Annotated in this window: 55 protein-coding genes (2 of these 55 cut by a window edge); 21 read left to right on the top strand and 34 right to left on the bottom strand. The window is 72.1% G+C overall.

Annotated features, from left to right (window positions below; all coding sequences use genetic code 11):
- From O7627_RS06575 to O7627_RS06550, 6 genes are all read right to left on the bottom strand, one after another.
- A protein-coding gene (locus O7627_RS06575; RefSeq protein WP_278092603.1) for an ABC transporter permease crosses the window boundary here: on the bottom strand, nt 1-1213 show its beginning. 1652 nt of this gene lie to the left of the window's left edge; only the first 1213 of its 2865 coding nucleotides appear in the window; it begins with the start codon at nt 1211-1213; its stop codon lies off the left edge, out of view.
- Between the two features lie 109 nt (nt 1214-1322).
- Nucleotides 1323-1544 (bottom strand): hypothetical protein, encoded by a 222-nt coding sequence (locus O7627_RS06570; RefSeq protein WP_278092602.1) that lies wholly within the window; start codon nt 1542-1544, stop codon nt 1323-1325.
- Nucleotides 1545-1618: 74 nt separating this feature from the next.
- The gene (locus tag O7627_RS06565; protein ID WP_278092601.1) at nt 1619-2398 is read right to left on the bottom strand and encodes a BTAD domain-containing putative transcriptional regulator; all 780 of its coding nucleotides are present in this window, start codon (nt 2396-2398) and stop codon (nt 1619-1621) included.
- Nucleotides 2395-4239, bottom strand: coding sequence for an ABC transporter ATP-binding protein (locus O7627_RS06560; RefSeq protein ID WP_278092600.1), 1845 nt, complete (start codon nt 4237-4239; stop codon nt 2395-2397). Before O7627_RS06560 ends, O7627_RS06565 begins: the two co-directional genes overlap by 4 nt.
- A complete protein-coding gene (locus tag O7627_RS06555; protein ID WP_278092599.1) occupies nt 4236-4760 on the bottom strand; it encodes a redoxin domain-containing protein in 525 nt (174 codons plus the stop codon). Before O7627_RS06555 ends, O7627_RS06560 begins: the two co-directional genes overlap by 4 nt.
- Before the next feature lie 122 nt (nt 4761-4882).
- Nucleotides 4883-5428 (bottom strand): MauE/DoxX family redox-associated membrane protein, encoded by a 546-nt coding sequence (locus O7627_RS06550; RefSeq protein WP_278092598.1) that lies wholly within the window; start codon nt 5426-5428, stop codon nt 4883-4885.
- 127 nt (nt 5429-5555) lie between these two features.
- Between O7627_RS06550 and O7627_RS06545 the strand changes: the two genes are divergently transcribed.
- From O7627_RS06545 to O7627_RS06535, 3 genes are all read left to right on the top strand, one after another.
- Nucleotides 5556-6062, top strand: a complete 507-nt coding sequence (locus tag O7627_RS06545) for a S26 family signal peptidase (protein WP_278092597.1) — start codon at nt 5556-5558, stop codon at nt 6060-6062.
- Nucleotides 6063-6578: 516 nt separating this feature from the next.
- Nucleotides 6579-7214: a hypothetical protein gene (locus O7627_RS06540; RefSeq protein ID WP_278092596.1), complete on the top strand. Its 636-nt coding sequence runs from the start codon at nt 6579-6581 to the stop codon at nt 7212-7214.
- A 193-nt stretch (nt 7215-7407) separates the two neighbouring features.
- Complete coding sequence (locus O7627_RS06535) at nt 7408-8214, top strand: tetratricopeptide repeat protein (RefSeq protein ID WP_278092595.1); 807 nt, start codon at nt 7408-7410, stop codon at nt 8212-8214.
- A 78-nt stretch (nt 8215-8292) separates the two neighbouring features.
- Here O7627_RS06535 and O7627_RS06530 read toward each other — a convergent pair whose 3' ends face one another.
- The 16 genes from O7627_RS06530 to O7627_RS06455 all read right to left on the bottom strand — a co-directional run bounded on the left by O7627_RS06530 (nt 8293) and on the right by O7627_RS06455 (nt 30914).
- Entirely contained in the window at nt 8293-9084 is a 792-nt protein-coding gene (locus tag O7627_RS06530) for a sulfotransferase (protein WP_278092594.1), read from the bottom strand.
- A 53-nt stretch (nt 9085-9137) separates the two neighbouring features.
- Nucleotides 9138-11141: an oligosaccharide flippase family protein gene (locus O7627_RS06525; protein ID WP_278092593.1), complete on the bottom strand. Its 2004-nt coding sequence runs from the start codon at nt 11139-11141 to the stop codon at nt 9138-9140.
- Nucleotides 11138-12325 (bottom strand): Wzz/FepE/Etk N-terminal domain-containing protein, encoded by a 1188-nt coding sequence (locus tag O7627_RS06520; protein WP_278092592.1) that lies wholly within the window; start codon nt 12323-12325, stop codon nt 11138-11140. Before O7627_RS06520 ends, O7627_RS06525 begins: the two co-directional genes overlap by 4 nt.
- Before the next feature lie 14 nt (nt 12326-12339).
- A complete protein-coding gene (locus O7627_RS06515; RefSeq protein WP_278092591.1) occupies nt 12340-13773 on the bottom strand; it encodes an O-antigen ligase family protein in 1434 nt (477 codons plus the stop codon).
- Nucleotides 13774-13867: 94 nt separating this feature from the next.
- Nucleotides 13868-15106, bottom strand: coding sequence for a glycosyltransferase family 4 protein (locus tag O7627_RS06510; RefSeq protein WP_278092590.1), 1239 nt, complete (start codon nt 15104-15106; stop codon nt 13868-13870).
- Nucleotides 15107-15129: 23 nt separating this feature from the next.
- Nucleotides 15130-16206 (bottom strand): polyprenyl synthetase family protein, encoded by a 1077-nt coding sequence (locus O7627_RS06505; RefSeq protein WP_278092589.1) that lies wholly within the window; start codon nt 16204-16206, stop codon nt 15130-15132.
- A complete protein-coding gene (locus O7627_RS06500) occupies nt 16203-17600 on the bottom strand; it encodes a nucleotide pyrophosphatase/phosphodiesterase family protein (protein WP_278092588.1) in 1398 nt (465 codons plus the stop codon). Before O7627_RS06500 ends, O7627_RS06505 begins: the two co-directional genes overlap by 4 nt.
- Entirely contained in the window at nt 17597-18475 is an 879-nt protein-coding gene (locus tag O7627_RS06495; protein ID WP_278092587.1) for a TatD family hydrolase, read from the bottom strand. Before O7627_RS06495 ends, O7627_RS06500 begins: the two co-directional genes overlap by 4 nt.
- Nucleotides 18475-19095 carry an EboA domain-containing protein gene (locus tag O7627_RS06490; RefSeq protein ID WP_278092586.1) on the bottom strand — a complete coding sequence of 207 codons (621 nt, stop codon included), beginning with the start codon at nt 19093-19095 and terminating at the stop codon, nt 18475-18477. The genes O7627_RS06495 and O7627_RS06490 overlap by 1 nt, the downstream gene beginning before the upstream one ends.
- On the bottom strand, nt 19095-20267 hold the full coding sequence (locus tag O7627_RS06485; RefSeq protein WP_278092585.1) for an inositol-3-phosphate synthase: 1173 nt from the start codon (nt 20265-20267) through the stop codon (nt 19095-19097). Before O7627_RS06485 ends, O7627_RS06490 begins: the two co-directional genes overlap by 1 nt.
- Before the next feature lie 307 nt (nt 20268-20574).
- Complete coding sequence (locus tag O7627_RS06480; protein ID WP_278092584.1) at nt 20575-23832, bottom strand: ThuA domain-containing protein; 3258 nt, start codon at nt 23830-23832, stop codon at nt 20575-20577.
- Between the two features lie 292 nt (nt 23833-24124).
- The gene (locus O7627_RS06475) at nt 24125-25291 is read right to left on the bottom strand and encodes a Gfo/Idh/MocA family oxidoreductase (RefSeq protein WP_278098186.1); all 1167 of its coding nucleotides are present in this window, start codon (nt 25289-25291) and stop codon (nt 24125-24127) included.
- A gap of 140 nt (nt 25292-25431) precedes the next feature.
- Nucleotides 25432-26466 (bottom strand): substrate-binding domain-containing protein, encoded by a 1035-nt coding sequence (locus O7627_RS06470; protein ID WP_278092583.1) that lies wholly within the window; start codon nt 26464-26466, stop codon nt 25432-25434.
- A 175-nt stretch (nt 26467-26641) separates the two neighbouring features.
- Nucleotides 26642-27670 (bottom strand): ABC transporter permease, encoded by a 1029-nt coding sequence (locus tag O7627_RS06465; protein WP_278098185.1) that lies wholly within the window; start codon nt 27668-27670, stop codon nt 26642-26644.
- A gap of 188 nt (nt 27671-27858) precedes the next feature.
- Nucleotides 27859-29517: a sugar ABC transporter ATP-binding protein gene (locus tag O7627_RS06460; protein ID WP_278092582.1), complete on the bottom strand. Its 1659-nt coding sequence runs from the start codon at nt 29515-29517 to the stop codon at nt 27859-27861.
- A gap of 287 nt (nt 29518-29804) precedes the next feature.
- A complete protein-coding gene (locus tag O7627_RS06455) occupies nt 29805-30914 on the bottom strand; it encodes a sugar phosphate isomerase/epimerase (protein ID WP_278092581.1) in 1110 nt (369 codons plus the stop codon).
- Nucleotides 30915-31615: 701 nt separating this feature from the next.
- Between O7627_RS06455 and O7627_RS06450 the strand changes: the two genes are divergently transcribed.
- Nucleotides 31616-32854, top strand: a complete 1239-nt coding sequence (locus tag O7627_RS06450) for an ROK family transcriptional regulator (protein WP_278092580.1) — start codon at nt 31616-31618, stop codon at nt 32852-32854.
- Between the two features lie 95 nt (nt 32855-32949).
- On the opposite strand, the gene O7627_RS06445 is transcribed toward O7627_RS06450, so the two are convergent.
- From O7627_RS06445 to O7627_RS06435, 3 genes are all read right to left on the bottom strand, one after another.
- A complete protein-coding gene (locus tag O7627_RS06445) occupies nt 32950-34296 on the bottom strand; it encodes a pitrilysin family protein (RefSeq protein ID WP_278092579.1) in 1347 nt (448 codons plus the stop codon).
- The gene (locus tag O7627_RS06440) at nt 34293-35585 is read right to left on the bottom strand and encodes a pitrilysin family protein (RefSeq protein WP_278092578.1); all 1293 of its coding nucleotides are present in this window, start codon (nt 35583-35585) and stop codon (nt 34293-34295) included. Before O7627_RS06440 ends, O7627_RS06445 begins: the two co-directional genes overlap by 4 nt.
- 112 nt (nt 35586-35697) lie before the next feature.
- Nucleotides 35698-35967: a hypothetical protein gene (locus tag O7627_RS06435; RefSeq protein WP_278092577.1), complete on the bottom strand. Its 270-nt coding sequence runs from the start codon at nt 35965-35967 to the stop codon at nt 35698-35700.
- Between the two features lie 289 nt (nt 35968-36256).
- On the opposite strand from O7627_RS06435, the gene O7627_RS06430 reads away from it, so the two are divergent.
- From O7627_RS06430 to O7627_RS06415, 4 genes are all read left to right on the top strand, one after another.
- Nucleotides 36257-37348 (top strand): 3-deoxy-7-phosphoheptulonate synthase, encoded by a 1092-nt coding sequence (locus O7627_RS06430; RefSeq protein WP_278092576.1) that lies wholly within the window; start codon nt 36257-36259, stop codon nt 37346-37348.
- 263 nt (nt 37349-37611) lie between these two features.
- Nucleotides 37612-39825, top strand: coding sequence for a transglycosylase domain-containing protein (locus tag O7627_RS06425; protein ID WP_278098184.1), 2214 nt, complete (start codon nt 37612-37614; stop codon nt 39823-39825).
- Between the two features lie 337 nt (nt 39826-40162).
- On the top strand, nt 40163-40378 hold the full coding sequence (locus O7627_RS06420; RefSeq protein WP_278098183.1) for a hypothetical protein: 216 nt from the start codon (nt 40163-40165) through the stop codon (nt 40376-40378).
- A 23-nt stretch (nt 40379-40401) separates the two neighbouring features.
- Nucleotides 40402-40611 carry a hypothetical protein gene (locus O7627_RS06415; protein WP_278092575.1) on the top strand — a complete coding sequence of 70 codons (210 nt, stop codon included), beginning with the start codon at nt 40402-40404 and terminating at the stop codon, nt 40609-40611.
- A 14-nt stretch (nt 40612-40625) separates the two neighbouring features.
- Here the strand turns inward: O7627_RS06415 and O7627_RS06410 are convergent, their stop codons facing one another.
- From O7627_RS06410 to O7627_RS06400, 3 genes are read right to left on the bottom strand one after another with little or no spacing between them, the layout of a single operon-like run.
- Nucleotides 40626-41201 carry a DUF1360 domain-containing protein gene (locus O7627_RS06410; protein WP_278098182.1) on the bottom strand — a complete coding sequence of 192 codons (576 nt, stop codon included), beginning with the start codon at nt 41199-41201 and terminating at the stop codon, nt 40626-40628.
- Nucleotides 41202-41257: 56 nt separating this feature from the next.
- Entirely contained in the window at nt 41258-41599 is a 342-nt protein-coding gene (locus O7627_RS06405) for a hypothetical protein (protein WP_278092574.1), read from the bottom strand.
- A 25-nt stretch (nt 41600-41624) separates the two neighbouring features.
- The gene (locus O7627_RS06400; protein ID WP_278092573.1) at nt 41625-41972 is read right to left on the bottom strand and encodes a DUF6158 family protein; all 348 of its coding nucleotides are present in this window, start codon (nt 41970-41972) and stop codon (nt 41625-41627) included.
- Between the two features lie 100 nt (nt 41973-42072).
- Here O7627_RS06400 and O7627_RS06395 point away from each other — a divergent pair, with 100 nt between their 5' ends.
- Nucleotides 42073-42507: a hypothetical protein gene (locus O7627_RS06395; protein ID WP_278092572.1), complete on the top strand. Its 435-nt coding sequence runs from the start codon at nt 42073-42075 to the stop codon at nt 42505-42507.
- A gap of 35 nt (nt 42508-42542) precedes the next feature.
- Nucleotides 42543-42866: a DUF3817 domain-containing protein gene (locus tag O7627_RS06390; protein WP_278098181.1), complete on the top strand. Its 324-nt coding sequence runs from the start codon at nt 42543-42545 to the stop codon at nt 42864-42866.
- A gap of 91 nt (nt 42867-42957) precedes the next feature.
- Here the strand turns inward: O7627_RS06390 and O7627_RS06385 are convergent, their stop codons facing one another.
- Nucleotides 42958-43158, bottom strand: a complete 201-nt coding sequence (locus O7627_RS06385) for a DUF397 domain-containing protein (protein WP_278092571.1) — start codon at nt 43156-43158, stop codon at nt 42958-42960.
- 260 nt (nt 43159-43418) lie between these two features.
- Between O7627_RS06385 and O7627_RS06380 the strand changes: the two genes are divergently transcribed.
- Nucleotides 43419-44282: a helix-turn-helix transcriptional regulator gene (locus O7627_RS06380; protein ID WP_278092570.1), complete on the top strand. Its 864-nt coding sequence runs from the start codon at nt 43419-43421 to the stop codon at nt 44280-44282.
- Nucleotides 44283-44286: 4 nt separating this feature from the next.
- On the opposite strand, the gene O7627_RS06375 is transcribed toward O7627_RS06380, so the two are convergent.
- Nucleotides 44287-44787: a DUF6232 family protein gene (locus O7627_RS06375; protein ID WP_278092569.1), complete on the bottom strand. Its 501-nt coding sequence runs from the start codon at nt 44785-44787 to the stop codon at nt 44287-44289.
- A 596-nt stretch (nt 44788-45383) separates the two neighbouring features.
- On the opposite strand from O7627_RS06375, the gene O7627_RS06370 reads away from it, so the two are divergent.
- The gene (locus O7627_RS06370; protein ID WP_278098180.1) at nt 45384-46346 is read left to right on the top strand and encodes an NlpC/P60 family protein; all 963 of its coding nucleotides are present in this window, start codon (nt 45384-45386) and stop codon (nt 46344-46346) included.
- 7 nt (nt 46347-46353) lie between these two features.
- Nucleotides 46354-47085 carry a hypothetical protein gene (locus tag O7627_RS06365; RefSeq protein ID WP_278092568.1) on the top strand — a complete coding sequence of 244 codons (732 nt, stop codon included), beginning with the start codon at nt 46354-46356 and terminating at the stop codon, nt 47083-47085.
- Nucleotides 47086-47159: 74 nt separating this feature from the next.
- On the opposite strand, the gene O7627_RS06360 is transcribed toward O7627_RS06365, so the two are convergent.
- From O7627_RS06360 to O7627_RS06350, 3 genes are all read right to left on the bottom strand, one after another.
- Nucleotides 47160-48149: a sigma-70 family RNA polymerase sigma factor gene (locus tag O7627_RS06360; protein ID WP_278098179.1), complete on the bottom strand. Its 990-nt coding sequence runs from the start codon at nt 48147-48149 to the stop codon at nt 47160-47162.
- A gap of 361 nt (nt 48150-48510) precedes the next feature.
- The gene (locus O7627_RS06355) at nt 48511-49398 is read right to left on the bottom strand and encodes a MurR/RpiR family transcriptional regulator (protein WP_278092567.1); all 888 of its coding nucleotides are present in this window, start codon (nt 49396-49398) and stop codon (nt 48511-48513) included.
- 32 nt (nt 49399-49430) lie between these two features.
- Entirely contained in the window at nt 49431-50441 is a 1011-nt protein-coding gene (locus O7627_RS06350; RefSeq protein WP_278092566.1) for an NAD-dependent epimerase/dehydratase family protein, read from the bottom strand.
- Between the two features lie 255 nt (nt 50442-50696).
- Here O7627_RS06350 and O7627_RS06345 point away from each other — a divergent pair, with 255 nt between their 5' ends.
- Nucleotides 50697-51389 (top strand): SDR family NAD(P)-dependent oxidoreductase, encoded by a 693-nt coding sequence (locus tag O7627_RS06345; protein ID WP_278092565.1) that lies wholly within the window; start codon nt 50697-50699, stop codon nt 51387-51389.
- On the opposite strand, the gene O7627_RS06340 is transcribed toward O7627_RS06345, so the two are convergent.
- The gene (locus O7627_RS06340) at nt 51374-52198 is read right to left on the bottom strand and encodes a dTMP kinase (protein WP_278092564.1); all 825 of its coding nucleotides are present in this window, start codon (nt 52196-52198) and stop codon (nt 51374-51376) included. The two genes, O7627_RS06345 and O7627_RS06340, sit on opposite strands and share 16 nt — an antisense overlap.
- Nucleotides 52199-52246: 48 nt before the next feature.
- Between O7627_RS06340 and O7627_RS06335 the strand changes: the two genes are divergently transcribed.
- The 7 genes from O7627_RS06335 to O7627_RS06305 all read left to right on the top strand — a co-directional run.
- Nucleotides 52247-52948, top strand: coding sequence for a nucleotidyltransferase family protein (locus tag O7627_RS06335; protein WP_347404641.1), 702 nt, complete (start codon nt 52247-52249; stop codon nt 52946-52948).
- Nucleotides 52948-53223, top strand: a complete 276-nt coding sequence (locus tag O7627_RS06330) for a hypothetical protein (protein ID WP_278092562.1) — start codon at nt 52948-52950, stop codon at nt 53221-53223. Before O7627_RS06335 ends, O7627_RS06330 begins: the two co-directional genes overlap by 1 nt.
- Nucleotides 53224-53233: 10 nt before the next feature.
- A complete protein-coding gene (locus O7627_RS06325; RefSeq protein WP_278092561.1) occupies nt 53234-53998 on the top strand; it encodes a metallophosphoesterase in 765 nt (254 codons plus the stop codon).
- A 2-nt stretch (nt 53999-54000) separates the two neighbouring features.
- On the top strand, nt 54001-54144 hold the full coding sequence (locus O7627_RS06320; RefSeq protein WP_278092560.1) for a GPGG-motif small membrane protein: 144 nt from the start codon (nt 54001-54003) through the stop codon (nt 54142-54144).
- Nucleotides 54145-54300: 156 nt separating this feature from the next.
- Nucleotides 54301-54795, top strand: coding sequence for a TspO/MBR family protein (locus O7627_RS06315; protein ID WP_278092559.1), 495 nt, complete (start codon nt 54301-54303; stop codon nt 54793-54795).
- 219 nt (nt 54796-55014) lie between these two features.
- The gene (locus O7627_RS06310) at nt 55015-56361 is read left to right on the top strand and encodes an ABC transporter substrate-binding protein (RefSeq protein ID WP_278092558.1); all 1347 of its coding nucleotides are present in this window, start codon (nt 55015-55017) and stop codon (nt 56359-56361) included.
- Nucleotides 56362-56434: 73 nt separating this feature from the next.
- Nucleotides 56435-56687 carry the 5' end (the start) of a sugar ABC transporter permease gene (locus O7627_RS06305; protein ID WP_278092557.1) on the top strand. Its footprint extends 824 nt past the window's final position, so 253 of the gene's 1077 nt are visible here — the first part of the coding sequence; the start codon lies at nt 56435-56437; its stop codon lies beyond the right edge, outside the window.

The following is a 56687-nucleotide window of genomic DNA, read 5'->3' as shown; positions in this document are numbered from 1 at the left end:
GCAGGTCGTCGCCGGACTGGGTCAGCTGCGCCGGGCCGACCGTCCAGAAGCGATCGAACCACAGCGTGTTGGCCACTCCCGGCAGTTCGCCGCCGTCGAAGCCGACCCCGTCGGTGGAGGGATTGCGCAGCTGCTCGACCATCTTCCGGTAGGGAGCGTCGATCGGGACCGACCGCCGGGCGATCGAGGTCCCGGACCGGTCCCGCAGCTCGGCGCGCAGCCGCTGGTTGTCGGTCCCGGCCCGGACCAGGTCGACGGCGCCGGGCTCCATCCGCTGCACGTCCAACTCCAGCCCGGCATCGACCTGGGGTCGGTCCGCGATCAGGATCGGCAGCTGCGAGTACGGGTACGGCATGCCGTCCAGCCGCTGCTCGGTCGGCTCCTCCGCCGCTTCGAAGTACCGTCCCGAGGTGACCGCCGAGTCCAGTCCGGCCAACGCCGCCTCGGACTCCGGGTCGACGGCGGCCATCAGGAACGGTACCGACCAGGCCAGGGTGACGGTCGGCGCCGTCGGCCGGCCGAAGATGTCCGCCGATCCGCGCCCGCCCACGCAGGTCAGGGAGGACCGGCCCGCCGCGTCGGTGGGGTCGATGAAGTCCTGCTGGCCGATGGACTCCACCGACGGGCAGATCGGTCGCCGGGTGCCGTCCGGGTCGACCTCCTCAGGCGGGGGTTGACCCTCCCCGCTGCGCCATTCGCTGAACGGCTTCTGGTCCAGCCGGTTCCTGGTCGAGTAGAGGAAGGCCGGTCCGTCGGGGATCCGGCTCAGTCCCGAGTCGGTCACCCAGGTGGGCTGCACCCGCAGCACCTGGCGCTCGGCGTCCGGGTCGAGGTCGTCGGCCAGGTCGACGGTGACGGGCACGGTGCGCATCAGGTAGCCGACGACAGCCACCGGTGCCGCGACGGACACCTCCTGGACCTGTTGGATCTGCCGCCACTGGTCGTGGCTGATGCCGCCCCGCATGCCGGCGAGCTGTCCGGACTGGACCAGGCTGCGCTGGGTTTCCAGCGGCAGCACCTCGCTGCGGGGGCGGACCAGGATGTCGTACGCGGGCCGGTAGTTGGCCTCGACCGTGCCGACGGTGTCCAGCCGGGAGGTCACCGCCGCGCCGGTGAGCAGGGTGAAGCCGGCCACCGCCACCGCGATCATCGACAGCAGTGCCAGCGACCGGCGGGCCCGCACCCGCCACTGCGCCGCGGCCATCCTCAGCATCGGCTCTCCCCTCGACGACCCACCGTTGCGGTCGGTCCAGTCTGCGGTACGCACGGCGCGGCCGGCAGGGCCGAGGAGGCCCTGCCGGCCGCGCGTCGGCAGGTCGCGGTCAGCAGCAGCCCGCCCGGTAGCTGACGTACGTGGTGTTGCAGAGGTTCTGCGAGTTGGCGTAGCAGCGCCACTGCCCCGAAACGTACTTGTTGTAGTAGTAGTAGCAGTACGGGCCGCCACAACCCGTGTAGGCGTACTGGCAGTGCGAGCACGCCGAGGCCTTGGCCTTGGGCAGCATGGCGGCCAGCATCCGGTCGCCCAACCTGCTGATCGTCCTCATCGGTGCGTTTCCCTTCGGTCGCGGGTCCGACGTCGTGCCGGAGCCTGACCGTGTCATGAGCCATTAACGATCCACTAACGATCTGCTACCGCGCGGGATCCCCGCGCGATTCCGACCAGCCGGCTGATCCGCCGGCCGGGTCCGACGCCGAGGTCCGTGGTCAGGATGCGGCAGAGATCGTCGTACGCGGCCAGCGCCGACGCGGTGTCGCCGCGCCCCAGGTGGGCGGCCATCAGGTGTTCCCAGGCCCGTTCCCGGTAGGGCACCCGCCTGACCATCGGCTCCATCGCGTCGATCACGACGTCGTGCTCACCGAGGATCAGCCGGGCCTCGGCGAGGTCCTCCATCGCCCGCATCCGGCGTTCGTCAAGCGACGCGGCCATGCTCGCCACCCAGCCGGACCGGATGTCGGTGCAGGCGTCGCCGCGCCACAGCCGCAGCGCCGCCGAGAGGGTTTCCGCCCGCCGCGACGCCCTTTCCGGCAGCCGCTCGCATCGGGCCTGCCGCAGCAGGTCGTCGAAGCGGATCAGGTCGGTCGAGGTGCGGTGGGCGCAGAGAACGTAGCCCGGTGGCCGGGTCTGCAGCAGGTGGGCGGCGTCGGCGCCGCCCAGCCGCAGCAGGCCCTGCCGCAGCGCGGAGACGTGCCCCTGCAGCTTGGTTGTCGCCGTCGCCGGTGGCCGGTCGTCCCAGATCGCCTCGACCAGTTGTGGGACGCCGACCGGGGTGCCGACGTTGAGAGCCAGCGCCGCGAGCAACGCCCGCCGGCCCGGCCCGCCGACCGCCATCTCCTGCCCGGCGACGGTCACCTCCAGCGGCCCGAGCAGGCCGACCCGCATCGACACCCGGGGGGTCATCGGGCCACCCGGGTGGCCCGAACGTCGTCGTAGCCGGATGCCTGGAGCCGGAACAGTTCGGCGTACCGGCCGCCCGCCGCCATCAGCTCGGGGTGGTTGCCCTGTTCGGCGATGACGCCGTCGCACAGCACCGCGATGAGGTCGGCGTCGCGGACGGTGTTGAGCCGGTGGGAGATGAGCAGGCTGGTGTGATGCCGACGCAGCGACGTCAGGCGGTGGTGGATCTCGTGTTCGGCGGTCACGTCGAGACCGGCGGACGGTTCGTCGAGGATCAGCAGGTCGGTGCCGACGCGCAGGGCGGCGCGGGCCAGGGCCATCCGCTGCCACTGCCCGCCGGACAGCACCACGCCGGTGTCGCCGGCCTCCGCGGCACCGTCGCTGAAGGCCCTGGTCAGCATCGTGTCGTACCCCCTCGGGAGGGCGCGCAGGGCGGCGTGGATGCCGGCGGTGCCGGCCGCCGCGGCGACCCGGGCCGGGTCCTTCGCCGCGGCCAGGTCGCCGACGGCGATGTTGTCGTGGGCGGAGAGTTCGTAGGTCATGAAGTCCTGGAAGGTGGCGCCGATGCGGGCCCGCAGCGACGCCGGGTCGTAGCTGGTGATGTCGACCCCGTCCCAGCGGATGGTGCCCCGGGTCGGCGGGTAGAAGCCGCAGAGCAGCTTCACCAGGGTCGACTTGCCGGCGCCGTTGTCGCCCACGAGCGCGATCGACGTCCCGCGGGGAATCCGCAGGGTCAGGCCACGCAGGACCCAGTCGTGGTCCGGTGCGTACCGGAACCAGACGTCGTCGAACTCGAGCTGGTGGGCCAGCGGCGGTGCGGCCGGCCGCGGTGCGCCCCGCACCGCCGGGCGGATGACCGCCGTGATGTCGACGTAATGGCCGAACATGATCAACGTCTCCCCCAGGGTGGCGATCTGCTGGACCAGACCGGACACCGACATCTGCAGGGCGCCCAGTGCCGCGATGACCACCACGAGGTCGCCGATCGTGCCCCGTCCGGCGGCGGCCTGCGTGACGAAGACGGCCAGCGCGGCCAGCGCGACGACACCCGTCAGTGCGGCGAGCGCGCTGTCCACCGCGAGCGCCAACCGGTCCTGGCGCCGCTCCTGCGACTGGGCCGCCCGCAGCTCACGCAGCATCCGGGTACGCAGGAACCCGCCGAGGTCGAACAGTCGGATCTCCTTCGCGGCCCGCACGTCGAGCAGGAGCGCCGCGTAGAACGCCTGCCGGCGGAAGAGCGGGGCGGTGCGTTGCAGCATCGCACCGCGCATCCTGGCCAGCCGAAGCTGGGCGACGAGGGTCGGTGCGGCGGAGAGGAAGACCAGTGCACCGACCAGCGGGGACCAGTGCAGCAGCGTGCCGCCGAACGCGACGATCGTGATCAGTTCCTGGCCGATCCCGAGGAACGACGTGCTGAGCTGGGCCGGCGCGAACTGGCTCGCCTCCCGGGCCAGCCGCAGCCGGTCGTGGTAGGTGCTGTCCTCCAGTTCGGCCAGGCCGGGATGGGCGGAGACGGCGGTGAACAGTTCCAGTTGGGTGCGGACCCGCACCCGTCGTTCCGCCTCTCGCGCGACGTACTGGGCGACGTGCGACACGACGGGTGAGACGACTGCCAGCGTTCCGAACCCGACCACCCCGAACCAGAGTTGGGCCGGGTCGGACGCCGAAAGGCCGTCGATGATCGCTCGGGTGAACCAGGCGACGGCGACCGGGGCGAGTCCGCCGATCACCATGACGACGACGCTGACCCCGGCGGCCCAGGGCGCGGCGCCGAGGTAGATCCCGAGCGCGCGGCGGACGAGCGAGGCCGGTCGGCGCACCACCGACAGGGGGCGAGGGCTCATTTCCCGTCCAGCACCGCGCCGAGGTCGTGCCCTCTGGCAAGCAGCCGCCCGTCGCCGCCGAACATCAGGAAGGTGGGGGTCGCCCCCTCCCGGAAGGTCGCCATCATCGCCGCGGAGTCCGGCTCCACGATGACGGTGCCCGCTTTGCGCAGCGTCGGGGCGAGGTCTTCGGTCGCCCCGTCGCCCGAGGTGAGAACGCTTACCACCCGCACGCCGGTGCCCGTGATCTCCGGCGCCCGGTCGGCCAACCGCTCGGCCTGAGTGGGGCAGTGCCGGCAACCGGCGGAGAAGAATCCGACCAGCGCCGGCCCGCCGGCCAGGTCGGCGTGGGTCAGTTCGCCGCCGTCCGTCTCGAACTCCGGCATTGGCTCCCCGAGCATGATTCCGGACTCGGGCGGCGTGTTCATCTCGGTGATCTTCGCTTCGGTCTCCCGCAACCTGCGAATGATCGCGGCACTGAGTACCAGGTCGATGAGGACGAGTACCGTCAGCACGATGACGGCTACAGACAAGAGGGCCACGACATCTCCTTGATCAAGTGTGTTAGCGCTAACATCAATGCGTAGTCAAAAGCCGGTAATTCGCTACGGAGGGCTACCCCGCGAAGAGCAGATTTCGGGCGATGAAACGCAGTGAGGCGGACTCAGCGGGCTGGGGTAGGACCCCGGAACAGCCATACCAGGTCATCGAGCCGGACCAGCACAGCCACGGCCACCCCGGCGGTGGCGAGCGCGGCCAGCAGCTCCGACGCGCCCAGGCCGGTCCGCGGATCGGCGGGCAGCAGGGGCACGCAACAGAACGCGGCCGCCGCCGCGATGGCGAGAAACCCGCTGCGGACCGCGTGCCGGACCGCCACCGGCGCTGCGCTCGCACCGAAGCAGTGGCAGCCCACCTGGGCTCCTCGGCGGATCGCCGCGAGCAGCGTGGCGGTGAAGCCGCCGAACAGGAGCGTCGCCGCCGCGAGCCCGGGGGCGAGCGCCGCCGGCCAGGCGAGCAGCCCGACCACGACGGCCTCGGCGCTGACGGCGACCACCGCCACCGGGCCGGCCCACCCAGCCGGGATCACGCGCAACCCGGCGACGGCACCGACGAACCCGCGAAAACTCCCCGGGCCGCGGATTTTGGTAAACAGCGACACGGCGAGAACGCCGATGATCAGAAAAATGACCGTGGTGACGACAACCCGCATGAGCCCCCCGTAGGCGATGCTTCCGCTTGAGCCGATCAAGGCATCTCGACCCTCCCTCCGAACCTACGACTTGCCATCGAATGGCGTCAACCGGTTGGCTTGGCTCACCAACCGACGGGGAGCATTCATGAACATTGAAGGACATCGGCGGACACGCCGCTTCCGAATCACCGTCATCGGACTTGTCGGGCTGACCGCGCTGGCGGCCGCTCTCGCCGCCGCCCGGCGACGTTTGGTCGTCATCGAGGTGGTGGGTGACAGCATGGCACCCACCTACCGGGCCGGCGACCGGCTGCTGGTGCGCCACACGCGGCGGTTCCGGGTCGGCGACGTGGTGCTCGCGCACCACCAGGAGGGCGGTCGTCGGGACGCCGGCAAGGAGCCACTGGCCACCGCCTGGCTCGTCAAGCGGCTGGCGGCGCTGCCCGGACACCCCGTACCGCCGTCGGTCCGGTCGGCCGTCGGCGGCGGCGGTTCCGTGCCCGCCGGGTCAGCCGTCCTGTTGGGCGAGGCTCCGTCGAGCGCGGACTCCCGCAGCTGGGGATTCGTCCCGCTGGACGACATCGCCGGGGTGGTGGTCACCCGCCTGACGACTGGTCGACCGATGTCGGACGGGGCCGGCGGCCGGGGGTGACCACCGCGCGCTGACATCGACATTTGTCATCCGGCGACCATGGATCCGCCGAAGCGGAGCGGATCGTCCGGGACCGGCAGCGGCCGTCCTGGACCACTTCGCGGATCGATGCGGATTGCTTGATCCAGGACATTCATCCTGTTAGGCTCAGCCGCATTGAGAACGGCCCGATCGAATGCCACGACAATCACGGGCCGTACACGGGGACGCACGGGGAGGCACAAATGTATTTGGAGTTCGCTTTGCGAACAGGGTGACGTCAAGGCACCCTCAAGATTCACCATGACTCGCAGCAATGATCCGGTCCAGCCTGGATTTCGCATGTCCTGAAATTCGTTCGGCGATCGGCCGGTGAACCCTGCCCGCTCATCAAATGGCAGCCAGAAGCCCGCCATTTCTCATGGTCGCCGTGCGGATATTTCTGGCCCCTCACGGCGGCGCCTTCCACCTGTCTCCGCAAGTCTCAAACCTCGTTTCCCGACTCTCGCTCACCTGAGCGAAGGAGGTATCAGAACCGTGGTGAGAAAGACCCTGCTCGCCCTGGCCGGTGGACTGGCCCTGGCGCTGGTCCCGGCCGCGCCGGCGCTGGCCGCCGACACCACCCCCACCGTCGAGCACGTGCAGATCAAGTCCGAGATGACCGCGAAGTCACTCGAGACGTACGGGCAGTTCAAGCTGAAGAACCTCAAGACCGGTGAGACCGCCTCGCTGGCGGCTGTGGCGCCGCCCGGGGGCGGCTGCCGGTACCCGGTCGGCTTCAACGGCATCGCCTCCTACACCAACGGGGCCCTGACGTCGGTGACGTTGGACTATGAGGCGCAGGCGATCTGCACCGTGACCGGGCCGGACCAGTACATGGCCGGAATGGTGGTCACCGCGTCAATGTGGCGGGACGGCACCCACCTTGGTGAGGGCCCGAGCGTCAACTGCGTCAACTGCGTTGTCACTCCCATTTCCCGGGGCTACTACGCCTGCGGCGGGGTAACCTGCGCCGGCGGCTACTGGGCCGGCAACATTCACGCACTGAAGGCTCCCCCGGGATATGTCTGGCCGTCCGCGCCGGCCGGCTGCATCGGTCTCGGAACCGCGCCATACGAGTGGATCCAGTGCTCGACGGTGACCGACGTGGCGGTCGTTTCGCCAACAAACTAGCCGAGCTGGAATCGCGGGCTTCCGGAGCACGCCGAACTGACGGGCCGGCGGGTCGGTCGAGATATCTCGGCCGACCCGTCAAGCTGCCCCGATAATCATCGCCTCGATTCGGATTGGTCGGCCGCCGATGGAGAAAGGTCGACTAAAATTGCGAGATCCACCCGGCTGGCAAAAATCGAATGGAGGCGCTGCGATGGACCTGGCGCACCTGGTGGCCGCCGCCCTGGCGGCGGCGCACCGGGACCCGGGTACGGACGGGGACCCGGAACTGAACTCTCTACACGACACAGTGGCCGGGCTGCTGGACGCCGCCCCCGGGACGGTCGGCTACCGGAGGATCGGCTCCGGCACGGCTGAGCCGGACGAGCTGCGGTCCCGGCTCGACGGGCTGCCCGCCGCCGACCGGCGGCAGTTGGCTGACGCCGCCCACGCGGTTCTGGCCCGGACCGACCCCGCCGGAACCGCAGCCGGTCACTACGACCTGACCGCGGCGCTGCCGGTCACCGCCGGCCCCGCCGACCCGATCGACGACCCGGTCCGCCACCTGACCACCGCCACCGCCACCGCCCCGCCCGGCGACCCCGCCGGCCCGCCGTCCCCCACCGGCCCGTCGGCCAGCGTCCCGGTGCGGCCGCCGGCCGACGGCCCGGTGGGGGATTCCGGGGCTGCTGCGTCGAGCCCGGGCACCCCGGCCGAGCGCGCCCGGCTGGCACTCTCGGCCGGCTCGCCGGGTCACTCCGCCGGCACCGTCGACGTGCTGCGGCGGATGGCGGCTGACGCGGAGCTCCGGCTCGGACCGCAACACCCGCAGTCGTTGCGCACCCGGTCCGACCTCGCGTACGGGTACCGGGCGGCCGGCCGCACCGCCGAGGCGATCGCGGAGATGCGAACGGTGGCCGCCACCTGCCAACACCTCCTCGGCACCAACCACCCCGACACCCGCGCCGCCCACCAGGCCCTACGCGACTGGACCGGCCGCGCGGACAACAGCGCCCCTTGATCAAATGATGAAAACGGTCGCTGAGAGCCCTCGACAGCGACCGTTTTCATCATTTGATCAAGGTGGGCGGCGGCCCGGTCAGGGCCAGGTGGTCGGCCAGTTGAGGAGGTCGGCGAGGCGGGCGTTGTGCGGGGCGAAGTAGCCGGCCAGGTCGGTGCGGAGCGAGTCGGTGAGCGCGCTGTCGGCGGGATCGACCCGGCGGGTGTGTCGTTCGAAGGCCGCCGGGGTGAACGGGTCCAGGTCGAGGAAGCGCAGCACCCGGGCGTAGGTGGCGGCCGGGTCGGCGTAGAGGTCCTCGCTGCGTAGCACCAGGATCCGATCGGCGGGCAGCTGCGCGTACCACCGGTCGAGCTGCTCGGCGTAGCGGCCCCGGGCCAGGTAGGAGTGGATACGCAGCGCGGCGTGGGCGGCCGGGGTGTCCGGGCCGTCGCGCAGCGCCACCGCCAGCCGACCCTCCTCCGCCGCGACCGCGTCCGCGAACGGCAACGGTTCAGCCCCGTACGAGCGGGTGTGCAGGTAGTGCGAGTACGCCCGCTCGACCGGGTCACGCAGCAGCGCGATGAAGCGGCCGGCCGGCAGCGTCGCCGCCACCCGGGCCGGCACGCTCGGGTGGAACAGGTAGTACGGGCTCGCCTCGAAGGAGAGCCTGCCGACCGAGGGCGCCGGGAAGTGCGCCCGGTACCAGCGCTCACCACGTCCATGATGGATCGAGAAGTACTGCAGCTCCTTGCCGGTGGCCGGCCGGACCGCCGGATGAGCCGCCAGGTAGTGGTGCAGCGAGGTGGTCCCGCAGCGCTGGCCGCCGATGATGAGGAAGTCCGGCAACGCGCCGACCGGCCCCGGCAGCGCCGCGCGGGTCCAGGCCCGCACCCCCCGCACGGTACGTCGGACCCGGTCCACTGTGGTACGCCGCCCACCCGCCGTCACCGCGCCGCCCCCTCAGCCGCCCGCCGACCCGCCCCGCCAACCGCATCGCCGCCCGCGCCCTCGACCACGCCACCACCGACCCCGGCCCCCGCATCGGCGGCTGCCCCGCCCGCCGCACCAGCCGCGTCGCCGCCAGAGGCCTCGACCACGCCACCACGGCCAGCCGCGCCGGCGGCACCAACTCCGCCGGCCGCGCCAGCCGCGTCGCCGCCAGAGGCCTCGACCACGCCACCACGGCCAGCCGCGCCGGCGGCACCAACTCCGCCGGCCGCGCCAGCCGCGTCGCCGCCAGAGGCCTCGACCACGCCACCACGGCCAGCCGCGCCGGCGGCACCAACTCCGCCGGCCGCGCCAGCTCTGCGCGCCGCGCCAGCCCCGCCGGCCGCGTCGGCGCCGGCCGCGGCCGGGTCGGCGGGACTGGGTGTGGTTCGGCCGCGGCGGGCCAGGGTGCGCAGCACCATGGTGTCCTCCCGGCTCAGCCCGAGGGCGAGCACCGCCGTCAGGTAGCCGGCCGCCACCACCGGCAGGCCGACCGCCAGCTGCGCCGGCCAGCCGGGCACCAGCAGCCGCACCACCACGCCGGCCAGCAGCGCGACCAGCCCGGCCAGCAGCCCCTTGAGCATCCCGGCGGTCACCGGCAGCGCGCCGGTCACCGCCCGGACCTGCAGCACCCGGGCCACGTTCACCACGGCCAGCGACACCGCCCAGGCCACCGCCGCGCCGATGATGCCGTACGCCGGAATCAGCCAGAGGTTCAGCAGCACGTTCAGCAGCAGCGCCGCGATGTTGTCGGCCATGTTCAGCCCGACCCGGCCGGACATGTTCAGCACCGTGCCACACGGGCCGGTGGCCGCGTTCACCAACTGCCCGAGCGCCAGGATCACCGTCACCGCCGCGCCGGCGGCGAACGCTCCGCCGAAGAGCCGCAGCAGCGCCTCGGGGAAAACCAGCAGCGCCACGAAGGCCGGCAGGGACAGCCGGACCACCCAGCCGGTGGCGGCGCCGTAGATGCGGCGTACCTCGTCGGCGCGGCCCTGGTGGTGCAGGTGCGCGAGGTACGGGCCGAACGCCGCGTTGATCGGCGCCAGCACGAAGATGGCCACGGTGACCAGCCGGGTGGCCACGTTGTAGAGGCCGATGTCGGGGTTGCCGAAGGCGCCGAGCATCAGGGTGTCCACCCAGATCAGCCCGGTCGACGCCAGCGAGGAGAACCAGCTCACCGTGGAGAAGCTGAACAGTTCCCGGGGCCGGTAGACCACCCGGTCCGCCGGCACCCGGCGCAGCAGCCGGGCCAGCGCCCCGAGCGCGAGCAGCGCCGCCGTCCAGGCCGCGCCGACCAGCGCCCAGAAGGTGCCGGTCAGGCCGGCGCCGGCCACCAGCGCCAGCGCGGTGAGCGCCAGTCGGGCGCCCGGCTCGTATAGCTGGCCGATCAGGGTGAACGGCCGCTGGGTGCGCCAGCCCCGGGTGGCCGCCAACGCCGCCTCGCAGACCGTCAACGCGGGCAGGGTGAGCGCGACCAGCCGCAGCCCGGTGACGAGTTCCGGGTCGTTGAGCAGGCCGGCCAGCGCCGGTGCGGCAAGCGCCAGCACGACCGCGACGGCGCTGGCCGAGGCGGCCGAGATGGCCAGCCCGAGCCGGACCGTGCCGCGGACCGCGGCCGGGTCGTCGTCGGCCAGGCCGGTCGCCACGAACCGGGTCAGCCCGGCCCGGAAGCCGGAGAGCGACAGCAGGCCGAGCAGGGCCAGCACGGCGTAGCACTGGGCGTACCGGCCGACCTCGGTGATGCCGAGCACCCGGGCCAGCAGCAGCATGATGACGAAGACGGCGGCCTGGTTGAGGATCGCCCCGACCAGGTTGAGCCCTCCACCCCGGGCCATCCCCCGAACACTGCGGTCCGCGCCGTCGGACTCCGAACCAGCGCCGGCCGGGTCGACGGCGGGCGGGCCGACAGCAGCCGGGCCGACGGCAGCCGGGTCGGGACGGGTGGACTCCGCCGTCACGTCACCGACCGGCCGGGCAGGCCCGCCAGATCCGAGCGCCGGCCTGACCCACCGTTCGGCCCGACCGCCTCGTGCTGGACCGCGCTGTGCTGACCAACCGAATTGTGCTGACCAACCGAACTGCGCTCCCCCGAACCGCGCTCACCTCCCGCGCCGTGTTGGGCGGTCGCGTCGCGGTGGGCGTACCCGATGGTTTCGGTCGGTTCGGGGCGCGGGTCGCCGGACGGGCCGGGCCGGGCGACCGGCTCGCGGGCCCGGCCGCGGGCCAGCAGTTCCAGGATCGCCACCAGCGCGACGGCGAGCAGCAGTCCGGCGCCGGCCACCGGCAGCGCGGTGGCGACCAGCTCCCGGAGCCGGGACACCGCGGTCACCTGGCCGACGCTCGTCACCGACGCCGGATCGGCCGCCCGGGTCTGCGCGCGGGCCGCCTGCAGCTCCTGCCGGGCCTGCGACATCGCGGCGGTGGCGGCGTCCCGCTGGGCGAGCAGCGCCTGGTAGTCCGGCAGCTTCGGGCCGATCGTGTCGAGCTGCCGCTGACCGGCCTCGATCGCCTCCGCGGCGGCGTTCGCGCCCCGGCTGTTGCCGACCGCCTGCATCGACAGCCGCTGCTGGCGCAGACTTGCCAACTCGTTGAGGGTGGCCTGGTAGAGCTTGTCCGGCTGGGAGACCTTGTTCTCCTTCTCCCAGGCGGTGATCGCCGCGGTCGCCGCCGTCACGTCGTCGCTGGCGGCGCTCACCTGCTCGGTGGCGATGTCCACCTGGGACGAGAAGAGGAACGCCAGCGCCCGGCCGCTGGTCGCCTCCAGCACCGGGCGCACCGTGCCGCGCGCCGACGCCGTGTAGCTCAGCTCCAGCTGGCTGCTCGCGCCGACCTGGCGCACCGCCAGCCCGTCGCGCAGCCGGGACACCCGCACGCCGGTGTCGGCGGCCACCTCGTCCAGCACCCGGGGCGAGGTGGCCGCCGCGCCGAACGCGGCCACGAACTGGGCGGCGGCCTGGGTGCCGGTGTACTGCTGGGCGGCGGCCCCGCCGACCAGGGCCGGCGCCGCCACGTACGCGGTGCCGGTGTACTGCTGCGGGGCGAGCAGCACCACCCCGGCCGCGGCACCGGCGGCCAGCACCGGCACCCCCAGCAGGATCCACAGCCGGCGGCGGGCGATCCGCAGGTAGTCGACGATCTCCACGCTCGGGCTCCTACTCATACCTTCTCAACGACCTGGTCAGTGTGCACGGGGCGCCGCGCGACGGCGCCGGCGGCCGCCGCGAACGCGACGAAGTACCAGAGGGTGACCACGTTCGAGATCACGTTCGAGGCGAGGCTGACCGCGACGAACGCCACCGCGCAGCCGGCGAAACCCACCGCGATCCCCCGCTCCAGGCTGCCCGGCGGCGCCCGGCGCAGCGCCAGCCGCGCGGTGTGCAACAGCAGAAAAACCATCACCAGGTACGCCAGCAGCCCGACCACACCGGTCTCCACGTACGCCCGGAGCACGTCGTTGTGCGGCTTCTTCGCCTCGGCGGTCTGGTGCTGGGTCATGTTCGGGCCGATCCCGGTGACCGGGTTCCGGTTGGCCAACCCGACGATCTCGGTCCAGTAGCCGACCCGCCAGGCCAGCGTGTTGCCGGTCGGGCCGCCGCCGACCGGCCGGGAGTCGGCGAGCTGGGCGAACCGGTCGCCGACCGCCGGCAGCAGCGCCACCCCGGCCACCGCGACCACCAGCAGCACGGCGAGCAGCCGGCCGCTGCGGTGCAGCAGCGCCACCACGACCAGCCCGATCGCGGCGCCGAGGATCGCCGACCGGGTGTTGGTGGTCAGCAGGAAGCCCAGCGATCCGGCGAGCAGGACCGCCAACGCCACCCTCCAGCGCGGCCCGAGGAACCGGTAGATGCCGAACCCGAAGATCACCATGAACATCAGGTAGCGGCCGAAGGTGGTGGACTGGGTGAACGGCCCGCTGATCCGGACGAACTCCCCTTTCACCTCGGACGGGACCGCCCCGGCCACGGACGCCAGCACGGTGTAGCCCAGCGCCAGCGCCAGCGACGCGTAGCAGGCCAGCAGCACCCGGCGCAGCGCGGCCCGGTCCGGCAGCAGCTGCTCCAGCACCACGAACATCACCACCACGGTGAGGATCCGCAGCGCCTCCAGCAGGCTCGGCGTCGGCCGGTCGGCGCCGAGCGCGCTGATCAGGCCGGTCGCGCCGACCAGCAGCATCGCCCAGCCCAGCGGGGAGCCGCGCAGCCGGCCGTGCCGGCTGACCTGGGCGGCCAGCCAGAGCCCGGCGGTGAGCAGGAAGAGCACCGCGAGCAGGGTGGACGGGTCGGTGAACCGGGCCGCCGGGTCGACCCCGGTCCGGCCGGCCGTCGGGCCGCTGAGCTTGACCAGGTCGACGAGCGGGCGGATCGCGAGGATCAGCAGCACGTACCCGGCGAACCGGGTGACCGCCAGCGCCGCCACCGCCAGCCCGGCCGCCGCCGCCAGCGGCAGCACCACACCCCGGCGGTCACCGGCGGCCAGCGACAGCCCGGCCAGTACGGCGACCCCGGCCGCGGCCAGCGCGGCCAGGGCGGTCAACAGCGCACCGCCCCGCGTCCCGCCCGCGTTGCGGACGTGCCGTACCACTGTTGTCACCGAACGCCGACCCGCCGTCCTGTTCGCCCGCCCGCCGGCGCTGCGTACCCGGCCTTGACGCGGGAAGTATGGGGCAAACCGGCGGGCCGCGCCATCACCCGACCGGTCGCGTCCGGCCCCACCGGCGGGGGCGCAGCAGGTCCCGGTAGAGCCGCTCCAGCTCGCCGGTGGCCACCTCCCAGGTGTACTCGTCGGCGACCCGGTCGCGCAGCACGGCGGCGCCGGTCCGCTCCCCCGCCGGGTCGGCGACCAGCCGGGTCACCGCCCGGACCAGGTCGTCGGCGTCGCCGTCGCGGAACAGCCGCCGGCCGGGCGCGTCGGCCACCAGCACCTCCAGGTGCGGGGAGATGTCGCTGGCCACCACCGGCAGCCCGTACGAGGCCGCCTCCAGCAGGGTCAGCGGCAACCCTTCCAGCCGGGACGGCTGCACGAAGCCGGCCGCGTTGGAGTACAGCTCGGCCAGCAGGTCCCCGTACGCGAAGCCGGTGAGCACGACCCGCGGGTCGTCGGCGGCCTCGGCGCGGACCCGGGCCACGAAGTCGTCGCTGAACGACGACCCGCCCACGATCACCAGCCGCAGCCCGGTCCGCACCCGGCGGAACGCCCGGATCATCAGGTCCGCCGACTTCTCCGGCACCAACCGGCCGACCATCAGCAGGTAGCCGCCGGGGGCCAGGCCGAACCGGGAGCGGATCTGCCGGGCCGGCAGCTGCCGGGGCGCGGCGACCCCGTTCGGGATGTAGCGGGCCTCGGTGCCGAACCGGGTCTGGTAGTGCGCGGCCAGTGCCCGGGAGACCGCGACCCGGGCGTCCGGGACGTGGCCGCTGAACCAGTGCGCGGTCTCCAGCACGGCCCGCGCCGCCCGGCCCCACTTGGCCCGCTGGTGGTCCAGCCCGTGCACGGTCAGCACCACCTTCGATCTGGCCAGGTAGCGGGGCAGCGGGGCGACCAGACCCGGCCCGAGTCCGTGGTAGTGCACGATGTCCGGCCGGTCCCGCAGCGCGGCGAGCGTCGAGGTGCTGGAGTGCACGATCGCGTCGAGGTGCTTGCTGGCGATGGTGCGCACCTGGCGCAGTCGCACCCCCCGGTAGGCGTCCAGCGGGACCGAACCGTAGCTTTCCCGGCAGTAGACGGTCACCTCGTGGCCGCGGCCGGCCAACCGGCTGGCCAGCTCCTCGACGTGCCGCTCGATCCCGCCGTACGTCGCGGGCATGCCCTTCTGCCCGATCATCGCGATCCGCAGCGGTCGCCCGCCGACCCCGGCCGGGGCGGGGGCGCGGCCGGCGCTGGTCGGGGCACCGGTGTCCGGCGTGCCCAGGTCTCGGATAGCCACCTTGCCTCCTTGCAACCCGCTGGTCAGCTCTGCCGCTCGGCCACGGATTCGGCGAGCGTGGTCAGCTCCCGCCGGGCCTCGTCGGTGAGCGGCGCGTCGGCCAGGGCCGCCACCGCCGCCTGGGTACGCAGCCGAATCATCTGTTCGATCGCGTCGAGGGCACCGGTGGCGACGATGATGGAGCGCAGCTCCTCGGCGCCCGCCAGGTCGACCTCGGGGTCACCGACCAGCTCCCGCAGCCGGCGGGCCTGTTCCCGGTCGGCCTGGTCGCGGGCGAGCGCCATCATCACCGTCGACTTGCCTTCCCGCAGATCGTCCAGGACCGACTTGCCGGTCACGGCCGGGTCCCCGAACACGCCGAGCACGTCGTCGCGCAGCTGGAACGCGTCCCCCAACGGATCACCGAACGCGGCATATCCCGCCCGGACCTCCTCGCCCGCCCCCACCAACGCCGCCCCGATCTGCAGCGGCCGGGTCACCGTATACCGGGCGGCCTTCATCCGGATCACCGTCAACGCACTGGCAACCGAACCGTCACCTACCCCGGAGACCAGATCCAGGTACTGGCCGGCGATGACTTCGGTGCGCATCGCCGCGAACACGGCGTAGCCGCGGCGGATCTGCTCGGCGGGCAGCCCCGACTCGTGGAACATCTGGTCGGCCCAGGCGGCGCAGAGGTCACCGCAGAGCAACGCCGCGTTGTGCCCGTACCGACCCGCGTCCCCCCGCCACGCCGACCGGGCATGCAGATCCGTGAAGAACCGGTGCACCGACGGCTCGCCCCGCCGCTGATCACTACCGTCCATGATGTCGTCGTGAATCAACGCGAACGCGTGGAAAATCTCCAACGCCGCCGCCGCGGCCACGATCTCCCGACAGTCCGGACCACCGGCCCCCCGCCAACCCCAGTAACAGAACGTCGGCCGCAACCGCTTCCCACCGGCCAGCACGAACCGGCGCAGCCGGTCGAAGACGCCGCGCGGCGCGCCGTCCGGCCAGTGCGGATCCTGCCGGTCGAGGAAGGCGGCCAGTTCGGCGTCGCAGCGCTCCCGCAGCGAGCCGGTGCCGGCGGCGTCCGGCCGGGCGGCGGCCAGCGTCATGACGGTGCCGCCGCGGTGAGGCCGGCGAGCTCCAGCAGCAGCCCCTTCACCTCGGTGGCGGCGAGCCGGTCCCGGGCGGCGGCCGGCCGGGAGCAGAGCAGCACCGGCCCGTCGGCCGGGTCGGCCGGCAGCCGGCCGTGCGAGCCGCGGACCGCCCGCGCGCCGGCGTCCAGCCCGACCACGCTCATCAGGTAGCGCATCCCGGTCTTCTTGCGGGCCAGCGCCACCGCCGCCCGCCGCTTCGCCGCGCCCGGGTTGGCCGGGTCGAAGAAGAGCTCGGCCGGGTCGTAGCCGGGCTTGCGGTGGATCTCCACCAGCCGGGCGAAGTCCGGGGCCGCCGCGTCGTCGAGCCAGTAGTAGTAGGTGAACCAGGCGTCCGGCTCGGCGACCAGCACCAGCTCGCCGGAGCGCGGGTGGTCCAGCCCGGCGGCGGCCTTGCCGGCCTCGTCGAGCACCTCGGCCACCCCGGGCAGGCCGGCGCAGAGCCGGGCCACCGCCGGCACGTCGGCCGGGTCGCGGACGTAGACGTGCGCGACCTGGTGGTCGGCGACCGCGAACGCCCGCGACGTCCACGGGTCGAGGTATTCCATGCCGGCCTGGGTGTAGACCCGCAGCAGGCCCTCCGAGCGCAGCAGCCGGTTGATGTCCACCGGCCGGGAGGCGTCGGTGATGCCGTACTCGGAGAGCGCGACCACGGTGGTGTCCTGGGCCGCGGCGGCGTCCAGCAGCGGCCCGAGCACCCCGTCGAGGTCGGCGGCAGCGGCGGCGGCCTGCGGCGACGACGGCCCGAAGCGCTGCAGGTCGTAGTCGAGGTGCGGCAGGTAGGACAGGGTGAGGTCCGGCCGGTGGCTGGTCATGATCTCGGTGGTGGCCCGGCAGATCCAGGCCGACGAGGGCAGCCCGGCGCCCGGCCCCCAGTAGGTGAAGAGCGGGAAGGTGCCGAGCTTCGCGGTCAGCTCGTCACGCAGCTCGGGCGGGTCGGTGTAGCAGTCCGGTTCCTTGCGACCGTCGGCGAAGTAGATCGGGCGCGGCGTGACGGTCCAGTTCACGTCGGCGCCCATGGCGTACCACCAGCAGACGTTGGCGACGGTGTAGTCGGGGCGGACCCGGCGGGCCGCCTGCCACAGCTTCTCCCCGCCCACCAGGGCGTTGTGCTGCCGCCAGAGGAAGACCTCACCGAGCTCGCGGAAGTACCAGCCGTTGCCGACGATGCCGTGCCCGGCCGGCGGCTCGCCGGTGAGGAAGGTGGACTGCGCCGAGCAGGTCACGGCGGGCAGCACGGTGCCCAGCTCGGCCTGGAAACCGGTCTCGGCGACCGCCCGCAGCCGGGGCATGTGGGCCAGTAGCCGGGGGGTCAGCCCGACCACGTCCAGCACCAGCAGCGGCGCCATCACGCACCCCCGCGGGCGATCGAACTGCCGGCGTACGTGCTGTCCGGCGGCTCGCCGGCCGGGTCGGCGGGGGCGTCGAGGTCGGCCGGGTCGAACCGGCCGGACTGGGCGTAGAACTCGACCGGGTTGCGCCAGAGCACCTGGTCCACCTGGTCGGTGCTGAAGCCCGCCGCGAGCATCGCCTCGCCGGTGGCGCGGGTCAGCAGCGGATCGGAGCGCCCCCAGTCCGCCGCCGAGTTCACCAGCACCCGCTCCACCCCGGACGACCGCAGGATCTCGACCATCCGGGCCGGTGACATCTTGGTCTCCGGGTAGATCGAGAACCCGAGCCAGCAGCCGGTGTCGCGGACCAGCCCGACGGTCACCTCGTTCAGGTGGTCGACCACCACCCGACCGGGCGGCAGGCCGGACTCGGCCACCACCGCCAGGCTCCGCTGCACCCCGCGTACCTTGTCCCGGTGCGGGGTGTGCACCAGCGCCGGCAGCTCGTACTCCACCGCCAGTGCCAGCTGTTCGGCGAAGACCTCGTCCTCGGCCGGGGTCATCGAGTCGTAGCCGACCTCGCCGACCGCCACCACGCTGTCCTTGTCGAGGAAGCGCGGCACCACGTCGCCGACCACCTCGCGGCAGCGCGGGTCGTTGGCCTCCTTCGGGTTGAGGGCCACCGTCGCGAAGTGCCGGACCCCGAACTGGGAGGCCCGGAACGGCTCCCACCCCACCAGCGAGTCGAAGTAGTCCACGAACGAGCCGACCGAGGTCCGGGGCTGGCCGAGCCAGAACGCCGGCTCCACCACCGCCCGTACCCCGGCGGCCACCATCCGCTCGTAGTCGTCGGTGGTCCGCGACGACATGTGGATGTGCGGGTCGAAGATCCGCATCACGCCTCCCCTTCCAGCCGGCTCAGCAGCGCGGTCGCGTCCGCCGGCATGTCCCGCCCGGCCGCGGTCCGTTCCGCCGCCAGGCCCGCCAACATCCTGCCCAGTTCGGCGTCGGCCCGATCGTCCAGCCCATCGACGGCCGCGAGTGGTACGCCCATGAATACGCACTTGAGCACGGCCTGCCGCCACATCGCCTGATCGAGGTGGCGGGCGTACGGCCCGAGTGCCGCCGCCACCAGCCGCGGATCGTTGCTGCGGATGGCGTCGGCGAGCAGCCCGACCCCGGCCGCGCCGAGCGGCAGGATCGGCAGCGCCTTCAACACCGCCAGTTTCTCGGCCGCGTCTCCCCACCGGTAGACCTCGGCCACCCGGTCGGCCAGGCCGTCGGCCGGCAGGGCGGCCAGCAGCAGCGCCCGCGCCCCCTGGTCGGCCGACCAGTCCGGCAGGCCGGGCAGCGGGTCCCGCCCGCAGCGCCGGCCGGCGGCCGGAAAGCAGCGCGCCACCGCGGCCGGGTCGGCCGCGACGCGCCGCACCGCCCCCGCCAGCCAACCCCCATCGGGTACGCGCGCCAGCGCGGCCCGCAGCTCGGCGGTGCCGGCCGGGTCGGCGCCGGGGTCCATCACGACTTCCCGTCCGAGGTCGACGCGGAGTCCGGGGTGGACGGCAGGTTGCGGACGAAGTCGAGGAGCAGGTGCCACTGGTCGGTCAGGGCGTGTGGCCCGTCACCGAGCGGGTCCTTGAAGAAGAAGGCCAGCTCGGGCAGGGGGCCGTGCCGGCCGGCGGCGTGCGCGGCGGCGGTCAGCCGGGCCAGGTCCAGCACCAGCGGGGCGGCCAGGGCGGAGTCGCAGCCGTGCCAGGTGAACTCCATCCGCATGCCGGTGCCGAGGAAGCCGGTGAAGGTGATCAGGTCCCAGGCGGTCTTGAAGTCGCCGATGTCGTCGACGTACTCGATCCGGGTGGTGCCCTGCGGCTGGTAGCCGAGGATCTCGGCGAGGACCCGCTGCTTACTGGCGGTCTTCGCCGCGTTCGCGGCCGGCTCGGCCAGGTTGGCGCCGTCGCCGCCGCCGAGCAGGTTGGTGCCCGACCAGGTCCGCACCGCCAGGTTGCGCTGCGCGAACATCGGGGCCAGCACCGCCTTGACCAGGGTCTCGCCGGTCTTGCCGTCGTGGCCGGCGTAGGGCGTCGCGCGCAGCCGGGCCAGCTCGGCCAGCGCCGGCAGCCGCGCCCCGGTCGACGGCGTGAAGTCGACGTACGCGCAGCCGCTGTCCAGGGCCGCGTAGGCGACCAGCGCGCTGGGCGGCAGCACCGTGCCGGGCCGGCCGAGCGCGGCGGTCAACGCGGCCAGGTCCCGGTGTGCCGGGTCCGGGTCGGGCGCCGGCTCGGTGGTGGATACGTTGATCACCACCACCCGGTCCAGCCCGTGCCGGTCCCGGAACGCGGTCAGGTCGGCGGCGATCTGGGCCGCGACGGCGGCCTGGGTCGGGCCCTCGGGCAGCTGCCTGACCTCGGCTTCCACCGCGGCCAACTCGGTGCGGAGGGCATCGGCCAGCCGGGCCGGCAGGACCCCGGCGGCGGCGAGTTCGTCGGCCTTCTTGGCCAGCGGGGTGAGGGCGATGTCGTGCCCGCCGAAGACGAGTCCGGCCAGCGACGGCACGGCGGGCACCCGGAACGGCGGCAGTTCGGTGACGCACCCGGTCGGCGGGGCCAGCCCGGAACGCACCGCCAGTGCCCCGACGATGCTGGTAACGGCGACCGAGCCGCGCGCGCCGATCAGCCAGACTCCGGTACCCATGGTGTGCCTCCGGTGGTTCGGGACGGGCCCGGCGGGGTGTCCGTGGGTCCGTTCGGTCGGTGGTGTTCCTCTGCAGTTGATGGGCCCCGTCCGCCCAGCCGGGCCAGGGTGGCACCCGGTCGACGGTGCCGTCGTCGGCGCCGACCGCGCCGTCGTCCGGCCCGACCCGACCCGGCGGACGGGGCAACGGCAGACAGGGACGCTCGGCGTTGCGGCCCTGCCTCCCCCGAATGTTGCCGGTGGTGCTGGTGGTACGCCGTGCCCGGCCCGTGCCGGCGGCCCGCGGGCCGCCGGCACGAACCCGACATCAGCCGGCCGAGCTGCCGAACTCGACCCAGTTGAGGTTGAACAGGTTGCTGGTCGGACCGCCGTCGACCGACCGGAACACCAGGTACAGCTGGTGCGCACCGGCCGGGTGGTCGACCGCGATCTGGTGGTTCGCCCAGGCGTTGGTGCCCGCCGTGGCGGGTACCGAGCTGGCCGTCACCAGTGGACCATCCGGCGCGTCGACCCGCAGCTCGACGACCGCCCTCGGCTGGCCCACGGTCGCCGCGGAACCGCCGGCGTAGCGCAGGGTGACCGTGTCGGCGTCGCCCAGGTTGATCGGGTCGAACGCGATGAACTCGTTGTTGTCGATTCCGGAGACGTGCTGGCCACCGCCGGTGTCGCCGGTGTTGGACAGCGTCACGTTCGGCCTGATCTGCGCGAACTCGGCCTGCTGCCGGGGGACCTGGATGGTCGCCTGGCCGACCGTGGTCAGCGCCGGCTGACCGTTGGCCCCGAGGTCGGTGTAGCTGGCGCTGATCCCACCGAACAGGTATCCACCGGCGTGGTCGGCGCCGTCCGGCGGCGTCGGCAGGGTGCCGGTGCAGCCGGTGGTGGAGGTTTGCGGGTGGCCGTGCTCGTCATGGCCGAGCACGAACGTGACGGTGACCCGGCTGCAGTCGATGGTGCCGTCCTCCGGGTCGGTCACATTCACCGTGTACGGCACCGAGTCGCCCCAGTTGAAGAACGAGCCGGAGATCGGGGTGGTGACCTCGACCGTCGGTGCCGTGTTGCCGACCGTGATGGCCCGGCTCAGGGTCGCCGTCTTGCCACTGGAGTCCGTCACGGTGAGCTGGGCGAAGTAGACGCCGTTCGTGGTGTAGGTGTGCGACGGGTTCGGCTCCGTGGAGTCGGTGGTCCCGTCACCGTCGAAGTCCCAGGCGATCGAGATCGTCTCACCCGGCTCGGGCGAGTTGGATCCCTCGCTGGAGAACTGCACGGTCAGCGGGGCCGTGCCGTTGGTGGGCGTGGCGTCCAGGTTCGCCACCGGGCCACGGGTGCCCTTGACGTACCGGATCACCGACAGGGCGGCGTCCGGGTTGGCCCGGAAGAAGCCGTCGCCGTACTCCAGCAGGTAGAGGCTGCCGTCCGGGCCGAACTCCATGTCCATCGGGTTGTCGAAGACGAAGCCCGGCAGCAGCTGCTCGACCCCGAGCAGCTTGCCGCTGCCGTTGGTCCGCATCATGAAGATCTTGTCCCGGGTGAACTCACCCAGCACGACCGCGTCGTTGTAGTAGGCGGGGAACTTGGTCTCCGACTCCAGCGACTCGTCATATTTGTAGATCGGACCGCCGTGCGGGCCGACGCCGCCGGTGCCGATGACCGGCCACTGGAAGCTGCAGGTTCCGGGTGGGGTGGCCAGGTAGGCCGCCGCGCACGGGGTGGTGGCGTTGTAGGTGTAGCGGAACTGCGGGTCCTGGACCGGCGGGAGCACCGTCAGTCCGGTGTTGCGCGGCGAGTCGTTGACCGGTGCCGCGCAGTTGAACGGGCCGTTGCCGGTCTGGGTCGCGTAGTTCCAGTCGATGTAGGGCAGGGTCGGCGAGTAGCAGTACGGCCAGCCCCAGTTGCCGGCCTTGTTGGTGGCGATCCACCGGCCGGTGCCCTCCGGGCCGCGGGCCGGGTTCGGCACCCGCGAGTCCGGCGAGTAGTCGCCGATGTAGACCCAGCCGCGCGAGTCCACGTCGAACCGGAACGGGTTGCGCAGGCCCATCAGGAAGATCTCCGGGCGGGTTTTGTCGTCCCGGTCGGCCGACTCGGGGAAGAGGTTGCCGGCCGGGATGCTGTAGCCGCCGTTCTCCTTGACCTTGATCCGCAGCACCTTGCCGCGCAGGTCGTTGGTGTTGCCCGAGGAGCGCTGCGCGTCGTACGCCGGACCCCGGGTGGGCGACTCGTTGATCGGGGTGAAGTTGTCCGAGCCGCTGGCGTTGGTGTCGTCGCCGGTGACCAGGTAGAGCAGGCCCTTGCCGTCGAACTTGACCTCACCGGCTACGTGGCAGCAGGCGCCCCGGTCCACGTCGACCCGCAGGATCTGCTGCTCGGTGGAGAGGTCCAGGTGCGGCGTCGGCTCCTCGACGAACTTGACCCGGGAGAGCTGGTTGTAGCCCTTGAAGGCGTCCCAGACCGCTGGGTCGTCGCTGTTCTGCGGGGCGTCGCCCTCGTTCACGCCGGGGGTGGCCGGGTTGTCGACCGGGGTGTCCAGCGGCGGCGCGTAGTAGAGGTAGACCCACTTGCTCTCGGCGAAGTCCGGGGCGAGGGTGACCGACTGCAGGCCGTCCTCGTCGTGCTGGTACACCGGCACCGTGGTGATCACCGGGCTGGCGCCGGTGGCCGGGTCGTACATCCGGATCTCGCCGGCCCGGGTGTTGTGCAGCACCCGGCCGTCGGGCATGACGGCCAGCGACATCGGCTCGCCGGGCTGGTCGTTGAGGACGACCTTCTCGTAGTTGCCGAGCACGGTCGCGCCGCAGTCGCCCTCGGCGACACCGGCGGCCCACTGGATGCCGCCGAGCAGGTGCTTGCGGATCGCCCCGACGGTGAAGGTGTCCGGGGTGGCCCCCAGGCCGGTGTACCAGGACCGGCCGCCCTGGTAGTCACGGCACCAGGAGACCGGGTGGTCGAAGCCCATCGTGGAGCCGGTCACCGACTGGGTGTCCACGGTGGCCAGCACGTGCGCGGTGCCCCGGACGTTGCTGGTGAAGTTCGGGTACGACTCGGTGAGGGTGAGCTCGCGGGAGATCGGCTCGGTCGACGGGTGGTACCGGTCGGGCACATCGATCACGCCGGTGCCGGTGGCCGCGCTGCCGGCCAGCGAGGTCCCGACCAGGTCGCGGTAGAAGGCCCAGTCGGGTTCGGCACCGGCGGCGCCGTGCAGTCCGACGTAGCCGTGTCCGGCCTGGACGTACCGTTCGAACGCCTCCTGCTGGAGGTCGTTGAGGACGTCGCCGGAGTTGTTGAGGAAGACGACCGCTGAGTAGTTGGCGAGATTCTCGTCGGAGAATGCGGTACCGTTGCGGGAAACGTCCACAGTGAACCCGTTACTGTTGCCGAGGGTGCGGATCGCGTTCACGCCCTTGGCGGTCGACGGGTGCGCGGCACCGGCGGTGCCGGTGAAGACGAGGACCTGGTAGCCGTCTTCGTGTTCGTGGCCTTCGTGGGCCCCGGCCGGGGCCGTGGCGATCATGGGAGCGGCGAGTGCGGCGCCCGCGACGACGGCAAGCCATCGTCGTTGGGTTCTTTTCATTTGTCGTTCCTCCGGGGGTTCGGGGAGGCGTGAAGCCTCACCGTCGGCACTGATCCGGCCTTTGGACGGACAGCTTCGGTTGGTGCCACACCCCTGGCGCGGTGCCACGTCCGCCAGGTACTACACGCCTACTGGTCGCCCGGCGCGGCCGGGAAATCCCGGTCCGGCCGCGCCGGACGACCGACCTCGGTCCCGTGAATCGGCGGCACGGGGCGCAACCGTGCCATCGACCCTCGCCCACGGGCCGAGGAGTCTGGGTGGTGCCGGTCGGGCCCGTTCCGGGCCCGACCCGTCAGGCCGCCTTCTCCACCGAGGTCCACCGGCCGTTGCCGGCCGACTCCCCGACGGCGTGCAGGACCTGCTGGATCTGGAGCGCCTCGGTGAACGAGGGGCTGGGGTCGGTGTCGCTGTGGATCGCCTGGATCAGGTCATGAGCCTGGTGGGTGAAGGTGTGCTCGTACCCGATGGTGTGGCCCGGCGGCCACCAGGGCGCCAGGTACGGGTGCTCGGGCTCGGTGACGAGGATGCGGGTGAAGCCCTGCTCGGCGATGGGCGCCGCGGTCGAGTGGTACTGCAGCTCGTTCATCCGCTCGAAGTCGAAGGCGAGGCTGCCGGTCGACCCGTTGATCTCGATGGTGATGGCGTTCTTGCGGCCGGCGGCGAACCGGGTGGCCTCGAAGGTGGCGATCGCGCCGCCGTCGAGGCGGGCGAGGAAGAGGGCGGCGTCGTCGACGGTGACCTCGCCCATCTCCCGGCCCTCGCCGGCCGGACCGGCGCCGCCGCCGAGCCCGGTGGGCGCGCTGGTCGGCAGTGGACGCTGCGGGATGAAGGTCTCGGTGAGCGCGGTGACCGTGGAGATCCGCTGGTCGGTGAGGTGTTGGGCCAGGTCGATGATGTGCGCGCCGATGTCGCCCAGCGCCCCGGACCCGGCCCGTTCCTTCTGCAGTCGCCAGACCAGGGGGAAGTCCGGATCGATGATCCAGTCCTGGAGGTAGGCCGCCCGGACCTGCCGGATCGTGCCGATCTTGCCGGCCGCGATGAGCTGGCGCATCAGGGCGACCGCCGGGACCCGGCGGTAGTTGAAGCCGCACATGCTGCGGATGCCCTGGGCCTGGGCGGCCAGCGCGGCCTCGGTCATGGTCCGGGCCTCGTCGACGGTGTTCGCCAGCGGCTTCTCGCACAGCACGTGCTTGCCGGCGGCCAGCGCGGCGAGGGTGATCTCGGCGTGCGAGTCACCGGGGGTGCAGACGTCGACCAGGTCGATGTCGTCGCGGGCGATGACCTGCCGCCAGTCGGTGGCGTGCTCCTCCCAGCCGAGCTGGTCCGCGGCGGCGGCGACCGCGCCACCGTCACGACCGCACACGACCCGCATACGGGCCTTGAGGGGAAGATCGTAGGCGTGGTTCACGGTGCGCCACGCCTGGGAATGCGCGGCCCCCATGAAGGCGTACCCGATCATCGCGACCCGCAACTCGCCGGCACCAGACACAGCTGTTACTCCCTCTCGACCACCGACACCGGTGGAACGTTCGTCAACGGACTATGGCGCCCCGGCGGGCGGGCGACCGCCCGCCGGGATTGAGCCAGGTGGTTGGTGGATCAGAAGCCGAGGGGGAGGTACTCGGCGGCGTTCTCCTTGGTGATGGTCTCCGAGGCCAGCGTGATCTCCTTCGGGACCTGGAGCTCGACCAGGTCGGACATGCCCTTGCCCTGGGCGATGAGCCGGGCCAGGGAGATCGCCGAGGAGGCCATCGACGGGCTGTAGGTGACGGTGGCCTTCAGCACGGTGTTGTCCGCGGCGATGGCCTCCATCGCCGCCTTGGAGCCGGCGCCGCCGACCATCACGAACTCCGACCGGCCGGCCTGGCTGATCGCGGCCAGCACGCCGATGCCCTGGTCGTCGTCGTGGTTCCACAGGGCGTCCATCTTCGGCAGGGCCTGCAGCAGCTGCGCCGCCTCGGTCTGGCCGCTGTCGGCGGTGAAGCGGGCCGCCCGCCGGTTGGTCACCGAGAACCCGAAGGTGGCCAGCTCCGCCTTGAACCCCTCCGACCGCTCCTGGGTCAGCTCCAGCTCGTCGATGCCGGCGATCTCGCCGATCACCGGGTTGGTGATGCCCTTGGCCCGCATCTGCTCACCGATCCACCGGCCGGCCGACACCCCCATGCCGTAGTTGTCGCCCTTGATCTGCAGCCGGTACGCCAGCGCGTCCGGGAAGGCCCGGTCCAGGTTGACCACCGGGATACCGGCGGCCATCGCCTCCAGGCCGAACGCGTTGAGCTCCTTGCCGTCGTGCGGCAGCAGGACGATCACGTCCGGCTTCTCCGCCAGCAGGGTGGAGAGGGTGGCCCGCTGGGCCGCGGCGTCGGCGCCCGCCTCGACCATCTTGAACTCCACGTCGGAGTAGGCGTTCGCCTGGGCCTGGGCGTTGTTGGTGATCGCGGCGATCCAGCCGTGGTCGGCGGCCGGCGCGGAGAAGCCGATCGTGACCCGCTCGCCGGGGGCGTTGTTGCCCTCCCCCTGGCCACCGCCGACGGTCTGCGCCGTCTGCGGCTCCGCCTCGTTCGACGTGCACCCCGCCAACAACACCCCGGCGCCCACCGCGGCACCGCCGAACAGCAATCCACGACGCGACACGTCCACGCCCACCGATGACGCGGACGAGGAGAACTTACGGAAACGAGACACGACAACCTCCAGCACGAGGAGAAAGAACGGGACAGTGGAGCGGTGAACCGATCAGAAAAAGGTCGCTAGCAGGGGTAGGGGACGTGCGGTCGTCCATCGCCGACGGCCGACCGGGTGCGGCGGGTCAGCTTGGGGCGGTGACCCCGCGGTTGCGGGCCAGGAACCGGGTGAAGGTCTTGAACCGGAACTGCTGGACCAGGACGGCGGCGACGATGATGCCGCCCTTGACCATGTTCTGCGCCTCGGTCGACAGCCCGTTGATCGCGAACAGGTTCGTGATCGTCGCGAAGATGATCACGCCGAGGATCGAACCGACGATCGTGCCCCGGCCGCCGCTGAGCAGCGTCCCGCCGATGATGGCCGCCGCGATCGCGTCCAGCTCGTAGAGGTTCGCCATCGCGGCCTGGGCCGAGGTCGCCTGCGCGGTCAGCATGATCGCCGCGATCCCGCAGCAGAGCCCCGAGAGCCCGTACAGCAACACGGTGTGCAGCCGCACGTCGATGCCCGCCAGCCGCGCCGCCTCCGGGTTGCCGCCGACCGCGACCGTGCGCCGCCCGAACGTCGTCCGGTTCAGCAGCACCCAGCCCAGCACCGCCACCGCGGCCAGGATGAAGACCAGCACCGGTACGCCGAGCCACCGCTCACTGGCGATCGAGTTGATCGTCGTGTTCGACGAGACCTGGGTGCGCTTGCCGGAGATCTCCGCCGCCAGGCCGCGGGCGGCCACCAGCATCGCCAGGGTCGCGATGAAGGGCACCAACCGGCCGTACGAGATCAGCACTCCGTTGACGAGGCCGACGCAGATGCCCACCACTATCGCGGTGAAGACCATGCCGCCGGCGCCGTAGGACTGGGTGGCAAGTGTTGTCGACCAGACTCCGGCCAGCGCCACTATCGCGCCGACCGACAGGTCGATCCCGCCGCCGATGATCACGAACGTCATGCCGACCGTCACCACGCCGACCACCGAGGCCAGGGTGAGGATGGAGAAGACGTTGGAGCGGACCCAGCTCGGATCCGAGTAGAGGTCCGGGCGGGTCACCACCCCGATGATGATCAGTACCGCCAGTACCCCCACCAGGCCGAGGTTGCGGCCCACCGCGTCCCCGCCCACGCCTCGCCACCAGCTGATCCGCGGCGGCGGCACGTCGATCCCCGCCGGTTCGGCGGTCCCGGCGGCAGCGGTCCCGCCCGGTTCGGTCCCGACCGCGGTGGCGGACCCGGGGTCCGTCTTCGCGCGGGCCTCATCAGTGGTCACAGTCGTCGCACTCCCTCGGCTAGATCCCTCGTCAACCCGGCCCGCGGGGCCGCCCGCATCGCGTCTGGTCCGGTCGGTGCCGCTCACGCCGACGCCCCTTCCATGAGCGATCCGGCCATCACCAGGTCCAGCACCGTGTCCTCGGCCAACTGCCCGGCCGGTGCCTCGTGGATGACGCGGCCCTCCCGCATCACCAGCACCCGGTCGGCCAGCCCGAGGACCTCGGGAACCTCGCTGGAGACCAGCAGGACGCCGACACCGCTGTCGGCCAGATCCCGGACCACCTGGTACAGCTCGGCCCGGGCGCCGACGTCGACGCCCCGGGTCGGCTCGTCGAGCAGCAGCAGCTTGATGCCGCCCAGCAGCCAACGCCCCACCACGACCTTCTGCTGGTTACCACCGGAGAGCGTCCGCACCGGCCGGCGTACGTCGCGCGGCCGCAGCTCCAGGGTCGCGCCGACCCGACTCGCCTCGTCGCGTTCCCGGCCGACGTCGGTGAAGCCGAAGCGGGCGAACCGGCCGAAGGTCGCCAACGTGACGTTGCGGTAGACCGGCTCACCGAGCAGCAGGGCCTGGCTCTTCCGCTCCTCCGGCGCCATGCCCAGTCCCGCGCGGACCGCGGCCCCGACGCTGCCGGGTCGCAGCGGTCGCCCGTTGACCCTCACCGTGCCCGCCGTTGCCCGCCGGGCCCCGAAGATCGTTTCCAACAGTTCCGAGCGGCCGGAACCGACCAGCCCGGCGATCCCGACGATCTCCCCCGCGCGCACGGAGAGCGACACGTCGGTGAACTCGCCGTCGCGGGCCAGGCCGGTCACCTGCAACAGCGGTGCCTCGCCACCGGCGGTGGCCGGGCCGGCGGCGGTCGCGGTGGCGGCGGCCGTATCGGCGGTGGCCTGGTCGGCGGCGGTCGCGTCAGCCGGGCCGGGCCGGTTCGGGAAGACGTACTCGATCGACCGGCCGGTCATCCGGGAGACCAGGTCCTTGGTGGGGGTGTCGCGGGCCGGCAGGTTCGCCGCCGTGGTGCGGCCGTCCTTGAGGACCGTCACCCGGTCGCCGATCTCGCGGATCTCCTCCAGCCGGTGCGAGATGTAGATGACCGCGATGCCCCGGTCGGTAAGCGCGCGGACGATCCGGAAGAGGTTGTCCACCTCGTCGTGGGCCAGCACGGCGGACGGCTCGTCCATGATGATCAGGCGGGCGTCGTGGGAGAGCGCCCGGGCCATGCTCACCACCTGCTTGCCGGCGGCGGGCAGGGTCCGCACCAGCCGGCTGGCGGCGATCTCGCCGTGCCCCAGCCGGGCCAGGATCTCGGCGGTCCGCCGGCGCATCAGGCCGCGGCGGACGAATCCGAGCCGGCGCTGCTCGTGGCCGAGGAAGGCGTTCTCGGCCACCGACAGCTCGTCCACCAGATCCAGCTCCTGGTAGATGGTGGCGATCCCGGCTCTCATGGCCGCCTGCGGATTGCCGAACGTCACCGGCGAGCCGAGCCACTCCACCAGGCCGGAGTCGGGGCGGTGCACCCCCGACAGCACCTTGATCAGGGTCGACTTCCCGGCGCCGTTCTGGCCGAGCAGGCAGTGCACCTCGCCGGCCCGCACCTCGAGTTGCACGCCGTCGAGGGCCCGTACCCCGGGGAAGGTCTTGACCACGTCGGTCAGCCGCAGGACCACCTCACCGGGCTCGGCCGACCGGTCGGACGCGACCGGCTCGACACCGCCGACGGCGGGTTCCGCAGTGCCCATGGGGGTCCACCTCCGGGAGTGGGGGGTTACACCGACGCAGCATCGGCGTGTTGTGCCCGAAACAGTAGGAGCCTTCTAGCCGCCGTGTCCAGAGCTTTGGTCTTGGATAGCGGAACTTTTTCTGATCGTGACAGAAGTTTGATCAGGGCAGCACGAATGGCCGCATCACATCGACGGCCGTCGGTAGCCTATATCGACTGTTAGCGTTCACACAACAGGTACGGGGGGCAGGACGGGTCACCGCGACGGCCGGTCGGCCGCCGCGGTGACCTGCATGAACGGAATTGTCAGCCGTTGGTGTAGATGGTCAGGTCGGCCATGTTCTGGTAGCTCAGGCCCGCGAACTCCAGCGACTGGCCGGGGTTGGCCGCGCCGCCGGGCGCGGTGTCCATCTCCCAGTTGGCGTGGTGGAAGTCGGGCTCGCCGATGGTCTGGAAGAACTGCTGGAAGTTGATGTCGCCCTCGCCCAGCGGCGTCATCTCGTACCCGTTGGTCAGCGCGGAGTTGCGGTTGCCGTCCTTGGCGTGGAACAGCGGGAACCGCTTGGTCCGGCGGGCCACGGTCAGGATCGGGTCGAACAGCTTGGTCCGCTCCCGGCCCGCCGAGTTGACGTAGGTGTGGTGCTTGTGCCGGGCCACGTAGCCCCAGTAGATGTCCATCTCGAAGTAGACGTGGTTCGCCTCGGTCTTGGCCATGAAGTACTCGAGCTTGCGCACGCCCGACGACCGGGTCGGCCGGCCGTTGGCGTCCAGCGGCCCCGAGTCGAGCAGGAAGTTGTAGGCGGCGTCGTGGTTGTGGGTGTAGAGCCGCATCTTGCGTTCCCGGGCCTGCCGGCCGAGCTCGTTCCAGAGGTCGGCGGCGGCGTCCCAGTCGGGCTGGTATGCGCTGTTGGTCGGGTCGCTGCCGGTGCCGATGTTCTTCATGCCGAGTTCCTCGGCGATGTCGAGCTGCTGCTGGAACGTGTCCGCCCGGATCTGGGTGTGGGTGCCGTTGGCGACCAGACCGTTGTCGTCGAGGATCTTGCGGATCTCGGCGGGGGTGATCTGCCGGCCCAGGATCGAGGTGTGCTGGTTGTAGCCGGCGAACTCGATCTCCTTGTAGCCGAGCTCGGCGAGCCGGGCGAGCACCCGCTCGAAGCCGTACGGAACGCCGCTGTCGTCGGGCGCGGCGCTGATCCGGTCCCGGACGCTGTAGAGGATGATGCCGCGGTTCTGGGCCGGGATCAGCGGGTTGACCTGCCAGGTGCCGTCGGCCTTGGCCGGCCGGTTGGTCTGCAGGACCGGCAGGCCGGCCGCGCCGAGGACGGCCGCCGCGCCGGCGGAGGCCGCGAGAATCCGGCGCCGGGTCAGTGCCGCGCTGGGCTGGGGCTGACCGGTACGGCGTTGCACCTCGTCCATTCTTGTCCACCTTTCTGGGACGGCCTGTCGGCCGCCATTGCGAGACGGCTCAACGGCCGCCGGATGACGAGTTGGGAAGGTCCGGGAAGTCGGGGCCACGCGCCGCCGATACGCGGTGGCACCGGAGGCGTGGTTGGGGGTTGGCGGGTCCGGCCGCCGGACCCGCTGGGCCGGTGGCGGCTCGACACCGCGGCTGCCTCCGCCACGCCCCCGGCGGTGCAGCCCGGGCCCCTTGACAGGGCCGGTGCAGGCGACCCAACGTTTACGGCGCTGTGTCACTGGTGTTACGTCTGGGGCGACAGTAACCCCCGTGGCCAGGGAAAGAAAGAGCCAGATGATCAAAACTTCGAGGTGAACTGGCGATGGCTTTGTCTTGTGCCAGCCAGAAGTATCACCCAGATATCCTTCGCGACTACGCTCCGGCCGGACCAGCCGGCCACCGGGCGGCAGGAACGCCGACGCACCGGGGCACCTATGAGGACTTTAGTACGGATCAGGCGAACTTCTGTCGATCATTCTTGAAGTTACTGAACTGATGCACTAAGTTTGCTGACACGGCGCTTACTCTGCGTCAACGCGTGGCTCCGGCTCCCTCGGGCCGTTCCCCGACCGGTGCCCGCGGCCTCACCACCGCCGGCCCCCGCCCGGGTGCCCACGGCCCACCCGTCGGACGAACTCGCGCCGGCTTCAGTCAGGGGACGATGACCATCGTGCTAGGAGTCTGGCCGGAGAACCCGCACCAGGCGCTGGTGCTCAGACTGCTCCGCAACGACGGACCCAGATCCCGGGCCGAACTCGGTGACGCGGTCGGGCTCTCCCGCTCCAAAGTGGCCACCGAACTGGATCGGCTCACCGAGCGAGGGCTGATCGAGACCGTCGGTCCGGCGGTCTCCCGGGGCGGCCGGCCCTCGTCGATCGTCCGGATCGCGGCCGACACCCGGTTTCTCAGCATCGACATCGGCGCCAGCACGATCGACGTCGCCGTCACCGACGGTGAGCTTCGACTGCTCGGCCGGGTCACCGAGCACACCGAGCTGCGGCAGGGTCCCAACGCCGTCATCGGCCAGGCCCTCGACCTGATCACGAAGCTCCGCGCGGAGTCGGGCAGCACCCGGTTCACCGGCGCCGGGGTGGGGATTCCCGGTCCGGTCAGCTTCCGCGACGGCGTACCGGTCTCACCGCCGTTCATGCCCGGCTGGCACCTCTTCCCGGTGCGGGAGATGTTCAGCACCGAACTGGGCTGCCCGGTGCTGGTCGACAACGACGTCAACATCATGGCGCTGGGCGAGAAGCACGCCGGGATCGCCAAGGCCTTCGACGACTTCCTCTTCGTCAAGATCGGGGCCGGGATCGGCGCCGGGATCGTGGTCGGCGGCGACGTCTACCGCGGGGCGAACGGCTGCGCCGGCGACATCGGCCACACCGCCGTCGACGACAGCGGGCCGGTCTGCGTCTGCGGTAACGTCGGCTGTCTGGAGGCGTACTTCGGTGGGGCCGCGCTCACCCGCGACGCCGTCTCGGCGGCCCGCACCGGCCGCTCCGACCAGCTCGCCGAGGTGCTCTCGGTGGCCGGCGCCCTGACCGGCGTCGACGTGCGCGACGCCGCGGCGGCCGGCGACCAGGCGGCGATCGGCATGGTCCGCGACGGCGGCCGCCGGGTGGGGCAGGTCCTGGCCCGACTGGTCAGCTTCTTCAACCCGGGAATGATCGTCATCGGCGGCGGCCTGGCCGGCCTGGGCCACTCCCTGCTCGCCGAGATCCGCAGCGTGGTCTACCGGTCCTCGCTGCCGCTGGCCACCGGCCACCTGCCGATCGTCCTGTCCGAGCTGGGGGATCAGGCGGGCCTGATCGGCGCCACCCGGATGGTGAGCGACCACGTCCTCACCGCGGCCACCCACAGCGGCCCGGCCAGGCACAGCGCCCACCCGGCCGGCCGGTAGCACCCACCCGACCCGGCTGGCGACCCGTCCCCGGTAGCTACCCGAGCCGGGTAGTGGTCCGGCCCGGGTGAGCCCGGCCGCTGCCCCGGGCTGGGTCAGCCGGTGAAGTCGATCAGCTCGCCGAGGCCGGAGGCGGTCAACTCGTCCCGGATCACCGCCGCGTCGCCCTCCACGACCAGCGTCAACCCGTCCGGATGCAGGTGCGTCGCGGCCGCCGCCGACACCTCCGCCTCGGAGGCCGACAGCAACCGCTCCCGCAGCGTCGCGTGGTAGTCGTCCGGCAGTCCGTGGATGACGAGCGTGGCCAACGCCTCGACGATCGCGCGCGGACTCTGCAACTCGACCGAGAGCTGCCCGGCCCGCCAGGCGCGGGCCACCGCCACCTCCGCCTCGGTCACCCCCTCGGCCCGGGTCCGGCTGATCTCGCCCACCGCGTCCACCAGGGCCGGTGCGGTCACCGCCGTCTGCACCCCGGAGCTGACCACCAGCCGGCCGAACCGGCGGGACAACCCGAAGTCCGCCCGGATCCCGTAGGTGTAGCCGCGCACCTCCCGCAGCAGGTGGTTGAGCCGGGAGGTGAAGGCACCGCCCAGCACGGTGCTGACCAGCGTCATCGGCACGTAGTCCGGGTGCGCCCGGTGCGGGGCGGCGTGCCCCAGCCGCAGCGTCGACTGGACCGAGCCCGGCCGGTCGACCAGGATGATCCGCCGGTCGTCCCGGACCCGGACCGGGAACGGAGCACCGCCGTCGGCCGGGATCTCGGCGCTGCCGGCGAACGCCGCGGCGGCCAGCGCGGGCAGGTCGACCCGGTCCAGGTCGCCGGCGACCAGCAGGGTGCCGGGCCGGGTCAGCCAGTCGGCGTGGAAGGCGGTCACGTCGGTCACGCTCACCGCCGCCGCCGAGACCGGATCGCCGTCCATCGGGCGGCCGTGCCGCTGCTCGACGCCGAAGATGTCGGCCCGCAGCGCCGCGTCCGCCCGCGGCCCCGGGTTCGCCCAGTACATCCGCAGCGAGGTCACCTCGTCGTCGCGGACCCGGGTCACGTCGGCCGGGTCCAGCCGCGGCGCCCGCACCGCCTCGGCCAGCAACTCGACCGCCGGCAGCAGCCGGTCGACCGGCACCTGCACGGTCGCCTGGAAGCCGTCCCAGTCCACCCCGAAGGAGAGCTCCGCGCCCAGTCCCTCCATGGCCAGCGCGAAGCCGGTGGCGTCCCGGGTGGTGGTCCCCTCCTCCAGCGACTTCGCCAGGACGGCGGCCAGCCCTTCCCGGCCGGCCGGCTCCCGGCTGGCGGTGCCGTCGAGCAGCAGGGCGGCGACCGCCAGCCGCTGCCCCGGCAGGTGCGCGGCGACCACGTCGCCGCCGGCGAGCGAGGTACGGGTGACCGGCGGGAACCGGTACGGGCGGGCCGAGCCGGGGCCCGGCCGCTCCACGATCAGACTCACGCGCTCTCCTCCGGCAGGTAGGTCAGGGTCACCCGGTCCTCGGCCCGCAACGTCCCGGCCGCCACCTCGGCGACCCCGGCGGCGGAGACCGCGAGCCAGGCGGGCAGTCGCTCGGCGGCCACCGCCGGATCGCCGAACTGGGTGGCGTACCGGCTGAGCAGATCGGCCCTGCCATCCACGGTGGACACCTGGCGCCACCACGAGGTGGTGAGCATCGCCCGGGCCCGGTCCATCTCCTCCTCGGACACGCCCCCGGTGGCCAGCTCGTCGAGCACGTCGACGAGCCCCTGCTCCAGCCGCTCGGCGGCCACTCCGGGCCGGGCGGTGGCCGTGACGATCAGCGGTGCCGGCGCGTGTGCCAGGTCCACCCCGTACGCGCCGACGCTCTCCGGTTGCGCGATCCGGGCGCCGTCGGCGAGCCGCTGGTAGAGCCGGCTACCCCGGCCACCGCCGAGGATCACCGAGAGCAGCGTCACCGCGTCGTAGCCGGGACTGCCGAAGGGATGCGTGCGGTGCGCCAGGTAGGTGCGCGGGGCCGGCACCTCGGACCGGACCGTCTCCCGCACCGGGACACCGGTGGCCGGCACGGTCCGGCCGTCCGGTGCCGGCGGGATGTCGGGGCGGGCCGGCAGGGCGCCGAAGTACTTGTCGGCCAGCGCGAAGACCTCGCTGGCCGGGACGTCGCCGACCACCGTGAGCACCGCGTTGTTCGGCGCGTAGTAGGTGCTGTGGAAGGCCTGGAAGGTGGCCAGGTCGGCGGCGTTCAGGTCGGCCATCGACCCGATCGTCGGGTGGTGGTACGGATGCTTGGGCGGGTAGAGCAGCGGCAGCAGCCGCAGCCAGGAGTCGCCGTACGGCACGTTCTCGTACCGCTGCCGGCGCTCGTTCTTGACCACCTCGCGCTGGTTGTCGAGCGTCTCCTGGGTCAGCGCCGGAACCAGCCCGCCCATCCGGTCGGCCTCCAGCCAGAGCACCAGCTCCAGATGCTCGACCGGCACGGTCTCGAAGTAGTTGGTCCGATCCGGATTCGTGGTCGCGTTCAGCGACCCGCCGGAGCCCTGGATCAGCTTCATGTGCTCGGTCTTCGCGACGTTCACCGAACCCTCGAACATGAGGTGCTCGAAGAGGTGCGCGAAGCCGGTCTGCCCCTCGGGCTCGTGCCGGGAACCCACGTCGTACCAGAGGTTCACCGCCACCACGGGGGCGGTGCTGTCCTCGCTCACGACCACCCGCAGGCCGTTGTCCAGGCGGGTGGTCTCGATCGGCCAGGGGTAACCGGTCTCGGGCATGGGACGACGCTATCGGATCACCGGCCCGCCGGGGATCAGCCACCCCGGCTACGTGCCGTGGGTGACCGCTGACCCAACCGACGGTGCCGCCTCCGAGGAGAAGCGCCAGGGGTCAGCCGGGGGGCTCGATCGGCTGGGCCGCCTCCTCGGAGGTGCGGTGCTCCAGCACCGTGTCGGGGGCGGCCTGCGGGTCGTCCTCGCGGGTGTCCGACTCGGCGAGGATCGCCGCCGCCTGCGCCCGGGGGTCGTCGCTGCCGGCCGACCGCTCCTCCGGGAGCAGATGCTCGGCCCGCGACTCCACCCGGCCCTGCTCGGCGACTGCCGCGCCGCCCCACTCCTCCGGTCGGTCCGACCCGGTCGGTCCCTGCTGCTCGTTGCTCATGATCGGTTGTTACCCCGCCGGGGCCGCCGCTAAGCGGACCGGCGGTCGGACGAGATCGGTCCTGAACCCGACGGGCGCGGTCGTCGGGTATGCTCAGCGTCGTGACCCGCTCGTATCGATGGTTTAGTCAGCCGGCCCTGGGGCCGGTGGCCCGATCATGAGCTGACGTCGCCACCATCTTCAGAGCCGGCCGGGCAGGGACGCCGTTCCTGCCCTTCTTCATGCGAGCAGCCGGCTCGACCCGGGCACCGGCACCGGGGGTGGTCGGCGGAGGGAACCGACACCGATCATGACCACCACCGACACCAGCCGGGTCATCGACCAGCGCATCGACAAGGTCGTGCCGCTGACCACCCCGGCCCTGCTGCACCACGAACTGCCGCTGGACGCGGCACTCGCCGACACCGTGCTCGCCGGCCGACGATCCGTCGGCCGGGTGCTGGACCGCCAGGACGACCGGCTGCTGGTCGTCGTCGGCCCGTGCTCGGTCCACGACCCGGCCGCCGCCCTGGAGTACGCGCACGGGCTGCGCGAGGTCGCCGGCCGGCTCGCCGACGACCTGCTCGTGGTGATGCGGGTCTACTTCGAGAAGCCCCGCTCCACGGTCGGCTGGAAGGGCCTGATCAACGATCCCGGGCTGGACGGCTCGGGCGACGTCAACACCGGGCTGCGCACCGCCCGGGCGCTGCTGCTGGAGGTGCTGCGGCTCGGGCTGCCGGTCGGCTGCGAGTTCCTCGACCCGATCACCCCGCAGTACATCGCCGACACCGTGGCCTGGGGCGCGATCGGCGCCCGGACGGTCGAGAGCCAGGTGCACCGCCAGCTCGCCTCCGGGCTGTCGATGCCGATCGGGATGAAGAACCGGCCGGACGGCAGCATCGGCACCGCCGTGGACGCGATCCGGGCGGCCGGCGTACCGCATGTCTTCCCCGGCATCGACGTCTCCGGGACGCCGGCCATCCTGCACACCCGGGGCAACGCCGACGGGCACCTGGTGCTGCGCGGCGCCCGGGGCGAGCCCAACTACGACGCCGCGTCGGTGGCCGGCGCCCTGTCGTTGCTGCGGGCCGCCGGCCTGCCGGAACGGCTGGTGATCGACGCCAGCCACGACAACAGTGGCAAGGATCACCGCCGGCAGCCGGTGGTCGCCGCCGACGTCGCGGCGCAGCTCGCCGCCGGCCAGCGCGGCATCGTCGGGGTGATGCTGGAGTCGTTCCTGGTGCCCGGCCGCCAGGACCTCGATCCGACCCGTGAGCTGGTGCACGGCCAGTCCGTGACGGACGCCTGCCTCGGTTGGCCGGAGACCGCGCAGGTGCTCACCGACCTCGCGGCCGCCGTCCGGGCCCGCCGCGCGGTGGTCCCGGCCCAGCCCACCGGCTGAGCCGCGCCGGACGGGCGGGCAACCGTCCGCCCGTCCGGTGCGTCTAGATTCGGTACGGGGTGTACGCAGCACGGGCGCACCGCCGGCCGTCGGCCGCCCCGGTCCACCCGTCGTCTGTCGCCGAAGGTGATCCCGGAATGCCCGAACGCGAGCCCCTGCTCGACCGTTCCCTCGTCCCCGCCGGCCCGTCGGAGCCCGGCCGCCGCCGCGGCCCGCTGGTGAGCGTCGGCTTCCTGCTGGTCTGTGCGCTGCTGGCCGGGCTGATGGTGGCCGCGGCCGCGTTCCCGGCGGTGGCAGTCTCCGGGCTGGTGGCCAAGGCCGGCGCCGAGACCTTCGAGAAGCTGCCGGCCGAGCTGACGGTCCCGCAGGCCCCGCAGGCCAGCCAGGTGCTGGCGGCGGACGGGAAGACCACCCTGGCGGTCTTCTTCGACGAGAACCGGCGGGACGTACGCCTCGCCGACATCGCGCCGGCGATGCGGAACGCGATGATCGCCGCCGAGGACCAGAAGTTCTACGAGCACAGCGGGGTCGACTTCCGGGGCTTCCTGCGCGCGCTGGTGGCGAACAGTTCCGGCGGATCCCAGCAGGGCGCCTCGACCCTGACCATGCAGCTGGTCCGGATGGCGATCACCTACTCCGCGACGGACCCGAACGACGTGGTCGCGGCGACCGAGGACACCAACGCCCGGAAGGTCCGCGAGATGCGGATGGCCGCGGCGCTGGAGCGGGAGCTGACCAAGGACGAGATCCTGGAGCGTTACCTCAACCTGGCGCCGTTCGGACACGGCACCTACGGGGTCGCCGCCGCCAGCCAGTTCTACTTCGGCAAGCATCCCCGCGACCTGGCGGTGCACGAGGCCGCGATGATCGCCGGCCTGGTGAAGGCGCCGAGCGACTTCGATCCGCTGGACACCGAGGGCACCGGGGTCCAGGACACCCTGAACCGGCGCAACTGGGTGCTCGGGCAGATGGTGCAGACCGGCGCCATCACGGCGGAGCAGCGGGCCGCCGAGCAGGCGGTGGAGCTGACGGTGAAGGGCAAGGCGGTCGGCAACGGCTGCGCCACCCAGGGCAAGAACCACTGGGGCTTCTTCTGCGACTACTTCTACCGCTGGTGGCTGGATCAGGACGCCTTCGGGGCGACCACGTACGACCGGGAGCGGCGGCTCAAGAGCGGCGGCTACCGGATCGTGACCACCCTCGACCTGGCCACCCAGGAGGCCGCGCACCGCAACGTCGAGCAGTACCTGGCGACCGGGAAGCGGGACGCGTTGATGGTGGCCGCCATCCAGCCCGGCACCGGGGCGGTCCGGGCGCTGGCCACCAACCGGACCTTCGCCCTGGACAACCCGGGCAACCCGAAGAACAAGATCTCCAGCGATCCGGCGAAGGCCGCGAACGGGGTCCGGGGCAGCTACCCGCGGACCACGAACCCGCTGCTGACCGGCGGGGGCGGGGTCAACGGCTACCAGGCCGGGTCGACCTTCAAGATCTTCCCGATCGTGGCGGCCCTGGAGCAGGGCATCCCGCTCAGCCACAGCATCGACGCCAAGCAGCGGTACGAGTCGAAGTACGTCGCCGACGCGGGCAGCCCGGTGGCCTGCGAGGGCACGACGAAGTACTGCCCTGGCAACGACAACCCGTCGATGGCCGGCCGGCACAACATGTGGACCGCGTTCGGCCGGTCGGTGAACACCTACTTCATCCCGCTGCTGGAGGAGGTGGGCGCCGCCAAGGCGATCGACGTGGCGAAGCGGCTCGGGATCGAGTTCCGGGCGGCCGGGGAGGCCGCGATGGCCGACGACCCGGCCCAGGGCGACGGCTGGGGGTCGTTCCCCCTCGGCGTCTCCGCGACCACCCCGCTCGACCTGGCCAACGCCTACGCGACGCTGGCCGCCGACGGCAAGCACTGCGAGCCGACCCCGGTGCTTGCGATCCGCGAGCAGGACGGCACCGAACTGGAGGTGGCCGGTCCCCGCTGTGACCAGGCGGTCAGCCCGGAGGTGGCCCGGGCGGCGATCGACGCCGCCCGCTGCCCGGTCGGCGACCAGTCGGCGTTCGGGCGGTGCCAGGGCGCGACGGAGAGTTCGGCCCGGACGGCGGTCGGCCACCCGGTGGCCGGCAAGACCGGCACCACCGACAGCCACCGGACCGCCTCCCTCGTGGTCACCACCCGCTCGCTCTCGGTCGCCGGCATTCTCGCCGACCCGGACTGGCCCGCGACCACCACCGACATGAGCCACGACGTCGTCAACCCGGCGGTGTACGAGACGCTCGCCGACGCGATGAAGGGCGAGCCGGAGCAGGACTTCCCGGCGCCACCGGAATCGCTCGCCACCCGGGTGGAGCCGTCGGCCCCCGACAGCGGCCTGGACCCGGGCCAGAACCAGGGGCCGGGTGCGGACCAGGGCGGGCCGGGTTGGACGCCCGGCGGGCCGGACGGTCCCGGCCGCGAGCCCGAACCGGCCGGCGGCTAGGGCCGGTCCGGTCGATCAGGGGAGCCGGCTGACGGCGGCCCGGAGTTGACGGCAAAAGCGCCGCCCACGGTCGAGCCGTGGGCGGCGCCAGGTGTCGGTGTGCAGGTCGCCTCTCGGCGAGTGGCACGACGCGGCTCCAGCCGAACGGTATTCCGCGAGGGCAATATGGTGAGGCCCGGGGACACTGGTCACACCGACATACCGATTCAACCACCCTCCGGCGCGCGATGTTCCGAACCCGGCTGTAACCCAGGTCACCGGGGGGTTCGGGGAGATGACGGCATGATCGACCGGTTCACCCGTACCCCGCCGGTTTGGCGCCGGCCGCCCCGGGTAGCTGACCGCCGTGACCGACGACGGAACCATCATCGAGATCGACGACCTGCTCGACGACATCTACCTGGGCCAGCAGCGGCTGACCCAGACCGAGATCCACCGTCGGGCGGTCGAGGCCGAGCTGCCCGCCGATCTGCTCACCCGGATCACCGCGATGCCCGAGGGCGAGTACGCCATGGACGAGGCCGCGGACCTGTTGGGCGAGACGGCCCGCTGACGCGGCCAGCTGAGGGAGCAGAGATGACCGAGGCCAACATTCCCGCCGACCGGCGGCTGCCCGCCATCGGGCAGCCGCCGACCGACCCAGATCCGGACGGCGACCCGGACTTCGCCAACGAGCACGAGGAGACCGCCGTCTCCTCCGACGTCATCACCGGTGACGAGGAGAACGAACCGGAGTCCCCACGGGGCTGGGCCGGTCTCGAACGCGACCGCGGCCCGCTGTTGTAGGTGGTCCTCTCCGGTCAGCTGGCCGGCTGTCCGTCGGGGCGGCCGGCCAGCCCCGGTGGCGGGTGGCCTTCGGCCGCCCGCTGCGCCACCGCGTACCCCATCTGCAGGAAGTCCGAGGCGGCGACCGCGGTCAGCGCGGTGGCGACCAGCCGGGTGAGCCGGGGCGCCAGCACCAGCCCGCCGGTCAGCCCGGTGGCGATCCAGACCGCCAGGCAGAACGGACAGCTCAGCAGCTCGCCGATCGCGTGCCTGGTGGCACTGCCCTGGTCACGGACCTGCTCCATCACCTCGCCGCTGCCGATCGGCTTGTCGTAGCTGGTGAACGGGGCCCGCAACGGGCTGGTCACCGCGTCCTTGGAGAGCAGCCGGCTGAGCTTGTGGGTGGCGATCGACAACAGCACCACGTCGCTGGCGGACGGCCGGTCCGGCACGGTGCGCCCGGTCATCCGGACCAGCCCGGCCAGCGTTCCGGTCACCGCGGCGTAGCCGCCGAGTGCCACCAGATAGCCGTCGAGCGGGCGATGCTCGTGTGGCGCGTACGCGGCCCGCAGCCGGGCGATCCGGCCCCGCAGCGACCCCTCGCCGGTCATCGGGCGGGCTTCGCTACTGGTAGGCATTCGGCCCCTTTCCTGGGCAGTTGGCAGGATCAGCCGGCGGTCAGGTTCTCCGCCACCTCGTCGGCGAGGTCGGCCAGCGACCGGTCGACGATCTCGGCGAGTCGCTGGTTGTCCGTGCGGTCCGCGCCGTCGTCCGGGTCGGCCACCGGGTCGGGTGTGGTGAGCTCCATCCGGGTGGTGGAGCCGCCGGCGCCGAGCGGGCGGACCTCCAGCCGGACCGACCAGCCGGCGCCGTCGGCGTTCCAGCTGGCCCGCAGCTCGGCCGGGTCGAGCTGCGGTTCCCCGGTGCGGCGCAGAGCGGCCGGCAGCCAGGCGGAGACCCGGTCCGGGTCGGTCGCGGTGTTGAACACCACCTCGGGCGGTGCCGACATGCCTCGTTCCGCGCGTACCTCCACGTCAGTCGCCTCTCAGCCGGTGCGGGTCGACCTCCCGGCCCGGGTGCCGGGCCAGGTACTCGGTCTCCAGTTCGGCGGTCCGCCGCAGGTGGTTGGCGAGCGCGGTGTCGGCGGCGTGCCGCAGCGTGTCCAGCCGGGTGCGGTGCAGGCTGTGCATCTCCCGGAACAGGTCCTCGTCGGAGAGCTCGGCCGGGTCGATGCCGAGCAGCTCGGACTGGTCCGCCAGGTCGGGCGGGGCGGTCGGGTCGGCCAGGTGGTCACCGTCCCACTCACCCAGCCGCTGCTCGGGGCTGTCGTCCACCGGCACCCCGGAACCCGGGAACTCCCCGTTTCGTACCGAATCATTCATGGTCGCCCCCCGGTTCTCGTTTGGGCTGGCGACTAGACGGTTGCCCAAAGCGGGCAGCGCCAAACCATCGGCGGCGATCGCCGCAGGTACGCTTCTGCCCATGAACCGGCTGTGGACCCCGGCGTGGATCGTGCGCCATCTGGTCGCGGCACTGCTGGTGGCGGGCTTCCTGGCCCTGGGCTGGTGGCAGATCAGCCGGGCCGCCGCGGGCAACACCCTCAGTTGGGCGTACGCCGTCGAATGGCCGGTCTTCGCCCTCTTCGTGGTCTTCCTCTGGTTCCGCGAGGCCAGAAACACGGTGCGGGGCGGGCCGACACCGGGCGGGGAGCGACCGGTCGCCGACGAGGCCCGGCGGCCCGAGCCGGAGCACGCCGCCGCGGGCCGGCCGACACCGACCGCCCGACGCCCGGTGCGCACGGCCCGGCGGGCGACGCCGGTACGCCCGGAGGACGACCCGGAACTGGCCGCGTACAACGACTATCTGGCCTGGTTGAACGCGAACCCGGACGCGCGGCCGGCCGACTATCCCGGCTGACCCGCCTGGTGAACCGAGAGAAGGGACCCGACGACGTGGGCGCAGCCCTGACCCGCTACCGCGTGATCGCCTACGTGGTGGGCGTGGTGCTCATCCTGCTGATGGTGGTCGGCATGCCGCTCAAGTACCTCTGGCACGACCCGATCGTGGTGGAGACCATCGGCCCGGGGCACGGCTTCCTCTACATGCTCTACCTGTTGGCCAGCTTCGACCTCGGCCGGCGGGCCAACTGGCCGATCCGGCGGATGCTGCTGGTGATGTTGGCCGGGACGGTCCCGTTCGTCTCGTTCTGGGCCGAGCGGGTCGTCGTCCGTCAGGTACGCGCGGAGCAGGCCGAACCGGCGCCGGTGGCCGGCTGACCTTCGCCGCGCCGGTCAGCATTACGGATTACCTGGGCCGCGGACAATTCGGTGATTGTCCGCGGCCATTCGCACACCGATCTGCTATCGGTTACCGAACCTCGGGCAGGTCGGCGCGGAGAGTAGCGACAAAGGCCCGCCATCCCGCCCGGTCGAAGCGAAGGTGATGAGCGGGGTCGGTCGAGTCCCGAATGGCGACGTCGTCGTCGACCCGGGCCACCTCGACGCAGTGCTGCGATTCGCAGCGACCGCTCCTGCGCCAGGTGATCGCGGTGGAATCCGTCGGCGACATGCACCCTCCCCTGACACCATTACCCTGCGGTCGGCGTCGTATTGACTTCGGCGCCGGGCGCCGGGACGACCAGACATTACCCGGCCGGACCCGAACCGGATAGCCCGAATGGCGACCACGCCTGGTGTCGTTCCCGACACGGGGGTAGCCTGCACGGAAGCCTGGCAGTCTGGTAGGTAGCGGGTTGCCAGGTGGCCCCACCCCGATCTCCCGGCCCGGGCTCCGCTCCGGCCTGGCCCGCACCCCGAGAGGGTCTACCGATGTCCACCGCGTACGGCCCGACCGTGGGGCGCCGCAAGCTGCGCTGGGCCATCCGCCGGGCCCGGGAGGCGGCCGGGCTGACCCAGGAACAGGTCGCCCAGGCGATGGACTGGTCGCTGTCCAAGCTGATCCGGATCGAGTCCGGCTACGTCTCCATTTCGACGAATGACGTGAAGGCACTACTGAGTCACTATCAGGTGAGTGACCCGGGCGAGGTCGCGGAATTGGTGCAGTTGGCGCGGGTGTCCCGGCAGCGGACCTGGTGGTCCCAATATCGCGACAGCCTGCCCGCCGCCTACTACTCGTACATCGGGCTCGAGGCCGAGGCATCGGCACTCTACTTCTACCAGTCGGTCGGCATGCCCGGCCTGCTGCAGACCGAGGCATACGCCCAATCGGTGGTGCGGACCGCCTTCCCGGATTTCGATGACGAGGCGGAGGCGCGAGCCTCCGTGGAACTGCGGATGCGTCGCCAACGGGAGGTTTTCGCCCGCGCCGATCCGCCGGTCATCGAGGTGGTTCTGGACGAGGCCACGCTGCACCGGCAGACCGGTGGTCGCGAGGTGATCAGGGAACAGTTGCGCCATTTGGTCACGTTGGCCGAGGCCGGTCGGACCACAATTCAGGTGCTGCCGTTCACCTCGACCACGTACACCCCGCTGGGGCAGTTCGTCATCGTCCGGTTCGCCGAGTCCGGCGACTCCGACGTGGTCTATCTGGAGAGCACCGGGGTGGAGGACGTGCTCGATCACCCGGAGGCGGTGACCGCCCACCTCAGGACGTTCGCGGCGCTCCAGCAGGCGGCCCTGAGCCCGGCGGAGTCGCTGGCCAGGATCGCCTCGATCTCCGCCGGGCTCGACTGACCGGTCAGCTCGGTTCTCCCCGATCCCAGCCCGCGGAGGCCAACGGATCGCCGAACTGACCCAGCCGGCCGGCCTCCCGGGCCCGCAGCAGGGCTCGGGTGACCTGCCCGAACTGGCGCTCGTGATCCGAGCTGAACAGCAGCTGGGCCGTGCCGTCGTAGCGACCCCACAGTTCGTACGCGGGCGGCCGGAGCCGGTTGCCGATCACGGCCAGCAGCAGCGGCACGAAGGCGGCGACCCCGAGCATCAGGTACGCCTGGGCCGACAGCCGGTACAACCCGCCGGCGTAGCCGAGGGCGGCACCGATGACGGCCAGCCCGGTCGCCGTGACGATCACCGCGCGGACGGTGAGTCGGTCGTGCGGGCCACGGGCGGTCTGCAGGTCGGTGAGCTCACTGACCGGGAAGCGGCGGCCCGCGACCGTGAACATCTCGCTTGTGACGTGGACACCCGGTCCCCGGTAGAGCTCGATCGGTGCCGGCCGGTATGCACCTTCTGGCGTCACCGACGGTATACCTGGTAGGTGCGTTGAGGTGCGAGTAGGATCCATGAATGCCTCCAACGGCTCCTGAGGCGGGCTGGTGTGGATGGTTCCTTCCGATCGGCACCTGGCTGCCACCAGGTGCCGATCGCCTCCCCCTACCGGCTTCGAGGGCGATCCTATGAATCATTGTGCGAAGCCCTCGCCAGAAATTCGAAGGGCCGCAGACAGCCACCTGGCAGATTTCCAGGCGGCAACCCGAGCTGACCCGCCGTTATGTCCACTCTGATACTTATTTGTGGCGCTATTTCGCGGGGCATAGATTGCGAAGAGCGACTAATGGGACGCCAGCCACCTCGGCCACCCGACGAGCAGCGCGATCAACGGCCATGATGACCCACCGGTCCCCGGTGATTCACATTGGGTCATCTAGACATTGCTCATATATTCCGCCAATAACTCGGAACGCCCCTACTGCGCTGTCGGGGACCGCGCCACCGGGCTAGGTTGGTGCGGCTGGTCCGGTCGTCAGTCATCCCCCTGGGTGGCGCCGGCCGGTGTCACCGAACCACCGGTCGCTCCGCGCCGGTTCGGTGGGCAGCGAAAGAAGGCACCAGACGTTGTCGTCCGCCCGCAAACTACTCCGCGCCCTCGTGGTGGGCGGCCTCACGGCCGCCCTCGTCGCCCCGGCCGCCGCGGCTTCGGCCCAACCGTCGGAGAGCGAACTCACCGAGCGAATCACCAAGTCCTCGACCGAGCTGGAGAAGGTCGTCGAGTCGTACAACCGGCTCAACGAGGAGATCAAGGACACCAAGGCGGCGGTTGCCGACCTCAGCGTCAAGCTGGGCCCGCTGGAGGAACAGCTCGAGCAGCGCCGGGCCGAGATCGGCGTGCTGGCCGCCGAGGCGTACAAGACCGGCGGCCTGAGTGCCGCTGACGCGCTGCTGCACCCCGGCGGCGCCGACAGCCTGGTCGCCCGGCTCGGCACCGTCGACCACCTGATCCGCGATCGGGAACGGCAGATCTCCGGCTTCGACGAGGCCCAGCGCGAACTCGCCGAGCAGAAGGCCGTGCTGGACAGCACGCTGGCGAAGCAGACCGCGCAGGCCAAGGAGCTCGCCAACGGCAAGAAGAAGATCGAGGCAGACCTGGCGAAGCTCTACGACCTGCGCCGGGAGGCGTACGGGTCGCCGACCACCGCCGGCAGCTCCTACACGGGTAAGGTCCCGGCCGTCTCCGGGCAGGCCGGCGCCGCCGTGCGGTACGCCTACGGCGCGATCGGCAAGCCGTACGTCTGGGCCGGCGAAGGCCCGAACGGCTACGACTGCTCCGGCCTTACCCTGGCCGCCTGGAAAGCCGGCGGCAAGTCGCTGCCCCACAACGCGGCGATGCAGTGGGACGCGACCGCCCGGATCAGCCGCAGCGCGCTCAAACCCGGTGACCTGGTCTTCTACAGCGGCCTTGGGCACGTCGGTCTCTTCGTCGGCGACGGCAAGATCATCCACGCGCCGAGCGCGGGTGACAGCGTCAAGCTGGTGAGCGTCGACATCATGACTCCGTACGGCTACGGCCGGGTCCGCTGACCCGACCGTGACGACACCCTCGGCGGCCAGCCGGTCGGAGCCCGACCGGCTGGCCGCCGCCGTACTCGAACGGCTCGCCCCCCACCTGCCCGCCCTCGCCGCCGGGGAGCCCACCGAGCCGGCCACGGCCGACCTCTACCACCAGGTCGCCGAGCGGCTGCGGGCGCTGGGCGAGCAGCAGACGCTCGCCGAGTTGGCCCGCGAACCCCACAACAACTCACTCGCCCGCCGCCTGCTGGCCACCGCCGCCACCGAGGATCCCGGGTACGCGGCCAAGCTGACCGCCGCCCTGGCCGCGCTTCCCGCCGCCCCCGCGAAGGACACCGCCAACCCCGGGGACACCGCCCGGACCGACGGATCGACCCAGACCGACGGGCCGCCGGCGCCGGACGGCCGACCTTCCGTGGCGAGCGCAGCGGTCGTCGCGGGTCGGCGGCCCGGCCGGCGGGGCATCCTGATCGGCGTCGGGATCGCGGTGTGCGTCGTGCTGGTGGGTTGCCTGGTCGGCCGCGCCATGCTCGACGACCTGAACGACGCCGGCGGCCTGACGTCTGACTCGACCTGCGCCCAGTACCGCCGGGCGCCGGCCGAGGACCGGGTGGCCGCGATCCGCCAGATCGGGCTCGCCAAGGGGGTGTCGGGGACCGACCACCCGCTGGTGATGTCGGCGGTGGACCAGCTCTGCGAGAGCCAGCCCGACCAGCGGCTCGGCGACGTACTGGCCAGGTTCGACGACTGACCCAGCCACCGCGAACGGCGTACGGCCGGCATCCCCCTATCGGATGCCGGCCGTACGCCGTTGTTTCTACCAGGTCAGGCGGCCTGCAGGCCCTCGGCCCGGGCCAGCTCGCGCAGCCGGCCGAGCGCCTGGATCTCCAGCTGACGGATCCGCTCCCGGGAGAGCGAGAACCGGGAGGCGACCTCGGTGAGCGAGTGCTCCCGACCGTCCTCCAGTCCGTAGCGGGCCCGCATGATGCCGGCGGACCGGTCGTCCAGATGGTTGAGCAGGCCCTCGATTCGCTGCCGCTCCAGGGCGGTCAGCACGATCTCCTCCGGCGAGGGCGCGTCGCTGTCGGCGACCAGGTCGCCGAGGTTGGTGTCGCCGTCGTCGCCGACCGGGGTGTCCAGCGACACGGTGTCCTGCGACCAGCGCACCAGCTCGTGCACCCGCTCGACGGTCACCCCCAGGGAGGCCGCGATCTGCTCGGGCTCGGGGTCCATGCCCAGTTCGCGGGTCAACTGGCGGGCCACGTTGCGCATCCGGTTCACGTCCTCGACCAGGTGCACCGGCAGCCGCACGGTCCGCTCCTGCTGGGCGATCGCCCGGCTGATCGCCTGCCGGATCCACCAGGTGGCGTACGTGGAGAACTTGTAGCCGCGTTCGTAGTCGAACTTCTCGACGGCCCGCACCAGACCGGTGTTGCCCTCCTGGATCAGGTCCAGCATCGGCATCCCGGACCGGACGTAGCGGCGCGCGATCGAGACCACCAGCCGCAGATTGGCGCGGATGAACAGGTCCTTGGCCCGCTCGCCCTCGACGACGAGCCGCTCCAGCTCCTCGCGACCCACACCGTTGGGGAGGCGCTCGGTCTCCAGCAGGTGCTCGGCGTAGAGACCTGCCTCGATCGACTTGGAGAGGTCGACCTCCGCGGCCGCGTCGAGCAGCGGCGTACGGGAGATCTCGTGCAGGTACACGCCAACCAGGTCGCGCTCCTCGGCGACCTCGTCGGTCCGCATCACGATCTTCTTCTCCACCTTGCCCACTGTCCCCTCGTTCGCTCCGGTCGCCCGGTTCCTTGCCATCCCCACGTTCATCAGCCCTCCCCCGTAACTTCCGCTGTGCCCTGTGGTGCTGACACCTACACAACAGATGGGACGCGTTCGGGATTCCGCGTCGTGAGTCGAAAGTGTCACGAATGCCTGAGTATTCGCTGAAAGCCCGATCGAAGTTTGCTGTCAGGCCCGCTGGTCGGGCGATTCGTCCGGACAATCCGTGGCCGGCGAGAACCTCGCGGCGGACTCATCGCCACCACATCACACCACGGAACCCAGCGACACACAGCGATCCGCGTCACCACCTCCGCTGCGATCCTCGTCACCCCAGCAGTACGCACGGGCAGTGCCGACGGTTCACCGCCGTAAGGAGTACCCCACCGCCCGGGCGTCAATCCGTCGCGGGCCGCGCGGTGGCCGGCAGGGCGCGCCGGGCGCGGACCGGATCGCGGGCCGCGACCCCGGCGAAGAGGCAGTCGACGACCATCAGTTGAGCGAGCCGGCTGGCCGTCCCGCCGGTTCGGTAGGTGGTCTCCCGGGTGACGGTGGTCAGCAGCAGATCGGCCACCGTGGCGATCGGTGACCGCGGATGGTTGGTCAGGGCGACCGTGCCGGCGCCCCGCGATCGGGCCCGCGTCAACGCCTCGATCACCGACGCGGTGTTGCCGCTCTGCGAGATCCCCACCGCGACATCGCCCTGGCCGAGCAGGGCGGCCGAGACGAGCGCGGTGTCCGGGTCGGGGAAGTGGAACGCGGCGTACCCGATCCGGTGCAGCTTCCGCTGGAGTTCGGCGGCGACCAGCCCGCTCGCCCCGACGCCGTGGATCCCGATCCGGCCGGCGCCGGTGATGGCGGTCACCACCTGATCGCAGACCACCGGGTCCAGCTGCTCGGCGGTCTCCTCCACCGACCGCGCCTCGCCGTACGCGATGGTGGCGATGATCCGGGCCAGATCGGCGCCCGGTGGCAACTCGCCGTCGACGGCGGCGGCGGGATCGCGCCGAGGCATCCGGCGAGCGGCCTCGGCGGCGAGCCGGATGCGCAGCTCCGGATAGCCGGGCAGGCCGACCGACCGGCAGAACCGGACCACGGTGGCCTCCGAGGTCTCGGCCGCGGTGGCCAGGTCGGTGATGGTCCGCCCGGCGGCGGCCGCCGGATCGGTCACCACCAGCCGGGCGACCCGCCGCTGCGCGGGCGGCAGCGACGGCAGCAGCCCGCCCAGGTACGCGATCAGGCCGGCCGGCGGCGCGCCCGCGGGAACCTTCGCTGCCCTCGGCACGGCCGGAACCTACTTTCATCGCGGCCGATGCGTCAACGCCCGCGGTGGTGCCAGTCCCGCAGCACCCGCGCCTCGGAGGCCCGGTCCAGCCCACCTCGGGCGACGGCGGCCGGCTCGGCAAGCATCCAGCGCCGGGTGTCGGCCGCCGCCTCGGCGACCGGCCGGGGGGTCAGGCCGGCGGCGAGCGCCGCGCCGACGTCCCGGGCCAGCATGCCCTCGTATCCGGGTTCGAGCCAGAGCGGCAGGGCGCGCTCCCCCGACCAGGGCCGCACGTCGTGCTCGCGCAGGAAATCCCCGTCCACCCAGGTGAGCCGGGGCTGCGGCTGACCGACCCCGGCCGCGATCGCGGCCAGCACCTCGGCCCGGGTCGTCACCGGTCCGATCCCGTCGAAGCAGCCGGCCAGCCCGGTGCCGGCGGCGTGCAGCAACCAGCCGGCCAGGTCGGCCACGTGGACGAGTTGGACCGGCTCGTCGGGGGCGCCGGGGGCCAGCACCTCGCCGCCAGCGGCCAGCCGGGCCACCCAGTACGGGAACCGGTCGCTGGGATCCTCGGGCCCGATGAGCAGACCGGCCCGGCAGATGAAGAGCCGGTCCGCCGCGATCCGGTCCCGCACGGCCAGTTCGCAGGCGACCTTGCAGGCCCCGTACCAGTGGCCGTTCGGTCCGCTCGGATCGTCCACCTCGGGCGGCGCGGGCGCCAGCAGCGGTGTGCTGGCCGGGGTGCCGCCCGGGGTGGCCTGGTCCGCGTAGACCGAGATGGTGGAGACGTACGTCCAGTGCCCGACCCGGTCGGCCAGCGCGTCGACCGCGTGCCGGGCGTGGCTGGGCCGCCGGGTCACGTCGACCACCGCGTCGAACCGCTCGCCGTCCAGGCTGGACAGTCCGGCCGGGTCGTCCCGATCGACCACCACCAGGCGCACCCCGTCGACCGGCCGGCCGGAGACGCCGCGCGCCGCGCAGGTGACGTCGTGGCCGGCGGCCCGGGCGAGCCGGGCGACCGCCCGGCCGAGAAAGACGGTGCCGCCGAGAACCAGAATCCGCATGCCGGCACTATCCACCGACCCGCCGCCCCGGCGCAGGCCGGTTCGCGGCGAGCACAACAATTCTGCCCTGGGCGAAGCCCCACCGGTCCGCCCCGGCGCGGAAGCGCCATGGTCCACCCGGGCGCGCAAGCGCCATGGTCCACCCGGACGCGCAAGCGCCATGGTCCACCCGGACGCGCAAGCGCCATGGTCCACCCGGACGCGGAAGCGCCGTGGTCCGCCCGGGCGCGGAGGTGGCGGGGTTACCGTGTCCCCATGGTTGATCGCAGCGTGCTGGTGACCGGCGGGGCCGGCGGACTGGGCGGCGCCGTGACGGCCGCGTTCGTCGAGGCGGGCTGGCGGGTGGTCGTACCCGTTCGGGACGGCTCGCCGGACGCGGGGCCGGCGGCCGGCGGCGTGGTCCGGGTGGTCGCGGACCTCACCGACTCAGACCAGACGACCGAGGCGGTGCGCACCGCGGCGGGCGAGGTCGGGGCGCCGTTGCGGGCCGTGGTCAACCTGGTCGGCGGGTACGCCTCGGGCGGGCTGGTCCACGAGACCCCGGTCGCGGAGTTCGAGCGGATGATCAGCCTCAACCTGCGCCCCACCTACCTGGTCACCAGTGCCGCGCTGCCGTACCTGATCGAGGCCGGCGGTGGCGCGGTGGTCTGCGTCGCCTCCCGGGCCGCGCTGGCGCCGTTTCCGGGCGCCGCCGGGTACGTGACGGCGAAGGCCGCCGTGCTGGCGTTCGCCGCCGCGGTCGCCGTGGAGTACCGCTCGTCCGGGGTGCGGTGCAACACCGTCGTGCCGAGCGTCATCGACACCCCGGCGAACCGGGCCGGACAGCCGGGCGCGGACCCGGCCCGCTGGGTGAAGCCGGCCGAGATCGCGCCGGTCATCCGGTTCCTGGCCGGCGACGAGTCGGCGCCCACCTCCGGTGCGGTGGTGCCGGTCTACGGCCGGGCCTGAACCGGCTCCCCGGGCCGGTCCCGGGTGACCGGCCGGTCCAGGCCGGACTCCAGGGAGAGCCGCGGGCCGGGCTCCGCAGCGGGCCGCGGGTCAGGCACCGGAGCGGGCGCCGCAGTGGGCGCCCGGTCGGGCGCCGGAGCGGGCTGCGGGTGGGGTTCGGGTGGCTGGGGAGTGGACCGTTGGGAGAGCCAGGCCAAGATCTGGCGGCTCACCTCGTCCGGCGGCCGGTCCGCGTCGATCAGGACGAACTCCGCGGCCTCCGGTAACGACCGGTACGCCCGGTCGGCGGCGGACAGGTAGTCGATGCTCTCGTGGTCGGTACCCCGCAGCTCGATCCGCCGGTACGCCTCCGCCGGGCTGACCGCCAACAGGAACGTCACGTCGGGGCGGGGAAAGACCCGGTACGCCAGCCGCGCCAGCCGCTCGGACCACCCGCCGCCCTGCACCCGGATGCTGGCGTACTGGCAGACGGCGTACCGGTCCATCACCGCCACCCGGCGGCGCGGCGCCGACCGGACCAGGGCCCGGGCGATGGCCAGCCAGCGCAGGACAGACTCGGTCAGCAGCAGTCCCGGCCGGGTCAGCAGCCGGCGGCCGTCGGGCCGCCCGAGCCGGCGCGCCAACCGCCCCAGCCAGCGCCGGCCGCCGGCGTTCTGCCAGTAGGTGGCCGGCACTCCAGCCCTGGTCAGCGCCGCGGCCAACCGGTGCGCCTGGGTCGTCTTGCCCGAGCCGTCGATGCCCACCAGGGCGATCCTGCGCGGCCACCCGCCGGTCGGAGCGCCACGGCGGTACTGCTGGGAGGGGACCACGCCTGGCAACGGTAGCGCGCCCCCGCACCACCCGGACCGGCGCCAGGTGTGAACGCGCGGGCGGCCGGGTACCGGTGCTGGATATCCGCCGCAGCCGTCGTGGCGGTTCTCGACCACAACCGACCCAGATGTCCGCCTCGACAATCATCGGGAGTCCGCAGAATGGCTAACCGCGAGGACGAGAGCCTGCTTGGCACCCTCAAGCGGGTCGCGGCCGTCCTCAAACAGTCCGAAATCCCCTTCGCCCTCGGTGGCAGTTTCGCGGTGTACGCCCACGGCGGGCACTCCAGCGACCACGACGTGGATTTCCTGATCCGCGAGGAGGATGCCGAGCGCGCCCTGGAAGCCCTCGTCGCGGTCGGCTTCGTCGCCGAACGGCCGCCGGAGGACTGGCTGGTCAAGGTCTATGAGGACGGTCGGCTGGTCGACCTGATCCACCGTCCGATCGAGACCCCGGTCACCGACGAGACCTTCCAGGACACCGTCATCCGCCCGGTCGACGCCATTCACATGCCGGTGCTCTCGGCCAGCCAGCTGATGGTGCACAAGCTGCTCTCCTTCTCCCAGCACTACTGCGACTTCGCCCGCGGGCTGCCGCTGGCCCGCTCGCTGCGGGAGCAGATCGACTGGGACCGGGTACGCAAGGAGACCGCGCACTCCCCGTACGCGGAAGCGTTCCTCGTCCTGCTGGACCGGCTCGACGTGGTGCCCAGCCCGGGTGCCGGCAAGGAGAAGGAGGTCGCGGCCTGATGACCGACCAGACGACAACCGGCGGCGCGCCGCCGGACGAGTATCTGCAGGCCGAGGTGCAGCGGCTGCTGACCGAGCACCCGGAGGTCGCCGAGCAGGGCATCACGGCGAACCTGCGGGGCCATGCCCTGGTGCTGTGCGGCGAGGTGGAGAGCACCCAGCGGCGGGAGGAGATCCTGCGGCTGGTGATGACCCGCTTCCCGGACGTGCCCATCCAGATGGACGTGGGGCTGGTCCGGACCCAGGCACCGACCGAGGTGGAGGACCTGCGATGAGGGGGGCGACATGACGATCCGGATCGCGGCCGTCGGCGACGTGCACCTGGACCAGGACGTACTGGGGCGGTTCCGGCCGGCGCTGGAGCGACTGCCGGAGCAGGCCGACGTCCTGCTGCTCGCCGGCGACCTGACCCGGCACGGCACCGAGGCGGAGGCCCGCTGCGTGGCCACCGAGTTCGGCGGCCTGGGCGTGCCGGTGCTGGCCGTGCTCGGCAACCACGACTACCACTGCGACGAGGTGCCGCAGGTGATCCGGGTGCTGGAGGACGCCGGCATCACGGTGCTGGAGGGCGCCGGCGTGGTGCTGGAGACGCCCGGCGGGCGGCTCGGGGTGGCCGGGGTGAAGGGCTTCGGCGGCGGTTTCGCCGGCCGGTGCGCGAGCGCGTTCGGCGAGCCGGAGATGAAGGCGTTCATCCAGACCACCACCGGGATCGCCGACGCGCTCGGGGTCGCGCTGAACGAGTTGGACAGCGACTTCCGGGTTGCGCTGACGCACTACGCGCCGGTGCCCGACACGCTCGCCGGCGAGCCGCTGGAGATCTACCCGTTCCTCGGGTCGTACCTACTCGGGCAGGCCATCGACGCGGCCGGCGCCGACCTGGCGATCCACGGGCACGCGCACTTCGGCACCGAGCGCGGGGTGACCCCGGGCGGGGTCCGGGTCCGCAACGTGGCGCATCCGGTGCTCAAGCAGGCGTACAGCGTCTATCAGCTGCACGAGCGGTCCGGCGGAATCAAGGTTTCCGCCGGGGGTGCCACGGGTATCCGCTAGCCATGGACCTGATTCTCTGGATTCTCGCAGTTGTACTGGTCGTCGCCGGGGTGCTCGCCCTCTTCCGGCGGCAGATCCTGTGGGGCATCGTCCTCATCATCGTCGGGCTGCTCGTGGGCCCGGGCGGCGTCAGCCTCTTCAGTTAGCCGCTTTCCCCGTCCCCTCAGCCCGCCGGGGTCGTCGTGTCCGGATCTCCGTCCTCCCGACTGGAGTCCTGACGTGACGACCCCGGCGCCTTTCTGTTTGCGGGCCGGCCCGGGCCGGCCCTGGTTTGCCGCCGGTAGGAGCGGGAACAGGACGGCATGGCGATGACCACGACCGCTGCCCGCACCAGTGGGGCCCGGCAATGGCTGGCGCTCGCCGGATTCGCGGTGGCGGTGACCGTGGTGGCCGCCATCGGCGGGCTCGGCGTCGCGGGCACCGCCGAGGAGTACCGGTCGCTGCGCCAGCCGTCCTGGGCGCCGCCGTCGGCCCTCTTCGGTCCGGTGTGGACCGTTCTCTACGCGATGATCGCGGTCGCCGGCTGGCTGGTCTGGCGCCGGGTCGGCGTCGGTCCGGCACTCTTCTGGTACGCCGCCCAACTCGTGCTCAACGCGATCTGGACTCCGCTCTTCTTCGGCGCTGGTCGATACGGCCTCGCCTTCGCGGACATCGTCGCGCTCTGGGTGCTGATCGGCGTCACTGTGCTGCTGTTCTGGCGGATCTCCCGGCTGGCCGCCGCCCTGCTGCTGCCCTACTGGGCCTGGGTCAGCTACGCGGCGGCGCTCAACCTCGCCATCTGGCAGCTGAACAGCTGATCCGGCCGCTCGGCGGGGTGATCCGGCAGCCCGTCAGCCGCTCGGCGCCGGAGACATCGGCGCACGTCACGGCCACCTCGCCAGGTTTCCGAATCGTTACGTCCTCGTGCCCACCAAGGTATGGACGACGGATCGTGCAAGCGCTTGCATGTGAGGACGTCCCATTGGGGCCGGCACGGAGCCGCAGGCTTCGGCGCGCCGGCAAGGAAGGAGGACGGCATGGCGGTCCACCCCAGGCCACGCCAAGCCCTCGTCATCGCGACCGCACTCGGTCTGGCGCTCAGCGCCGCGGCCTGCAGCAGCGACGACAGCAGCAGCAGTTCTGATCCGGACTCCGCGGAGTGCGCCCCCTACGCCGATTACCAGGGCCACGACGGTGAGTCGGTCTCCATTTACTCCTCGATCCGCGACACCGAGGCGGACCTGCTTGAAGAGTCGTGGGCGCAGTTCGTCGACTGCACCGGCATCGACATCGAGTACGAGGGCAGCGGCGAGTTCGAGGCCCAACTGCAGGTCCGGGTCGACGGCGGCAACGCCCCCGACATCGCGTTCATCCCGCAGCCCGGTCTGCTGGCCCGGTTCGCCGAGTCCGGCGCGCTGAAGCCGGCCTCGGCCGAGACCAAGGCGATGGCCGAGGAGAACTACCCGGCCGACTGGCTGAAGTACAGCACCGTCGGTGGCCAGTTCTACGGAGCCCCGTTCGGCTCGAACGTGAAGTCGTTCGTGTGGTACTCGCCGAAGACCTTCACCGAGAAGGGCTACCAGATCCCGGAGACCTGGGATCAGCTGATCGCGCTGAGCGACCAGATCGCCGCCGAGGGCCAGAAGCCGTGGTGCGTCGGGATCGAGTCCGGTGACGCCACCGGCTGGCCGGCCACCGACTGGATCGAGGACTTCATGCTCCGGACCCAGACTCCGGAGGTGTACGACCAGTGGACCACGCACGGCATCCCCTTCAACGACCCGCGGGTCGCCGAGGCGGTCAACCTGGCCGGCACGATCCTGAAGGACCCGAAGTACGTCAACGGCGGTTACGGCGAGGTCCGGAGCATCTCCACCACCTCGTTCCAGGAGGCCGGCCTGCCGATCCTGGACGGTGAGTGCACCCTGCACCGGCAGGCGTCGTTCTACGCCAACCAGTGGCCGGAGAACACCACCGTCGCCGAGGACGGCGACGTGTTCGCCTTCTACTTCCCGGCGGTGGACCCGAACGCGGGCAAGCCGGTGCTGGGTGGCGGCGAGTTCACCGTCGCCTTCGCCGACCGGCCGGAGGTCCAGGCCGTCCAGACGTACCTGGCCTCGGGCGAGCACGCCAACAGCCGGGGCAAGCTCGGCAACTGGGTGTCGGCGAACAACAAGCTGGACATCAACAACGTCAGCAACCCGATCGACAAGCTGTCGGTCGAGATCCTGCAGGACCAGGAGACCGTTTTCCGGTTCGACGGCTCGGACCTGATGCCGGGCGAGGTCGGCGCCGGCACGTTCTGGAAGGGCATGATCGACTGGATCAACGGTAAGGACACCGCGAGCACCCTCGATTTCATCGAGAACTCCTGGCCGAACTGACCCGATCGACGGTCCGGCCCGGGTCGCCCGGGCCGGACCGTCGTCGGCGGCCTGCACCCCCCTGGAGGAACTGATGAGCTTCGAATTCGCGGACGAGGGCCCGAAGCTGGCCATGCTCCTGTACGGCGTGGTCGCCTTCGTCGTCGTGGTGGGCGGCCTGCTCCTGCTGCTCGACGCCGTACCGACCTGGTTCGCCCGGCGGCGGGAGGCGCGGCTGGCGGCCGCCGCCGAGACCGCGGCCGCCACCGGCGCCGCGACCCCGGCGCCCCGCCGGCGGATGAAGGCCGGCCGGGCCGAAGGGCTCTTCGGCGCCTTCTTCCTGCTCC

This window comes from Solwaraspora sp. WMMD1047 (assembly GCF_029626155.1).
In the GTDB taxonomy this organism is placed as follows: Bacteria; Actinomycetota; Actinomycetes; order Mycobacteriales; family Micromonosporaceae; genus WMMD1047.
This window is presented reverse-complemented; position numbering and strand designations above follow the sequence as displayed.

Excerpts from the sequence above, each read along its gene's own strand:
- O7627_RS06315 (WP_278092559.1), top strand. The coding sequence starts at position 54,301 with ATGGCGATGACCACGACCGCTGCCCGCACCAGTGGGGCCCGGCAATGG.
- O7627_RS06455 (WP_278092581.1), bottom strand. The coding sequence starts at position 30,914 with ATGGACGAGGTGCAACGCCGTACCGGTCAGCCCCAGCCCAGCGCGGCA.
- O7627_RS06505 (WP_278092589.1), bottom strand. The coding sequence starts at position 16,206 with ATGACGCTGGCCGCCGCCCGGCCGGACGCCGCCGGCACCGGCTCGCTG.
- O7627_RS06570 (WP_278092602.1), bottom strand. The coding sequence starts at position 1,544 with ATGAGGACGATCAGCAGGTTGGGCGACCGGATGCTGGCCGCCATGCTG.
- O7627_RS06495 (WP_278092587.1), bottom strand. The coding sequence starts at position 18,475 with ATGCGGATCTTCGACCCGCACATCCACATGTCGTCGCGGACCACCGAC.
- O7627_RS06405 (WP_278092574.1), bottom strand. The coding sequence starts at position 41,599 with ATGTCGGCACCGCCCGAGGTGGTGTTCAACACCGCGACCGACCCGGAC.
- O7627_RS06490 (WP_278092586.1), bottom strand. The coding sequence starts at position 19,095 with ATGGACCCCGGCGCCGACCCGGCCGGCACCGCCGAGCTGCGGGCCGCG.
- O7627_RS06400 (WP_278092573.1), bottom strand. The coding sequence starts at position 41,972 with ATGAATGATTCGGTACGAAACGGGGAGTTCCCGGGTTCCGGGGTGCCG.
- O7627_RS06360 (WP_278098179.1), bottom strand. The coding sequence starts at position 48,149 with ATGGCAAGGAACCGGGCGACCGGAGCGAACGAGGGGACAGTGGGCAAG.
- O7627_RS06320 (WP_278092560.1), top strand. The coding sequence starts at position 54,001 with ATGGACCTGATTCTCTGGATTCTCGCAGTTGTACTGGTCGTCGCCGGG.
- O7627_RS06560 (WP_278092600.1), bottom strand. The coding sequence starts at position 4,239 with ATGAGCCCTCGCCCCCTGTCGGTGGTGCGCCGACCGGCCTCGCTCGTC.
- O7627_RS06410 (WP_278098182.1), bottom strand. The coding sequence starts at position 41,201 with ATGACCGGCGAGGGGTCGCTGCGGGGCCGGATCGCCCGGCTGCGGGCC.
- O7627_RS06450 (WP_278092580.1), top strand. The coding sequence starts at position 31,616 with ATGACCATCGTGCTAGGAGTCTGGCCGGAGAACCCGCACCAGGCGCTG.
- O7627_RS06395 (WP_278092572.1), top strand. The coding sequence starts at position 42,073 with ATGAACCGGCTGTGGACCCCGGCGTGGATCGTGCGCCATCTGGTCGCG.
- O7627_RS06545 (WP_278092597.1), top strand. The coding sequence starts at position 5,556 with ATGAACATTGAAGGACATCGGCGGACACGCCGCTTCCGAATCACCGTC.
- O7627_RS06565 (WP_278092601.1), bottom strand. The coding sequence starts at position 2,398 with ATGACCCCCCGGGTGTCGATGCGGGTCGGCCTGCTCGGGCCGCTGGAG.
- O7627_RS06425 (WP_278098184.1), top strand. The coding sequence starts at position 37,612 with ATGGTGGCCGCGGCCGCGTTCCCGGCGGTGGCAGTCTCCGGGCTGGTG.
- O7627_RS06310 (WP_278092558.1), top strand. The coding sequence starts at position 55,015 with ATGGCGGTCCACCCCAGGCCACGCCAAGCCCTCGTCATCGCGACCGCA.
- O7627_RS06460 (WP_278092582.1), bottom strand. The coding sequence starts at position 29,517 with ATGGGCACTGCGGAACCCGCCGTCGGCGGTGTCGAGCCGGTCGCGTCC.
- O7627_RS06350 (WP_278092566.1), bottom strand. The coding sequence starts at position 50,441 with ATGCGGATTCTGGTTCTCGGCGGCACCGTCTTTCTCGGCCGGGCGGTC.
- O7627_RS06415 (WP_278092575.1), top strand. The coding sequence starts at position 40,402 with ATGACCGAGGCCAACATTCCCGCCGACCGGCGGCTGCCCGCCATCGGG.
- O7627_RS06480 (WP_278092584.1), bottom strand. The coding sequence starts at position 23,832 with ATGAAAAGAACCCAACGACGATGGCTTGCCGTCGTCGCGGGCGCCGCA.
- O7627_RS06475 (WP_278098186.1), bottom strand. The coding sequence starts at position 25,291 with ATGATCGGGTACGCCTTCATGGGGGCCGCGCATTCCCAGGCGTGGCGC.
- O7627_RS06535 (WP_278092595.1), top strand. The coding sequence starts at position 7,408 with ATGGACCTGGCGCACCTGGTGGCCGCCGCCCTGGCGGCGGCGCACCGG.
- O7627_RS06330 (WP_278092562.1), top strand. The coding sequence starts at position 52,948 with ATGACCGACCAGACGACAACCGGCGGCGCGCCGCCGGACGAGTATCTG.
- O7627_RS06440 (WP_278092578.1), bottom strand. The coding sequence starts at position 35,585 with ATGCCCGAGACCGGTTACCCCTGGCCGATCGAGACCACCCGCCTGGAC.
- O7627_RS06550 (WP_278092598.1), bottom strand. The coding sequence starts at position 5,428 with ATGCGGGTTGTCGTCACCACGGTCATTTTTCTGATCATCGGCGTTCTC.
- O7627_RS06345 (WP_278092565.1), top strand. The coding sequence starts at position 50,697 with ATGGTTGATCGCAGCGTGCTGGTGACCGGCGGGGCCGGCGGACTGGGC.
- O7627_RS06385 (WP_278092571.1), bottom strand. The coding sequence starts at position 43,158 with ATGTCGCCGACGGATTCCACCGCGATCACCTGGCGCAGGAGCGGTCGC.
- O7627_RS06430 (WP_278092576.1), top strand. The coding sequence starts at position 36,257 with ATGACCACCACCGACACCAGCCGGGTCATCGACCAGCGCATCGACAAG.
- O7627_RS06435 (WP_278092577.1), bottom strand. The coding sequence starts at position 35,967 with ATGAGCAACGAGCAGCAGGGACCGACCGGGTCGGACCGACCGGAGGAG.
- O7627_RS06325 (WP_278092561.1), top strand. The coding sequence starts at position 53,234 with ATGACGATCCGGATCGCGGCCGTCGGCGACGTGCACCTGGACCAGGAC.
- O7627_RS06380 (WP_278092570.1), top strand. The coding sequence starts at position 43,419 with ATGTCCACCGCGTACGGCCCGACCGTGGGGCGCCGCAAGCTGCGCTGG.
- O7627_RS06485 (WP_278092585.1), bottom strand. The coding sequence starts at position 20,267 with ATGGGTACCGGAGTCTGGCTGATCGGCGCGCGCGGCTCGGTCGCCGTT.